At 66.5% G+C, this 56,882-nt stretch carries 51 protein-coding genes and 2 tRNA genes (2 of these 53 cut by a window edge); 20 read left to right on the top strand and 33 right to left on the bottom strand.

The features are described 5' to 3' along the window. On the top strand, window positions 1–969 hold the 3' portion of the coding sequence (gene astB / locus B4K74_RS06430; RefSeq protein WP_286692239.1) for an N-succinylarginine dihydrolase. 369 nt of this gene lie to the left of the window's left edge; only the last 969 of its 1,338 coding nucleotides appear in the window; the start codon falls outside the window, past its left edge; the stop codon is at window positions 967–969. Here the strand turns inward: astB and phhA are convergent. Together phhA and hspQ are read right to left on the bottom strand one after the other, a co-directional pair. Then, window positions 966–1,841: a phenylalanine 4-monooxygenase gene (phhA, locus tag B4K74_RS06425; RefSeq protein ID WP_286692238.1), complete on the bottom strand. Its 876-nt coding sequence runs from the start codon at window positions 1,839–1,841 to the stop codon at window positions 966–968. The two genes, astB and phhA, sit on opposite strands and share 4 nt — an antisense overlap. 86 nt (window positions 1,842–1,927) lie before the next feature. After that, window positions 1,928–2,242 (bottom strand): heat shock protein HspQ, encoded by a 315-nt coding sequence (hspQ, locus tag B4K74_RS06420; RefSeq protein WP_123286149.1) that lies wholly within the window; start codon window positions 2,240–2,242, stop codon window positions 1,928–1,930. A gap of 142 nt (window positions 2,243–2,384) precedes the next feature. Here hspQ and B4K74_RS06415 point away from each other — a divergent pair, with 142 nt between their 5' ends. Continuing rightward, on the top strand, window positions 2,385–3,446 hold the full coding sequence (locus B4K74_RS06415; RefSeq protein WP_286692237.1) for a Ppx/GppA phosphatase family protein: 1,062 nt from the start codon (window positions 2,385–2,387) through the stop codon (window positions 3,444–3,446). Between the two features lies 1 nt (window position 3,447). Here the strand turns inward: B4K74_RS06415 and B4K74_RS06410 are convergent, their stop codons facing one another. The 5 genes from B4K74_RS06410 to gyrA are packed head-to-tail and all read right to left on the bottom strand — an operon-like array spanning window position 3,448 to window position 9,380. Beyond that, window positions 3,448–4,365 carry a peptidylprolyl isomerase gene (locus B4K74_RS06410; protein WP_286692236.1) on the bottom strand — a complete coding sequence of 306 codons (918 nt, stop codon included), beginning with the start codon at window positions 4,363–4,365 and terminating at the stop codon, window positions 3,448–3,450. Between the two features lie 22 nt (window positions 4,366–4,387). After that, window positions 4,388–5,233 carry a peptidylprolyl isomerase gene (locus B4K74_RS06405; protein ID WP_123286171.1) on the bottom strand — a complete coding sequence of 282 codons (846 nt, stop codon included), beginning with the start codon at window positions 5,231–5,233 and terminating at the stop codon, window positions 4,388–4,390. Between the two features lie 18 nt (window positions 5,234–5,251). Continuing rightward, window positions 5,252–5,740: a pantetheine-phosphate adenylyltransferase gene (gene coaD / locus B4K74_RS06400; RefSeq protein ID WP_286692235.1), complete on the bottom strand. Its 489-nt coding sequence runs from the start codon at window positions 5,738–5,740 to the stop codon at window positions 5,252–5,254. 50 nt (window positions 5,741–5,790) lie between these two features. Beyond that, the gene (locus tag B4K74_RS06395; RefSeq protein WP_286692234.1) at window positions 5,791–6,594 is read right to left on the bottom strand and encodes an aminotransferase class IV; all 804 of its coding nucleotides are present in this window, start codon (window positions 6,592–6,594) and stop codon (window positions 5,791–5,793) included. 5 nt (window positions 6,595–6,599) lie between these two features. Then, window positions 6,600–9,380: a DNA gyrase subunit A gene (gene gyrA, locus B4K74_RS06390; RefSeq protein ID WP_414630931.1), complete on the bottom strand. Its 2,781-nt coding sequence runs from the start codon at window positions 9,378–9,380 to the stop codon at window positions 6,600–6,602. 132 nt (window positions 9,381–9,512) lie between these two features. On the opposite strand from gyrA, the gene B4K74_RS06385 reads away from it, so the two are divergent. Then, window positions 9,513–10,097, top strand: a complete 585-nt coding sequence (locus B4K74_RS06385) for a superoxide dismutase family protein (RefSeq protein WP_123286154.1) — start codon at window positions 9,513–9,515, stop codon at window positions 10,095–10,097. Window positions 10,098–10,113: 16 nt separating this feature from the next. On the opposite strand, the gene gltB is transcribed toward B4K74_RS06385, so the two are convergent. The 5 genes from gltB to B4K74_RS06360 all read right to left on the bottom strand — a co-directional run bounded on the left by gltB (window position 10,114) and on the right by B4K74_RS06360 (window position 20,401). Continuing rightward, the gene (gltB, locus tag B4K74_RS06380) at window positions 10,114–14,595 is read right to left on the bottom strand and encodes a glutamate synthase large subunit (protein ID WP_286692233.1); all 4,482 of its coding nucleotides are present in this window, start codon (window positions 14,593–14,595) and stop codon (window positions 10,114–10,116) included. Further along, entirely contained in the window at window positions 14,592–16,025 is a 1,434-nt protein-coding gene (locus B4K74_RS06375) for an NAD(P)-dependent oxidoreductase (protein ID WP_123286156.1), read from the bottom strand. The genes gltB and B4K74_RS06375 overlap by 4 nt, the downstream gene beginning before the upstream one ends. A gap of 148 nt (window positions 16,026–16,173) precedes the next feature. Then, the gene (locus B4K74_RS06370; protein WP_286692232.1) at window positions 16,174–16,851 is read right to left on the bottom strand and encodes a TorF family putative porin; all 678 of its coding nucleotides are present in this window, start codon (window positions 16,849–16,851) and stop codon (window positions 16,174–16,176) included. A 126-nt stretch (window positions 16,852–16,977) separates the two neighbouring features. Next, entirely contained in the window at window positions 16,978–18,270 is a 1,293-nt protein-coding gene (locus B4K74_RS06365) for an ammonium transporter (RefSeq protein WP_123286172.1), read from the bottom strand. A gap of 328 nt (window positions 18,271–18,598) precedes the next feature. Next, the gene (locus B4K74_RS06360) at window positions 18,599–20,401 is read right to left on the bottom strand and encodes a M3 family oligoendopeptidase (RefSeq protein WP_286692231.1); all 1,803 of its coding nucleotides are present in this window, start codon (window positions 20,399–20,401) and stop codon (window positions 18,599–18,601) included. 179 nt (window positions 20,402–20,580) lie between these two features. Here B4K74_RS06360 and B4K74_RS06355 point away from each other — a divergent pair, with 179 nt between their 5' ends. Then, window positions 20,581–22,032: a sigma-54-dependent transcriptional regulator gene (locus tag B4K74_RS06355; protein ID WP_286692230.1), complete on the top strand. Its 1,452-nt coding sequence runs from the start codon at window positions 20,581–20,583 to the stop codon at window positions 22,030–22,032. Between the two features lie 79 nt (window positions 22,033–22,111). Next, window positions 22,112–22,747, top strand: a complete 636-nt coding sequence (locus tag B4K74_RS06350; protein ID WP_286692229.1) for an exopolysaccharide biosynthesis protein — start codon at window positions 22,112–22,114, stop codon at window positions 22,745–22,747. 44 nt (window positions 22,748–22,791) lie between these two features. Here B4K74_RS06350 and B4K74_RS06345 read toward each other — a convergent pair whose 3' ends face one another. From B4K74_RS06345 to flbT, 3 genes are all read right to left on the bottom strand, one after another. Further along, a complete protein-coding gene (locus B4K74_RS06345) occupies window positions 22,792–23,619 on the bottom strand; it encodes a flagellin (RefSeq protein ID WP_123286161.1) in 828 nt (275 codons plus the stop codon). Window positions 23,620–23,805: 186 nt separating this feature from the next. Beyond that, window positions 23,806–24,171: a flagellar biosynthesis regulator FlaF gene (gene flaF / locus B4K74_RS06340; protein WP_123286162.1), complete on the bottom strand. Its 366-nt coding sequence runs from the start codon at window positions 24,169–24,171 to the stop codon at window positions 23,806–23,808. After that, on the bottom strand, window positions 24,131–24,556 hold the full coding sequence (gene flbT, locus B4K74_RS06335; RefSeq protein ID WP_123286163.1) for a flagellar biosynthesis repressor FlbT: 426 nt from the start codon (window positions 24,554–24,556) through the stop codon (window positions 24,131–24,133). Before flbT ends, flaF begins: the two co-directional genes overlap by 41 nt. Before the next feature lie 144 nt (window positions 24,557–24,700). Between flbT and B4K74_RS06330 the strand changes: the two genes are divergently transcribed. The 8 genes from B4K74_RS06330 to B4K74_RS06295 all read left to right on the top strand — a co-directional run bounded on the left by B4K74_RS06330 (window position 24,701) and on the right by B4K74_RS06295 (window position 30,841). After that, window positions 24,701–26,494, top strand: a complete 1,794-nt coding sequence (locus tag B4K74_RS06330; RefSeq protein WP_286692228.1) for a tetratricopeptide repeat protein — start codon at window positions 24,701–24,703, stop codon at window positions 26,492–26,494. A 49-nt stretch (window positions 26,495–26,543) separates the two neighbouring features. Then, window positions 26,544–26,930, top strand: a complete 387-nt coding sequence (locus B4K74_RS06325; protein ID WP_286692227.1) for a hypothetical protein — start codon at window positions 26,544–26,546, stop codon at window positions 26,928–26,930. Further along, on the top strand, window positions 26,927–27,139 hold the full coding sequence (locus tag B4K74_RS06320) for a hypothetical protein (protein WP_123286166.1): 213 nt from the start codon (window positions 26,927–26,929) through the stop codon (window positions 27,137–27,139). Before B4K74_RS06325 ends, B4K74_RS06320 begins: the two co-directional genes overlap by 4 nt. A gap of 67 nt (window positions 27,140–27,206) precedes the next feature. Next, window positions 27,207–28,067: an AAA family ATPase gene (locus tag B4K74_RS06315; protein WP_286692226.1), complete on the top strand. Its 861-nt coding sequence runs from the start codon at window positions 27,207–27,209 to the stop codon at window positions 28,065–28,067. 70 nt (window positions 28,068–28,137) lie between these two features. Further along, the gene (locus B4K74_RS06310) at window positions 28,138–28,959 is read left to right on the top strand and encodes a methyltransferase type 11 (RefSeq protein WP_286692225.1); all 822 of its coding nucleotides are present in this window, start codon (window positions 28,138–28,140) and stop codon (window positions 28,957–28,959) included. 119 nt (window positions 28,960–29,078) lie between these two features. Continuing rightward, on the top strand, window positions 29,079–29,708 hold the full coding sequence (locus B4K74_RS06305; protein ID WP_286692271.1) for an HD family hydrolase: 630 nt from the start codon (window positions 29,079–29,081) through the stop codon (window positions 29,706–29,708). A 2-nt stretch (window positions 29,709–29,710) separates the two neighbouring features. Next, a complete protein-coding gene (locus B4K74_RS06300; RefSeq protein ID WP_286692224.1) occupies window positions 29,711–30,670 on the top strand; it encodes an NUDIX hydrolase in 960 nt (319 codons plus the stop codon). An 81-nt stretch (window positions 30,671–30,751) separates the two neighbouring features. Next, window positions 30,752–30,841: transfer RNA gene (locus B4K74_RS06295), tRNA-Ser, on the top strand. Window positions 30,842–30,888: 47 nt separating this feature from the next. Here the strand turns inward: B4K74_RS06295 and B4K74_RS06290 are convergent. From B4K74_RS06290 to B4K74_RS06265, 6 genes are all read right to left on the bottom strand, one after another. Next, window positions 30,889–31,224 (bottom strand): alpha-hydroxy acid oxidase, encoded by a 336-nt coding sequence (locus tag B4K74_RS06290; protein WP_286692223.1) that lies wholly within the window; start codon window positions 31,222–31,224, stop codon window positions 30,889–30,891. Next, complete coding sequence (locus tag B4K74_RS06285; protein WP_286692222.1) at window positions 31,211–31,402, bottom strand: alpha-hydroxy-acid oxidizing protein; 192 nt, start codon at window positions 31,400–31,402, stop codon at window positions 31,211–31,213. Before B4K74_RS06285 ends, B4K74_RS06290 begins: the two co-directional genes overlap by 14 nt. Before the next feature lie 376 nt (window positions 31,403–31,778). After that, window positions 31,779–32,510 (bottom strand): proteasome-type protease, encoded by a 732-nt coding sequence (locus B4K74_RS06280; protein WP_286692221.1) that lies wholly within the window; start codon window positions 32,508–32,510, stop codon window positions 31,779–31,781. A gap of 33 nt (window positions 32,511–32,543) precedes the next feature. Then, window positions 32,544–33,344 (bottom strand): transglutaminase family protein, encoded by an 801-nt coding sequence (locus B4K74_RS06275; RefSeq protein ID WP_286692220.1) that lies wholly within the window; start codon window positions 33,342–33,344, stop codon window positions 32,544–32,546. Window positions 33,345–33,348: 4 nt separating this feature from the next. Next, the gene (locus tag B4K74_RS06270) at window positions 33,349–34,290 is read right to left on the bottom strand and encodes an alpha-E domain-containing protein (protein WP_286692219.1); all 942 of its coding nucleotides are present in this window, start codon (window positions 34,288–34,290) and stop codon (window positions 33,349–33,351) included. Between the two features lie 40 nt (window positions 34,291–34,330). Continuing rightward, window positions 34,331–35,758, bottom strand: a complete 1,428-nt coding sequence (locus tag B4K74_RS06265; RefSeq protein WP_286692218.1) for a circularly permuted type 2 ATP-grasp protein — start codon at window positions 35,756–35,758, stop codon at window positions 34,331–34,333. Between the two features lie 321 nt (window positions 35,759–36,079). Here B4K74_RS06265 and B4K74_RS06260 point away from each other — a divergent pair, with 321 nt between their 5' ends. The 4 genes from B4K74_RS06260 to B4K74_RS06245 are packed head-to-tail and all read left to right on the top strand — an operon-like array spanning window position 36,080 to window position 41,058. Continuing rightward, on the top strand, window positions 36,080–37,855 hold the full coding sequence (locus tag B4K74_RS06260; RefSeq protein WP_286692217.1) for an N-acetylglutaminylglutamine amidotransferase: 1,776 nt from the start codon (window positions 36,080–36,082) through the stop codon (window positions 37,853–37,855). A gap of 46 nt (window positions 37,856–37,901) precedes the next feature. Then, complete coding sequence (gene ngg / locus B4K74_RS06255; protein WP_286692216.1) at window positions 37,902–39,617, top strand: N-acetylglutaminylglutamine synthetase; 1,716 nt, start codon at window positions 37,902–37,904, stop codon at window positions 39,615–39,617. 14 nt (window positions 39,618–39,631) lie between these two features. Next, the gene (locus B4K74_RS06250) at window positions 39,632–40,744 is read left to right on the top strand and encodes an osmoprotectant NAGGN system M42 family peptidase (RefSeq protein WP_286692215.1); all 1,113 of its coding nucleotides are present in this window, start codon (window positions 39,632–39,634) and stop codon (window positions 40,742–40,744) included. 44 nt (window positions 40,745–40,788) lie between these two features. After that, window positions 40,789–41,058 (top strand): hypothetical protein, encoded by a 270-nt coding sequence (locus tag B4K74_RS06245; RefSeq protein WP_286692214.1) that lies wholly within the window; start codon window positions 40,789–40,791, stop codon window positions 41,056–41,058. Window positions 41,059–41,482: 424 nt separating this feature from the next. On the opposite strand, the gene B4K74_RS06240 is transcribed toward B4K74_RS06245, so the two are convergent. Further along, window positions 41,483–43,132, bottom strand: coding sequence for an amidase (locus B4K74_RS06240; RefSeq protein WP_286692213.1), 1,650 nt, complete (start codon window positions 43,130–43,132; stop codon window positions 41,483–41,485). After that, window positions 43,069–45,339 carry a S9 family peptidase gene (locus B4K74_RS06235; protein ID WP_286692212.1) on the bottom strand — a complete coding sequence of 757 codons (2,271 nt, stop codon included), beginning with the start codon at window positions 45,337–45,339 and terminating at the stop codon, window positions 43,069–43,071. Before B4K74_RS06235 ends, B4K74_RS06240 begins: the two co-directional genes overlap by 64 nt. Before the next feature lie 112 nt (window positions 45,340–45,451). Here B4K74_RS06235 and B4K74_RS06230 point away from each other — a divergent pair, with 112 nt between their 5' ends. Together B4K74_RS06230 and B4K74_RS06225 are read left to right on the top strand one after the other, a co-directional pair. Next, window positions 45,452–46,279, top strand: a complete 828-nt coding sequence (locus B4K74_RS06230) for a ferredoxin--NADP reductase (protein ID WP_286692211.1) — start codon at window positions 45,452–45,454, stop codon at window positions 46,277–46,279. After that, entirely contained in the window at window positions 46,251–46,607 is a 357-nt protein-coding gene (locus tag B4K74_RS06225; RefSeq protein WP_286692210.1) for a chorismate mutase, read from the top strand. Before B4K74_RS06230 ends, B4K74_RS06225 begins: the two co-directional genes overlap by 29 nt. Here B4K74_RS06225 and B4K74_RS06220 read toward each other — a convergent pair. Beyond that, the gene (locus tag B4K74_RS06220; RefSeq protein WP_286692209.1) at window positions 46,604–46,957 is read right to left on the bottom strand and encodes an Hpt domain-containing protein; all 354 of its coding nucleotides are present in this window, start codon (window positions 46,955–46,957) and stop codon (window positions 46,604–46,606) included. The two genes, B4K74_RS06225 and B4K74_RS06220, sit on opposite strands and share 4 nt — an antisense overlap. A 134-nt stretch (window positions 46,958–47,091) precedes the next feature. Between B4K74_RS06220 and B4K74_RS06215 the strand changes: the two genes are divergently transcribed. Then, window positions 47,092–47,167 (top strand) — tRNA-Lys (locus B4K74_RS06215). 97 nt (window positions 47,168–47,264) lie between these two features. Here B4K74_RS06215 and B4K74_RS06210 read toward each other — a convergent pair. The 9 genes from B4K74_RS06210 to B4K74_RS06170 all read right to left on the bottom strand — a co-directional run. After that, the gene (locus tag B4K74_RS06210) at window positions 47,265–48,602 is read right to left on the bottom strand and encodes a PH domain-containing protein (protein ID WP_286692270.1); all 1,338 of its coding nucleotides are present in this window, start codon (window positions 48,600–48,602) and stop codon (window positions 47,265–47,267) included. Between the two features lie 167 nt (window positions 48,603–48,769). Next, window positions 48,770–49,252: a PH domain-containing protein gene (locus tag B4K74_RS06205; RefSeq protein ID WP_286692208.1), complete on the bottom strand. Its 483-nt coding sequence runs from the start codon at window positions 49,250–49,252 to the stop codon at window positions 48,770–48,772. A gap of 139 nt (window positions 49,253–49,391) precedes the next feature. Continuing rightward, window positions 49,392–49,796 carry a hypothetical protein gene (locus tag B4K74_RS06200; protein WP_123288417.1) on the bottom strand — a complete coding sequence of 135 codons (405 nt, stop codon included), beginning with the start codon at window positions 49,794–49,796 and terminating at the stop codon, window positions 49,392–49,394. Between the two features lie 87 nt (window positions 49,797–49,883). Further along, the gene (locus tag B4K74_RS06195; protein ID WP_286692207.1) at window positions 49,884–52,364 is read right to left on the bottom strand and encodes a prolyl oligopeptidase family serine peptidase; all 2,481 of its coding nucleotides are present in this window, start codon (window positions 52,362–52,364) and stop codon (window positions 49,884–49,886) included. Window positions 52,365–52,449: 85 nt separating this feature from the next. Further along, window positions 52,450–53,001: a hypothetical protein gene (locus B4K74_RS06190; protein ID WP_286692206.1), complete on the bottom strand. Its 552-nt coding sequence runs from the start codon at window positions 52,999–53,001 to the stop codon at window positions 52,450–52,452. A gap of 16 nt (window positions 53,002–53,017) precedes the next feature. Beyond that, window positions 53,018–54,421 (bottom strand): MBOAT family O-acyltransferase, encoded by a 1,404-nt coding sequence (locus tag B4K74_RS06185; protein ID WP_286692205.1) that lies wholly within the window; start codon window positions 54,419–54,421, stop codon window positions 53,018–53,020. Between the two features lie 3 nt (window positions 54,422–54,424). Then, the gene (locus B4K74_RS06180) at window positions 54,425–55,711 is read right to left on the bottom strand and encodes a GDSL-type esterase/lipase family protein (RefSeq protein WP_286692204.1); all 1,287 of its coding nucleotides are present in this window, start codon (window positions 55,709–55,711) and stop codon (window positions 54,425–54,427) included. Between the two features lie 6 nt (window positions 55,712–55,717). Further along, window positions 55,718–56,596 carry a DUF459 domain-containing protein gene (locus tag B4K74_RS06175; RefSeq protein ID WP_286692203.1) on the bottom strand — a complete coding sequence of 293 codons (879 nt, stop codon included), beginning with the start codon at window positions 56,594–56,596 and terminating at the stop codon, window positions 55,718–55,720. A 113-nt stretch (window positions 56,597–56,709) separates the two neighbouring features. Then, window positions 56,710–56,882 carry the end of a DUF2177 family protein gene (locus B4K74_RS06170; RefSeq protein ID WP_123288411.1) on the bottom strand. It continues 244 nt past the right edge of the window, so the window shows 173 of its 417 coding nt (coding positions 245–417); its start codon lies beyond the right edge, outside the window; it ends in the stop codon at window positions 56,710–56,712.

The following is a 56,882-nucleotide window of genomic DNA, read 5'->3' as shown; positions in this document are numbered from 1 at the left end:
GATGGTCGGGTGCATTTCACCCCCGCCAACCTCGTCACCAATCTGCATCGGTCGCTGGAGCACGCCCAGACGATGCGGGCCCTCGACGCCCTCTTCCCCGACCCGGCGCGTTTCGCGGTTCATGACGCCCTTCCGTCCGTCGGCCATCTGGCGGATGAAGGCGCAGCCAATCACGTCCGCCTGTGCGCCGACCATGGATCGGCCGGAGTCAACCTGCTGGTCTGGGGACGCGAGGCCTGGGAGGGCTGGGATGGCCCCTACCCCGCGCGCCAGACGCGCGAGGCGTCCGAGGCCCTCGCCCGCCGGCACGGCGCCTCGGGAGTGGTGCTGGCCCGCCAGGGCAAGGCCGCGATTGCCGGAGGCACCTTTCACAACGACGTGGTCTGCGTCGGCGCCTTGGACACCCTGTTCTTCCACGAGCTGGCGTTCGAGGACACGGCCACCACTCTGGAGGTGATCCGACGCGCAGCCGACGGCTTTGAGCCCAAGTTCGTCGAAGTCTCCGCCGCCGACCTGCCCCTGGCGGATGCGATCAGCAGCTATCTGTTCAACTCCATGCTGATCCAGATCCCCGGCGAGGATCGCCTGACCCTGATCTGCCCGACCGAGACCGAGGAGAACCCGCGCAGCCGGGCCGTCGCCGAGCGGATTGCGGGCTCGAACGGCCCCATCGGTCAGGTCCGCTATGTCGATGTGCGCCAGTCCATGCGAAATGGCGGCGGGCCCGCCTGTCTGCGACTTCGGGTGGTCCTGACCGACGACGAGTTGACCGCTACCAACCCCGCCATGCGGTTCACGTCCGACCTCCACGCCGAACTCAAGGACTGGGCCGGACGCCACTATCGGGACGAGCTGACGCCGCGCGATCTGGCCGATCCCGACCTGCTGGTCGAGAGCCGGACCGCCCTCGACGCGCTCACCGCGCTTCTTGGCCTGGGCAGTGACTTCTACCCGTTCCAGCGCACCTAGGCGGCGAAGCGGCCGCCCCTGGTCGCATAGGCCTGGGTGCCCCGGGTGAAGACGGTGTCGGACGGCAGAATGGCATCGATGACGATGTCGTCCTTGCCCTCAAGACGGTCGTAGATCGGCCCGAAGTCGCGCAGGGTCTCGTCTTTGAGCCCCTCAAGGCTGTCGATGACGAAATAGACCTGCTGGAAATCGTCGATCCGGTACAGGGTGCGCATCACCCGCTCCAGGTCGAAGCCGATCCGGTTGGGCGACGGGTCCTCGACCGCAAACACGCTTTCGGTCGCCGATGATACGATCCCGGCGCCATAGATGCGCAGGCCGTCGGCCTCCTTCATCAGACCGAACTCGACCGTGTACCAGTACAGCCGGGCCAGATTCGCCAGCATGCCGCGCCGGGCGGCCCGCTGCCCGCCCTTGCCGTAGGCTTCCATATAGGCGGCGAAATCCGGGTCGGTCAGCATCGGGACATGGCCGAACACATCGTGGAAGATGTCCGGCTCCTGCAGATAGTCCAACTGGTCGGGCTTGCGGATGAACTGGCCGGACGGGAAGCGCCGGTTGGCCAGATGGTCAAAGAACACCTCGTCCGGCACCAGTCCCGGCACGCAGACGACCGTCCAGCCCGTCAGAGCCTGAAGCTTGGGGTTCATGGTCTCGAAATCGGGGATGCCGCCGGTGTTGAGGTCCAGCGCGTCCAGCCCCTTCAGGAAGACGTCCGAGGCGCGTCCGGGCAGGATTTTCATCTGCCGGGCGTACAGCGTGTTCCAGGTATCGTGCTCGACCCGGGTATAGGCCGGCCAGTCCTGCGGAATGGTCCAGTCTTCGGCCGCCCCCTCGGGCGGCGCTTCAAAGACATGTTCGAAATCGGACATCAGGTCCCCTTCGCATCGGCTGAAATGGCGCGAGCATCCTAGGCGCTCGCGGCATCAAGGACCATACGTTGGCGAGCGAAGTCGCATCAGTGCAGGTCGACGAATCGCGGCTGCAGGCGCCCTTGATCATCGTGCCGGAACCAACGCTTGAGGTGCGGAAGGGCTGCATGTTCGGGGTCTGGTCCGGCCATCAGGCTCTGCTCGGCGGCATAGACCAGGATCCCTGACGACTCCTCGATAACCAGCACCTTGTAGAAAGGCTGATCGGTCGACAGGGCCCCGGTCTCACCGACCGGTCCGTCATAACTGGCGTCGACATCAATGATCACGCCGCTGAAGGCGTCATCCAGTTGGCGAACGCTCTGGCCCAGTCCGAATTTGGCAGCTTTGGTCTTCATCATGGGGCCAGACTAGCGGGGCCCGTCTGAGCCCTCTCCGACCCTTCTGTTCATTTTCGCGACAGACTGGCTTGGCGCGGACGATCCCATCTGGTTAGTCTGTCGGCGACGGGGTCCGCTTCGGGTCCCCTTTGAAAGTTCGGCCATGCCGGAGATCGACGGCGCGCCCTCGGGGCGCGACGGAAGGTCCCCCCGCCCTGGCGATGCGGCTACTGCGCCGCAACTCTATGGCGCCCTTGATCTGGGGACCAACAATTGCCGCCTGCTGATCGCGCGTCCGACGCGTGATGGCTTCAGAGTGGTTGATTCGTTCAGCCGCATCGTCCGGCTGGGCGAAGGCATCAGTCGCAGCGGGCGGCTGACGGACGACGCCATGGACCGGGCCTATGATGCCCTCTCCATTTGCGCCGAACGGGTCGCCAAGAAGAACCTGCCCTCCGAACGCATCGCCGCCGTCGCGACCCAGGCCTGTCGCGCGGCCGAGAATGGGCCGGAATTCATCGAACGGGTCCGCGTCGGCACCGGGCTGAAGCTGCGGATCATTACCCCCGATGAGGAGGCCCGCCTGTCGGTCGAGGGCTGCCGCAATCTGCTCGACAGCAGCGCCCAGGCGGTACTGGTTGTGGACGTCGGGGGCGGATCCACAGAACTTTCATGGCTGGTGCGTGCCGACCAGGGCTTTGAGACCGTCGGCTGGATGTCAGCGCCCGTCGGGGTCGTCTCCCTGGCCGAAAGACACCCGGAGACGCCGGACGACCCGCTGATCTGGTATGAGGCCATGGTGGCCCATATGGCCGCCGCCATTCAGTCCGCCCCCGTGAACGGCACGGTGAAGGCCCTGTTTGATGAGGGACGAGCCCATCTCGTGGGCACCTCAGGTGCGATCACAAGTCTGGCGGGCATCCACCTGAAACTGCCCCGCTATCAGCGGGACCGCGTCGATGGCCTTTGGATGACGCGAACCGATTGCGAAGCGGCGGCCAGTCTGTTGCTCGACCTCGGCCCCGAAGGCCGGGCTCGTAACCCCTGCATCGGTCCGGACCGTGCCGATCTGGTCATGGCCGGGGCGGCGATCCTCGAAGCCGTGCAACGCGCCTGGCCGTGCGAGCGGGTGCGCGTCGCCGACAGGGGCCTCCGCGAGGGCCTGCTGCTGGAGCGGATGCGGTCAGGGCGGCGGCGTCGACGTCGGTCCCGAGGAAGACGTTAGATCAACCGAAGGCCGGGTCGCTCACCTGAACCGGCAGCTCCAGATCGCAGATCGAAAAGTCAGCCCCCCGCTGCAAGCGGACGCTCTCGATGGTGGTGGCAAAGATCGGCGAGCCTGCATCCAGCACCCGGGCTGTCGGTCGGCTCTCGACCGGAAGGTCAGAGGCCACGCGGACACGCAGCATGCGATCCGGCTCGGCGGGCACCATGCCGCTGGGTTCCTCGCCGACCTTGAGCGCCCGCACAACGTCCAGGCCCACAATCACCCGGCCCCAGACCGTGTAGCGCTTGTCCAGCGACGGATAGGCCTGACGCATCAGGAAAAACTGGCTGTTGGCCGTGTCGGGATCCTCGTCCCGCGCCATGCCGGCTACGCCCGGGCAGTACATCGCCCAGCCATGCACCATCCCGTCGCTGGTCCGGGGCATCAGCTCGGCTGGCTGGGTCTGCACCGGGAGCGAGCCGACAAAGCCCAGCAGGGCCCCCATCGGCGCTGACACCGGCGTGAAATCCATGTCCGGCCCACGACGGAAGGTGAACTCTCCCGGCAGGTCCGGATAGGCGCTTTGTCCGTCACCTGTGCCGAGAGGATCACCCGTCTGGGCCATGAACCAGTCGATCACGCGGTGCCAGGCCAGACCGTCATAGAACCCCAGACCCGCCAACAGACGGATGCGCTCGACATGCGCCGGAGCAACCTCGGGCGCCAGCTCGACCAGAATCCGGCCCTTGGTCGTATCGATGATCAGCAGGTTCTCGGGCGCCACCAGGCGCCAGTCCTGAGAAGGAGGGGGCGTCACGGCAGCCGGCGGGACCTCGGCAGGCTGGGCCGAAGGGGGGGGCTCCTGCGCCGCGGCTGGCATCGCCAGTGCCAGCACCATCGCGCCCGACAGGGCCTTGATCACGTTTGCAGGGCGCATGCGGTCCCCTCCCCTGGCTTGCTTACTGGACACGCGACGGCAGCTGGACGTCGCAGATGTTGAAGTTTGATCCCCGGGCGGCCCTGGTCTCCGCGATGATCTCGGCCGCCTCGGGGCTTCCGTCGCGCAGAACCTGCACTGTGGGGCGTTCCCTCTCGGGCAGCGCCGTCGCCAGCCGCACCCGTACAAGCGTGTCGGGATCAGCGCCGACCCGGCCATTGTCGGACTCGGGTCCGGACTTGAGCGTCGTGACCACATCCAGCCCATCGACGATCCGGCCAAACGGCGTGTAGATGCCGTTCAGCGCATCTTCCCGTCCGGTCATGAAGAAGAACTGGCTGTTCGCGCTGTCCAGGCTGCCCGCGCGGGCCATACCGACCACGCCGGGGCAGAACACCCCCTGCGCGCCAACCTTGAAGTCCGCCGTCACCATCATCTGGCTGTCCGGCTGGGTCACGACCGAAAGGCCCCGCATAATGCCCCGCAGCCCGGGACCGCTGCCCTCCACCGTCACGAAGCCGCTGTCACGCCCGCGGCGGAAATTCAGTTCGGCACTGACGTCAGCCAGTTCGCTGCCGCCGCCGCCCGTCCCCATCGGATCGCCCGTCTGGGCCATGAAGCCCTCGATCACGCGGTGAAAGGTGTGACCGTCATAGAAGCCCTGATCCGCGAGGGTGGTGACCCGCTCGACATGGGCCGGCGCCACATCGGGAAACAGCTCGACCAGCACTCGGCCCTTGCTCGTCTCCACCACCAGCAGGCGCTCCGCCGGCACCGTGCGCCAGCTGGACGCCTCCTGGGCCACGGCGGGCAGAGGCGCGGCGCTCAGCAGCAGGGCGGACAGAACCAGGGCAGGGCGGGATTTCATCAGCATACACTTCACCTGTCAGTTTCCGCCCTTGACCCGGGTGCGGACGCGCGCCGCAACTGCGGGGCTTACGAAACTCTCGATCTTCCCGTCCAGCCGGGCGATCTCCTTGACCAGACGCGAGGCGATGGCCTGATGTCGGGGATCGGCCATCAGAAACACAGTCTCGATCTCACTGTTCAGACGCTGGTTCATGGCCGTCATCTGGAACTCGTACTCGAAGTCAGCGACCGCCCGCAAACCTCGCACAATCACGCTGGCGCTCAGCGACTCAGCGAAATGCATCAACAGCGTATCAAAAGGCTGGACGACGATGTCGGCCTTCAGACCCATGACCTCGGTCCTGACCATCTCGACCCGTTCGGCGGTCGTAAACAGCGGCCCCTTGTCATCGTTCTGGGCGACGCCGATGACCAGCCGGTCCACCAGTTTCACGGCCCTGCCGATGATATCCATATGGCCATTGGTGACGGGATCGAAGGTTCCCGGATACAGCCCGATGCGCATGTGTCGGCCTCCCTCAGTCTTCCCGGCTTAGCATCGGTCGCGCCCGGCTCCTAGACCGGCTGAGGTTCGGCCCGAGACCAGGCGGCCTTGACCATGGCGAGGCGGTCGGTGGTCACCGGAAACGTACGATCGCCGATAGCTGCGACACCGCAAGCGGGCGTGGCACTGTTCGTGATGAAGGCCCCATCAAAGCCGGACAGGTCGCCCACAGTGACCACCCGGGCTTCCTGTTTCAGGCCGACATCCGCCAGATGCGTCTTGATCAGCGCCTGAGAGACCCCCTCCAGCTTCAGAGCCTCGGGCCACACCACCGTATCGCCGCTGACAAAGCCGATGTTCCAGAGACTTCCCTCCGAAATGCGGCCCCCGGCATCGACGAACAAGGCATCGTCATATCCAGCAAGACACGCCAGCCTGCGCGCCCGGATCAGCCCCATCGTCGCTACGTGCTTCAGGTCGGGCGTTTCCCGGGCATAGGTCTGCACCTGCAGCGTCAACGGCGTCTCGCCGAGGGGCGGCACCGGCGGAAAGACGCCGACCATCACGCGCGGCACGCCCTCATGGGCCGGCGACCGGGGACTTATCTCGCGCGAGAACAGGCTGACACGGACGAAGGCGTCGGACCGATCGCCGAGCGCCTGACGAATCAGGTCGCGCACCCTGCCCTCCGGCACGGGCACGCCGAACAGTTCGGTGCCTGCATGGGTCAGGCGGGCCAGATGCCGGTCCAGCCCCCGCACCGCTCCGGCCGAGACCGCAAACGACGTATAGGCCCCATAGTTGACCAGCGCCTGATGCGTCAGGTCTTCAACCGTCGCCGGCGCCCCGTCGATCCAGAGGTCGCCAGCCGCCAAGGCCGTCAGCCCTCGCCGGCCTCGCCGACATCGATGTCGCTGTCCGGCGCTTCATCGTCGCCGGGCGTCTCGGCCAGACGCTCGACGGACACCACCTTCTCGCCCTCGGCGGTGCGGAATACGGTGACGCCCTGGCTGGAGCGACCGACCACGCGGATCTGGCCGACCGGCGTGCGGATCATCTGTCCGCCCGAGGTCACCAGCAGAAGGTCGTCAGTGTCCTCGACCGGGAAGGAGGCCGCCAGACGATTGCCCGCGCGTCCGCCCAGACCATGGGCTGTCAGCCCCTGCCCGCCCCGGCCCGTGCGCCGATACTCATAGGCCGACGAGCGCTTGCCGAAGCCGGTCTCGGTGATGGTCAGGATGAACTGTTCGGCCGCGCCCAGTTCCGCGATGCGTTCGGGCGAGATCGGGGCCTCGGCAACGGCTTCGTCGTCGGCCTCAACCGGCGTTTCATCCTCGCCCTCATCGGCGGCGCGGCGCATGGCGTTGGCGTGTTTGACATAGGCGGCGCGTTCCTCGGGCGTGGCATCCACCCGCCCCAGAACAGCCATGGAGATGACCTCGTCCGTCGGCTGCAGGCGTACACCCCGAACGCCGGTCGACTTGCGGCCCTTGAATACGCGAACGTCGTCGGCCTTGAACCGGATCGCCCGGCCCATGGCCGTGGTCAGCATGATGTCGTCATCGGCCTGGCACAGACCGACGCCGACCATGTGGTCGCCGTCCTCCAGTTCCATGGCGATCTTGCCGGCCCGGTTGACGGTGGCAAAGTCCGACAGCTTGTTCCGACGCACATCGCCCGACCGGGTGGCGAACATGATGTCGTAGTTGTCCCACTCTGACTCGTTTTCCGGCAGGGGCAGCACATTCATGATGCTGTCGCCCGGATCGATCGGCAGCAGGTTCACAAAGGCCTTGCCGCGCGACGTCGGCCCACCCAGCGGCAGACGCCAGGTCTTCAGCTTGTAGGCCTTGCCGTTCGAGGCAAAGAACAGCACCGGCGTATGGGTCGAGGCCGAGAAGACGCTGACGACGGCGTCATCATCCTTCATCGCCACACCCGAGCGGCCCTTGCCGCCGCGGTGCTGGGTCCGATAGGCGTTCAGCGCGACGCGCTTGACGTAGCCCCCATGAGTAACGGTGACGACCATGTCCTCGCGCGGGATCAGGTCCTCGTCTTCCATATCGGCGTCGCCTTCGCCGATCAGGGTGCGGCGCGGCACGGCGAACTGGTCCTTCACCGCGATCAGATCCTCGCGGATGATGGCCAGGATGTTGGCGCGGTCCGACAGGATCGTCAGGTGGCCCTGAATGGTGTCGGCAAGGCCGCGCGCCTCGCCAAAGATATCGTCGCGTCCCAGACCGGTCAGGCGCGATAGGGTCAGGGCCAGAATGGCGCGGGTCTGTTCGTCGGTCAGGCGGATCTTGTCGACCTCGACCAGCACCGTACGCGGATCGGCGATCAGTTCGACCAGGGCCATCATGTCGCCGACCGGCCAGGATTTGGCCTGCAGGCGTTCGCGCGCCTCGGCCGGGTCGACCGACGAGCGGATGATGTGGATCACTTCGTCGATATTGGCGACGGCGACGGCCAGACCGACCAGAACATGGCCGCGGTCGCGGGCCTTGCCCAGCTCGAACTTGACCCTGCGGACGACCACTTCCTCGCGGAACTCGAGGAAGGCCTCCAGCATGCGGCGCAGGCCCATCTGCTCCGGGCGGCCCTGGTTCAGGGCCAGCATATTGACGCCGAACGAGCTTTGCAGGGCAGTGTAGCGATACAGCTGGTTCAGGATGACATCGCCGGATGCATCGCGTTTCAGCTCGATGACGATCCGCATGCCCTGACGGGCCGACTCGTCGCGAACGTCGGCAATGCCTTCCAGACGCTTTTCGCGGACCATTTCGGCGATGCGCTCGATCAGGGTCTGCTTGTTCACCTGGAACGGCAGTTCCGTGATAATGATGGCTTCGCGGTCCTTGCGGATCTCCTCGATCGTGGCCTTGCCGCGCACGATGATCGAGCCCCGGCCTTCGCGCAGGGCGTTGCGCGGCGCGGTCCGCCCCATGATCTCACCGCCGGTCGGGAAGTCGGGGCCGGGAACGATGTCGAGCAGGGCCTCATCGCCCATGTTCGGGTCGTCCAGCAGGGCCACCGCCCCGTCCACGATCTCACCCAGATTGTGAGGCGGGATGTTGGTCGCCATGCCGACGGCGATGCCGCCCGCGCCATTGACCAGCAGGTTCGGAATCCGCGCCGGAAGAACGACAGGCTCGAGTTCCTTCTCGTCATAGTTCGGCTGGAAATCGACCGTGTCCTTGTCGATGTCGGTCAGCAGCGCCACGGCCGCCGGGGCCATCCGGGCCTCGGTGTAACGCATGGAGGCCGGCATATCGCCGTCGACCGAGCCGAAATTGCCCTGGCCGTCGACCAGCATCAGCCCCATCGAGAAGGGCTGGGCCATGCGCACCAGCGCCATATAGACCGAGGCATCGCCGTGGGGGTGGAAACGACCCAGCACATCACCGACGACGCGCGCGCACTTCGAATAGGCGCGCTCGGGCGTCATGTTCAGGTCGTGCATCGAATACAGGATGCGGCGGTGAACCGGCTTCAGACCGTCGCGCACATCGGGCAGGGCCCGGCTGACGATGACGCTCATCGCATAGTCGAGATACGAACGGCGCAGTTCGTCCTCGATCGTGATGTTGTCTATGTGGCCGCCACCCCCGCCACCGGGAATTGCGGACGGGTCAGCGTGATCGGATGTGTCGTCGGTCAAGGATTTTTGGCTTCATCTGGCCGGAATCAGAACAACTTCCGGGCTTGGGGATTACTAGCATCGGCATCCGGGGCTGGCAAAGTTAAGCCGCCACATATCCCCGGCCCTGAAATCGCATCGAGGAGAGACACGATGACCCTTCCCCGGCTTCCGCTTCTGATAGCCGCCTCTGTCGGCGCTACCGCCCTTATGTCGGGCTGTGTGGCCATGACCGAGAACCACTACGGCGCCGAGCGGCAGGCTGTCGCCCGCATCGGTGATTTCGGTGAGGCGACACTCATCAATGCTTCGGGCCAGAACATCGGACGCGCCGTCCTGACTCAGGGGCCCTCCGGCCTGCTGATCCGGGTCGAGGCCGACGGTCTGACGCCTGGCTGGCACGGCATTCACATCCATGCGACCGGCGAATGCGAGGCGCCCTTCACGTCAGCCGGCGGGCACATCAACCATGCGGATGGCGCAAAGCCGCACGGCCTGCTGAATGCCCAGGGGCCGGACGACGGCGACCTGCCCAACATCTATGCCGATGAACAGGGCCGGGTCCGCGCGGAACTCTTCACTACTCGCGCCCGGATCGCGCCCGAGGGCCCCGGCCAGTGGCTGTGGGACGATAACGGCTCGGCCATAGTCATCCATGCCATGCCCGACGACCACAAGAGCCAGCCCATCGGTGGTGCCGGTGACCGCGTAGCCTGTGGCATCATGGCGGCGGGCTGACCCCGATGGAGAGGGCTCAGGCGCGACGCGCCTGGGCCGCCTCCTCGGCCTCGCGGGAAATGACCTGCAGGAAGGCGGCGCGCGACGCATTCCAATCCTCCAGAATCCGCTGAGCCAGTGGTGAGCCGGTTTCTGCAGCATGTTCGGCGATCAGGGCCTTCAGCCGTTCCGCCGCAGCCCCGACGACCGGGCCCGCGATCACCGAGTCGGCATTCAGATTGGCCAGCGCCTGATCGCCCTCGTTCCAGACAAAGGCCTCCCCGCCCGACATTCCGGCCCCGAAATTCCAGCCGGTGGGGCCCAACACAACCAGCGTCCCTCCTGTCATATATTCCCCGCCGTGAGCCCCGCAGCCCTCGACCACGGCGACCGCGCCCGAGTTGCGAACCGCAAACCGCTCACCCGCCACACCGGCGGCCAGCAGGCGACCGGACGTTGCGCCATACAGACAGGTGTTGCCGATCAGCGCCTGCCCCGCCTTCCAGGCGAAGGGACGGATCACCAGATGCGCGCCCGACAGGCCCTTGCCGACATAGTCATTGGCCTCGCCGTCCAGCTCGATCCGCAGGCCTTTCATGCCCCAGGCTGCCAGCGACTGACCGGCGGCCCCCTTCAGCTTCAGCGTCAGATGTCCGTCGGGCAGGTCCTGGCCGTGACGGCGGACGATCTCTGACGACGTGCGGGTGCCGATCGCGCGCTGGGTATTCCGCACCGCATAGCTGAGCTGCATCTTCTCGCGCCGCTGCAGGCAGGGTTCGGCATCGATCAGGATCTGCGCATCCAGACTGTCCGGCACGGGGTTACGCGGCAGTTCGGCGCCGTTACGCAGGTCCGCATCCCCGACCCTGACCAGCAGGGGGTTGAGGTCCAGATCGTCCAGATCGGCTCCGCCGCGCGACACCTGACGCAGCAGGTCGGTGCGCCCCACCGCATCATCCAGCCGCGCGAGCCCCAGTGACGCCAGCACCTCGCGGGTTTCCTCGGCGATGAAGGTGAACAGGTTGATCACCTTGTCCGGCGTGCCGGTGAACAGCGCACGCAGGCGTTCATCCTGCACGCAGACACCCACGGGGCAGGTGTTGGAATGGCATTGACGCACCATCAGGCATCCGACGGCGACCAGGCTGGCCGTGCCGATGCCGAACTCCTCGGCGCCCAGCATGGCGGCGATCACCACGTCCCGGCCCGTTCGGATGCCGCCATCGGTGCGCAGCCGCACCCGCCCGCGCAGACCGTTCATGCTCAGCACCTGATGGGCCTCGCTCAGCCCCATCTCCCACGGCATGCCGACCTGTTTGATCGAGCTGATCGCGGCCGCTCCCGTGCCGCCATTGTGCCCTGAAATCAGAACCGTATCGGCCTTGGCCTTGGCCACACCCGCCGCCACCGCGCCGATCCCCGACTGGGCCACCAGCTTGACCGTCACCCGGGCGTCCGGATTGATCTGCTTCAGGTCATAGATCAGCTGGGCCAGGTCCTCGATCGAATAGATGTCGTGGTGGGGCGGCGGACTGATCAGGCCCACGCCCGGCGTCGCATGCCGCATCCGGGCGATGAACTCCGTCACCTTGAAGCCGGGCAACTGACCGCCCTCGCCGGGCTTGGCGCCCTGGGCCACCTTGATCTCGATCTCGCGGCACTGGGTCAGATATTCCGCCGTGACCCCGAACCGGCCCGAGGCGATCTGCTTGACGGCGCTGTTCGGATTGTCGCCGTTCGGGCGGGTCTTGTAGCGCTCGGGATCCTCGCCGCCCTCGCCAGAAACCGATCGCGCGCCGATGCGGTTCATGGCGATGTTGAGCGTCTCATGCGCCTCGGGGCTCAGCGCGCCCAACGACATGCCCGGCGTCACAAAGCGCTTGCGGATTTCATTGACGCTCTCGACCGCCTCGAGCGGCACGGTTCCGGTTTCGCGGAAGTCCAGCAGGTCGCGCAGGGCCCCGGCCGGCTGTTCGCGCACCCGGCGGCTGTAGGCCTTGTAGCGCCCATAGTCGTTGCGCGTGGTCGCGTCCTGAAGCCGGTGGATGGCCTCCGCGTCCCAGCCGTGGCGCTCCTCGCCGGCGCGGATGCGGTGAGAGCCCCCCAGCCGCAGGGCGGGCCGGTCGCGCTCAAAACCGGCTTCCGTCAGCCGCAACGCCCGCGCCTCCAGCCCCGCCAGGCCGATGCCCGAGACCCGCGATGTCATACCCGGGAAGATGTCAGCGACCAGCGCCCGCGAAAGGCCCAGCGCCTCAAACTCAAAAGCCCCGCGATAGGCGGAGATCACCGATATGCCCTTCTTGGCCAGGATCTTGAGCAGCCCCGCCTCGATCGCCGATTTGTAGTTCAGGCAGGCTTCACGCAGTGAACCCGGGCCATAGCGGCCCTCGTCCTGACGCTGCAGAAAGGTCTCCTGCGCCAGCCAGGCGTTGACGGCGGTCGCGCCGCACCCGACCAGCACGGCAAAGGCGTGGGCCTCCAGCGCCTCGGCGGTTCGCACGACGATCGAGACGAAGGACCGCAACCCCTCGTCCACCAGCCGCGTGTGTACAGCCGCAGTGGCCATGATCATCGGGATCAGGGGCCGGTCAGGCCCCATCGCTTCATCGGTCAGCACCAGAATGCCGGAGCCGGCCCGCACCTGCGCGACCGCTTCATCGCGCAGGTGCTCAATACCTTGCCGCAGGGCCTCGCCCGGACGGTCGCCGCCCACTACCGGATCGAAACTGGTGTCCAGACGGGCCACCGCCCCCTCGCCCACCACATCCAGCATGCGGTCGAACATGCCGGTGGTCAGCACCGGACTGTCCAGCACATGGACGCGGGTCTGGCCTTCCTCCTGCGCCAGGATGTTGCCGAGGTTCTTGAACCGGGTCCTGAGCGACATCGCCGCGCCCTCACGCAGGGAGTCGATCGGCGGATTGGTCACCTGGGCAAAGGCCTGACGGAAATAGTGGCTGAACGGCCGGTCCAGACCCGACAGCACGCGGGGGACGGCATCGTCCCCCATCGACCCCACGGCCTCCTTGCCGTCGGCAATCATCGGATCCAGCAAGGTCTCGACGTCCTCTTGCGTCCAGCCGACTGCGGCCTGCATGCGCACCAGCGCCGGGTTGTCCAGCCTGCGCGGCTCCGGCCCCGGCCCGACCTTCGGCTCCAGATCGACGATATTGGCCAGCCAGCGGTCATAGGGATGGCCCGCCGCCAGCTTGTCCAGAATGGCCGTCTCGTCGAACAGCCGCCCCTCGTCGAGGTCCAGCGCGATCATGCGGCCCGGCCCGATGTGAAGGTTGCGCGCGATCCGCTCCTGCGCGATGCCGGTCATGCCGACCTCGGACCCGCAGATCAGCAGCCCATCCGAGGTCTCGGTCACCCGCAGGGGCCGCAGGCCGTTGCGGTCCTTGCCCGCCACGACCCACCTGCCGTCCGTGGCGCACAGGGCGGTCGGTCCATCCCAAGGCTCCATCACCGCATTGCAATAGGCATAGAGCGCCTGATGCGCCGGACTCGAAACTCCGGGGATCGAGGCCTCGGGGATCAGCAGCGTCTTGGCCATCGGCGCCGAGCGCCCGGCCCGCACCAGCACCTCAAAGACGTTGTCGAGGGCGGCGGAGTCCGAGCCACCCTTCTGTATGACCGGCTTGACGATGTCGTCATCGGCCCCGAAGGCCGCCGCGGTCATGCGGATCTCGTGGCTGCGCATCCAGTTGGCATTGCCGCGCAGGGTGTTGATCTCGCCGTTGTGGGCCAGCATCCGGAACGGCTGGGCCAGCCGCCATTCCGGGAAGGTGTTGGTCGAATAGCGCTGATGGAACACGGCCACCGAAGCGACGACCTCGGGGTCCATCAGGTCCGGGTAGAACTCGGCCAGCGCCTGGGCCAGCATCATGCCCTTGTAGATGACGACCCGCGCCGACAGCGAGCAGACGTAGACGTCGGCGATGCCCCGCGACAGGGCCCGCGCCTCGATCCGGCGGCGCAGCAGATACAGCGCCCGCTCCAGATCCTCGCCGTCCAGCCCCTCGGGCGGGGCCAGCATGATCTGCTCGATCTCGGGCCGGGTGGCGGCGGCGCGCTCGCCCAGAATCTCGGGCCGGTGCGGTACCTGTCGCCAACCATAGAGGTAGAACCCCGCCGCCTGCACCTCGCGCTCGATGACCACGCGCGCCTGCTCCTGGGCAGCGAGGTTATGGCGCGGCAGGAACACCATGCCGACCGCGAGGGGCCCGGGCCGGGGTTCACGCCCCTGTTCGCGAACCTGCCTCAGGAAGAACTCACGCGGCAGGCCGATCAACAGGCCCGCGCCGTCCCCCGAGCGCCCGTCGGCGTCGACCGCTCCCCGGTGCCAGACGGCCTTCAGCGCCGCGATGGCCAGATCGACCACCTCGCGTCGCGGCTGCCCGTCGATAGCCGCGACCAGCCCCACCCCGCAGGCGTCCCGCTCGCTCTTGGGGTCATAGGCCCCGGCGTCGATCAGCGCCTGCCGGTCATCGAGGTATTGCTGGCGATCAAAGTTCATGCCGCCACCTGCTGGCGAGCACCCAGCCACGCATGGATTTCTGCAGCAGCATCCTGACCCTCGCGGACGGCCCAGACGACCAGTGAAGCGCCGCGCGAAATGTCTCCAGCCACGAACACGCCCTCCAGCGTCGTGGCTCGCGTGGCGCCCGCCGACCAGACGGTGCCATCGTCCCGCACCGCCAGGTCGGGCGTCTTGAACTGGGCTTTCAGGTCTTCGGCCTCAAAGCCCAGCGCCTCGATGACCATGTCGGCGCTGCAGTCATAGGCGCTGTCAGCCATCTCACGGATCGATCGTCGACCATCAGGGCCGGGATCGGACAGGGCCGTGCGGATAGCCCGGACCGCAGTCACCCGGCCCTCGGCATCGTGCACCGCCTTGGGCGAGGCCAGCCAGTCGAACACCACGCCTTCTTCCTCGGCATTGGCGACCTCGCGGGCGCTGCCGGGCATGTTGTCGCGATCCCGACGATAGAGGCAGGTGACCGAGGCCGCACCCTGACGCACGGCTGTGCGAACACAGTCCATGGCCGTATCTCCGCCGCCGATCACCACCACCGTCCGCCCCCGGGCATCCAGCGCCCCGGATTCGAACTCGGGCACGGCGTCGCCCAGACCCTTGCGGTTGGACGCCGTCAGATAGGCCAGCGCGGGCACCACACCATTGGTGCCACAGCCGGGCACCGCCAGTCTGCGCGCAGCATAGACCCCGGCTGCCAGCAGTACCGCCTGATGCCGGCTTCTCAGCGCCTCGAACGATAGGTCGCGCCCGATCTCGACGCCCAGTTCGAAGGACACTCCGGACTCGATCAGCCGATCAATGCGGCGCTGCACCACCGGCTTTTCCAGCTTGAAGCCCGGTATGCCATACATCAGCAGCCCACCGGCCCGGTCCTGCCGCTCATAGATCGTCACCGCATAGCCGAGGCCGCGAAGCCGGTCCGCCGCCGCCAGCCCGGCCGGGCCCGATCCGACGATGCCGATGGACGCGTCGCGCTCCCGCACCGGCCGGATCGGCTCGATCCAGCCCTCCTTGAAGGCCATATCGCCCAGCCAGCGCTCGACAGAGCCGATCGTGACCGTCTCCCAACCCGCCCGCTCCAGCGTGCAGGCGCCTTCGCACAGGCGATCCTGCGGACAGATGCGGCCACAGATTTCGGGCAGGGCACTGGTCGCTTCCGACGCGCGCCACGCCTCTTCGAGACGCCCCTCCGCCGCCAGCTTCAGCCAGTCGGGAATGGCATTCTCGAGCGGGCAGCCGCTCTGGCAGAAGGGCACGCCGCATTGGGCACAACGGCTGGACTGGGTCGCGCCATTGGACGCGGCGAAGTCGGCGTAAATCTCGTTGAAGTCGCGGACGCGGCTGTCTGCGGGCGTCTTTGGGGGCGTCCGCCGGACGATCTCGGGGAATTTTTGGTTGCGGTGCAGCATAGGCCCACCATCCTTTGTCAGGGCGCTCACGGCAAGACCGCGCGGGTATTTTTCCCCGCGCGGCCGCCTGACAATCTTTTGATCACAGCGAATCCTGCCGGCTTTTGTCACTTTGCCGGATGATTTTTTCTGTTTGCCGCCACAGCGTTCAGAAGGCGAACGACACCATGCCGACGAACCGCTCCTCCGAGAGCGGACCCGCCGTATCGGTATCGTGGTAGCGCATGTCGATCGAGATCAGCTTCGGGAAGGCATAGGTCAGGCCGACATTCCAGGTCGTGTAGTCATCGCTGACGTCAAGCGTCTGATGGCCCACGGCGCCCGAGGCCGTCAGGGACGGGCTGATGGCAAAGGCCGAGTTGGCCTCATAGTAAAAGGCCTCATCGTCCACCCCGAAAAAGTTGGTCGTGTAATAGGTGGTGACCCCGAGGTTCACCGGCCCGACGTCCCGCGACGCCGCCGCTTTCAGTTCGATGTAGTCGTAGTCAGCCCCGGCGGGCTTGCCGACATACAGATATAGCACCGCACCCAGATCGACGTCGAACCCGGCAATCTGCGTGGTGTAGCCGCCATAGATGTCGACCTCGGCATCGGTGTCATCGCCAAAGTCGACGGTCGAGGCCCAGCCTCCGGCATAGAAGCCGCCAACGCCAATATCGACACCGCCCTGCAGGGCCGCCCGGTCATCGGTCTGGCTGATGCCGCGAAACACATAGTCGGTCGCGACGCTGAGATTATAGCTGATCTCCGGAGCGGACTGGGCCTGGGCAGCCTGGGCCGTGGCCAGCAAGGCCAGGGCGGAGGCACAGGCAAACAGAGTTTTCATTCGATTATCCCCTTTGAGTGAGTTGGAAGCACGCACACGCCATCGACCGCTCGGGCACTGATCCGACCGGGCCTCCGGCAGCCGGCGTGGGAGGACGCCGACTGCCGTACTCGCTGGAACCGTCCGTCAGGACGCTTCCAGAACCTCTCCGTGAAGGTGACCGTCCAGGCCGTCGTCTTCCTGGCTCTCGCTGACCCGCAGGCCCGTGGTGAGCTTGCAGACGATCAGGATCAGGAAGGTCACGCCTGCACTCCAGCCTGCCGTGACGCCGAGGCCCCACAGCTGCTTCATGACGCTGGCGTCGGCCCCTGCCGCATTGACGGCTGCACTGGCGAACACGCCCGTCAGGATCGCGCCTGCCACACCCCCGGCCCCGTGAATGCCAAAGGCATCGAGGCTGTCATCGTAGCGCAGCAGCTTCTTGATCCAGACCGAGGCCGCATAACAGACCGGTCCGGCGATCAGGCCGATGATCACAGCCCCCATCGGATCGACGAAACCCGCCGCCGGTGTAATGGCGACCAGACCGGCGATCAGGCCCGACAGCACCCCGATCAGCGACGGCTTACGCTTCTCGATCACCTCGACGATCTTCCAGGTCAGGGAGGCGGCCATCGCCGCCAGCAGTGTGTTCAACAGGGCGACGGCCGCGATCGCATCCGCCGCCCAGGCCGAGCCGGCGTTGAAGCCGATCCAGCCGACCAGCAGCAGCGACGCCCCGATCATGGTCAGCACCGGGTTGTGGGCGACGATGGGGCTGACGCCATAGCCCTTGCGGGCCCCAAGAAAGACCGCGCAAACCAGCCCCGCCACGCCCGAGTTGACGTGCACGACCGCCCCGCCGGCAAAGTCCAGCACCCCCGCCGAACCCAGGAAGCCGCCGCCCCATACCCAGTGACAGATCGGGGCATAGACCAGCAGCGTCCAAAGTCCGGTGAACAGCAGCAGGCCCGAATATTTCAGCCGCTCGGCAAACGCCCCGGTCACCAGCGCCGGGGTGATGATGGCAAAGGTCAGCTGGAAGGCGATCCAGAGATACTCCGGCAGAGCGGGCGCCACAGCGTGGGCCGTTTCCGGCGTCACGCCTCGCAGGAAGACCGCCTCGAGACTGCCGATCACACTGTTCACCTCATCGCCGGAATAGCCAGCGATCGGCTGGCCCACCCCGAACGACAGGCTGTATCCCGCTGCGAACCAGGCGAGGGTCACTACGGCCGCCACGCCCAGCGACTGGGTGATGGTCGCGATCACATTCTTGCGCCGCACCATGCCGCCATAGAATAGCGCCAGCCCCGGCAGCGTCATCAGCAGCACCAGCGCCGTCGACGTCAGGATCCAACCGGCCGCCGACCCATCCAGTTCCAGAGGCGCCTGATGCGAAAGCAGGGCCGGAGCGGCTTGCGCGGCTCCGGCGGTCATAAATGAGAGAAGCCCGCCCAGCAGCAGGCCACAAGTTCGCTTGTAGCCGACACCCGACGTCAGCCCCCGGATCTTGGTCGTCATCATCAGTACCCCCTGAATGCGTCAACGCAGATGCGAAGGTTTTATCGCATTTGCGAAATAGGCAAGGGGTTCGTTAACGATTATACGACAAATGCGTGCGCTGCACTCTATCTATCGCAGGGTAACGTTGCGCAAATAATGCGCAGTTACCGAATTGCTTACAATTATATTGCGTCATGCGTGATTACGCGCGTGCACAATTTCACAATGGCCAAGCTTGCGGCATCAACCCGTCTGACCGGTTTCAGCCCTCGAGTGTGTCCTCGAATGCCTCGATCAGACGCTCCAGACGCCCAAGACCGATGTCCCAGAACGCCGGATCGCGCGGATCCAGGCCGAAGGGCTTCAGCGCCTCGTCGTACGGACGGGTGCCGCCCCCGGCCAACAGCTCACGATACAGCGGCGTAAAGCCCGCCGGATCCTTGCGCCGCGTCTCCATCAACGCCGCGACCAGCAGGTCCCCGAAGGCATAGGCATAGACATAGAAGGGCGAGTGCACGAAGTGGCTGACATAGGCCCACCAGTGCTCATAGCCGTCGTTTAGCGTCACGGCGGGGCCCAGCGACGCGCCCATTTCCTCCAGCCAGATCTGTCCGATCCGCTCCGCCCCGACCTCGCCGGTCTGCCGCTCGTCGTGGAAACGGGTCTCGAACCGGTGGAAGGCGATCTGGCGCACGACCGTGTTCAGCCCGTCCTCGATCCGCCCGGCCAGCAGGCCCTGACGCTCAGCCTCGGGCGCTGAGTCCAGCAGCCGATCAAAGGTCAGCCCCTCGGCAAAGATCGAGGCGGTTTCCGCCAGTGTCAGCGGGGTGTCGGCCAGCAGGCTGCCGGCACCCGCCGCCAGCGTCTGGTGGACCCCGTGCCCCAGCTCATGCGCCAGCGTGAGCACATCGCGCCGCTCACCCATCCAGTTCAGGAAGACATAGGGGTGGCGATCCGCCGTCACGGGGTGGGCATAGGCGCCGGACTGCTTGCCCGCGCGCGGCCGGGCGTCGATCCAGTTGCGATCAAAGAAGGTCCCCGCCCGCTCAGCAAACTCGGGCCCCAGGTCGGAAAAGCTGTCCAGCACCAGCGCCCGCCCCTGAGCCCAGTCAAACCCGCGCGGCGGTTTGGTGGTCAGCGGCGCATTGCGGTCCCAGTGATCCAGCGTCGTGCGGCCCAGCGCCCGCGCCTTGGCCGCATAATAGCGGTGCGACAGACGCGGATAGGCGGCGGTCACGGCCTCGACCATGGCATCGACCGCCTCGCCGTCCACCTCATTGGCCAGATGGCGGCTGTCGGCGGGGCGTTTGAAGCCGCGCTTGCGATCCTCCAGCGCTTTCTCGGCCGCCACCGTATTCAGCACCAGACCCAGGGTCCGCGTCTCGGCCTTCAGTGCCTCGGTCAGCCCTTCGGCCACGGCCTTGCGGCGGGCCGCCTTGGGATCAGACAGGCCGTTCAGCGCCTCGCTGAGCGTCAGGGTATCCCGCCCGGCCTTCACCCGCAGGTCCGCCAGCGTCTCGTCGAACAGGCGCGGCCACTGGGCCGACACCGGCATCTGTTCCGCCAGGAAGGTCTCAAGCTCCTCTGACAGCTCATGCGGCTTCATGGCCCGCACCCGGCGCAGCCAGGGCCGCCAGCGATCCGCCGGGGCATGGGCCCCCAGCGCCGCCTCGACCTCGGCCTCTTCCAGCTGGTTGATCTCGAGGGTCAGCCAGACGGTCGGGGTAGAAATCTCGGTCAGCGACTGACGCACATCGGCCTCGAAGGCCTGGGCTGATGCATCATCGCGTCGCGTCGAGGCATCCAGAAACGCATAGGCTCCGACCGCGCCCAGCCGGTCCGCAGCCTGCTCGTACAGACGGATCGCCCGATCCAGCCGCTCGCCCAGCAGCGCCGGGTCAGTGCGCGCGGCGACGAGGGTGCCCGCCAGCGCCTTCATCTCGGCCACAGAGGCGCGCGCCGCCTCCATATCCCGCTTCAGGCCGGGATCATCCTTGGCGGCATAGAGGTCGGACAGATCCCACAGCGGCAGGTCGGCGGTCGGTGTCTTGAAGGGTGCGTTCATGCCCTTGGGTATGGGGTCGCGGACGGGCAGAGGCAAGGCGGCCCGCCCTGACGTTAACCCCCCGCACACCACGCCGGACAACCCGATCTTCACCGCATCCGGGGTACACCCGTCCCGAAACGAGCCAGTCCGGGGGCTGCCCCCGAGACCGGCCAACGGTGATGATAGAGGGGTGCCCCATGGCCAAGACCGTTCTGGTCGTCGATGACGATCCGACCCAGCGCCGCCTGGTCCAGGCGGTTCTGGAGCGCGAGGGCTTTGCCGTCGCCCAGGCCGAAAATGGCGGCGAGGCGATCGACTGCCTGACAAAGGGTGGCGGGGCCGATGTGGTGCTGCTCGACATGGTCATGCCGGGCATGACCGGTCTGGAGTGCCTGGCCGAACTGCGCGCGGCGGGGGTCTCGACCCCGGTCATTGTGCTGACAGCCAACGCCGGCATCGAGAGCGTGGTCAAGGCCATGCAGGCCGGAGCCCAGGACTTTTTCGTCAAGCCGGTCTCGGCCGAGCGCCTGCTGGTCGGGGTCCGGAACGCCCTGCAACTCACCCAGCTGACCGCCGAGGTCGGCCGTCTGAAGAAGCACACCTCGGGTCGCACCACCTTTGACGATCTGGTCGGCGACAGCCCGGCCATGCGCATGGTCAAGGCGCTGGGCATTCGCGCGGCCTCCTCGACCATTCCGGTGCTGATCACCGGCGAGAGCGGCGTCGGCAAGGAAGTCATCGCCCGCGCCCTGCACGGCGCCTCGGACCGGGCCGGACGGCCGTTCGTGGCCGTCAACTGTGGCGCCCTGCCCGCCAATCTGGTCGAGTCGATCCTGTTTGGCCACGAGAAGGGCAGCTTCACCGGCGCCCACGACAAACACCTCGGCAAGTTCAAGGAGGCCGACGGCGGCACCCTGTTTCTGGACGAGATCGGCGAGCTGCCGCTGGACATGCAGGTCAAGCTGTTGCGCGCCCTCCAGGAAGGCGAGATCGACCCCGTCGGGGCCAAGCGTCCGGTCCGGGTCGACGTCCGCATCGTCTCGGCCACCAATCGTGATCTGGCCAAGCAGGTCGAGGGCGGTGCCTTCCGCGAGGATCTGTTCTATCGCCTCAACGTCTTTCCGATCGAGGCCCCGGCCCTGCGCGACCGCCGCGAGGACGTCCCCGCCCTGGTCGACCACTTCATCGGCCGCTTCAATGTCGAGGAAGGCAAGCGCGTCGTCGGCTGCGCACCCGAGACCGCGGAGCTGCTCACGGCCTTCGACTGGCCCGGCAACGTCCGCCAGCTTGAGAACGCGGTCTATCGCGCCATCGTGCTGGCCGACGGGCCGTTCCTCAAGCCGCACGACTTCCCGGCCATCTCGGGCGTGGCCATGCCGACACCCGAGCTTGATACGCCGACCTCAGAGGCGACGCCTGTCGCAGCCTATGACCTGCCTCCTGCCCCCGATACGCCGATCCGCATCCTCGACGGCAAAGGCCACCTGCGCACGCTCGAGGAGATCGAGCGCGACCTGATCCAGCATGCCATCGAGGTCTATGCCGGCCATATGTCCGAGATCGCCCGCAGGCTGGGTATCGGTCGGTCTACCCTCTATCGCAAGGTGCGCGAGCAGGGGCTGGACGTCGACATGGAACAGAGCGCCTGACGCCGCATTGCCGTTTCTTAAGTAGCGCGGCGGCGCGGTAGGGGCCAAGAGAGCGCATGACCCTGTTCGGCGACGGCTCATGAACGATAACGACAACTCCTTCAACGCACGGCCCTTCTCCCAGGTTCTGACGGATGTCGGCGCAGTCGACGATCCTGTCCTGCCCATGACCGAACTGGTCGGTACCTTCGGGGAGCGGGGGTTCGGCGCCCTGCTGCTGACGCTGGGACTGCTCAGTGCCGTCATCGGCGTGATTCCGGGCATGACCACTGTGCTGGGCGTGCCCATTATGATCATCGGGGCGCAGCTTCTGTTTCGTCAGGACGAGCTCTGGCTGCCCAGGTGGATCATGAAGCGCGATATCCCCCGACCGGCCTTTGCCGAGGCCGCCGGCAAGGTGAAGGGCCGCCTGCAGATGGTCGAGCGGTTCAGCCGTCCCCGCCTCAGCTTCATGAGCACGGATCTGTCGGAGGCCCTGATCGGCCTGATGTGCATGATTTGGGCGGCCGTGCTGATGCTGCCGCTGATCGGCTTCAACCTGTTCCCGTCCCTGATCGTGGCTGCGTTTGGCTTCGGCCTGATGCAGAAGGACGGCGTCATGATGCTGATCGGCTGGGTGATCTCGGCGGGTATGGCGACCTTCACCTGGCTGGTCTGGGAAACCGTCAGCCGCGTCCTCGTGGCGACTTGGGAAATGGCGACCCGGTTCTTCTGATGAAAAGGCCGGAGGGCGAACCCTCCGGCCTCAGGTTTTCGAACCTATCGGAACAGCGACAGGACCAGCTGCGGAGTCTGGTTGGCGATGGACAGGGCCTGAACCCCCAGTTGCTGCTTCGTCTGCAGCGCCTGAAGCTTGGCGCTCTCCTTCGCCAGATCGGCATCGACCAGATTCCCGACCCCTGATTCCAGCGAGTCCGTCAGCTTCCCGACGAACGACAGATGGGTGGTCAGGGCCTTCGACTTGGTGCCCAGACGCGCAAGCGCGCCCGAGACGGCATCGATGGAATTGTTGACGGCCGTAAGCGAGGCCGCCGCCTTCGTCAGGGTATCGATCGACTGCGTCGTGGCCACACTGACTGTGGTGCTTCCGAGCGCCATCACCTCCGCTCCCACGGTGATGGTGGCGTTGCCTTGCGCATTGGCCAGGGCGTTGAAACCGGTGGCGCCGGTCTCCAGCAGGTTGACCCCGTTGAATTCGGCGTTGGTGGTCACAGTCGCGATCTGGTCACGCAGGGCCTTGAAGTCCTCGTTCAGCGCGGCCCGCGCTGCCGTCTTCAGCGACGCGTCGGTCGCTGCCAGTGCCTTCTCCTTCAACTGCAGCAAGAGGTCAGAGACCGTCTCGCCCGCCGCGATGGCCACATCGACTGCGGCTACGCCACGATCCAGTGACTGTTTGACCGCCCCCAGGGCCCCGATGTCGGCACGTTGCCCCTGGGCGATGGCCCAGATGGCGCCGTTGTCCTTGACGCTGGCCACCTTCTTGCCGGTGTTGATCCGGCTTTGGGTGACCGCGAGGTCGGTGTTGGTGGCGTTCAGGTTCTGGAGCGCAATCATTGCGCCCACGTTGGTGTTGACCGAATTGCTCATCGGCGGGTCCTTCCATTCTGGTCGGGTGGGTTAACGGTCTTCTGACCGTCGAACCGGTTCTGGTTCACCCCCGCACAGGCAAGAAAGATGCCGCTGCCGCAACGCTTTCAATGGGCTGATTTTATGAGATTTTTCTGCGCGTCATCGCGGCGCGACCGGCAAGAGCTTCCGGGTCGGGAAAAATCTTCAGGCCGCTTCCGACGCAGGCGGGGCCAGGCCCTGCATGATCATGCGGTTGATATCGATCAGGGGCTCGAAATCTTCCTCGCCCCGCATGATCTGCGAGCTGTGGCGGCTGACGAACAGGCTGATCGAGATGATCTGGGCGCGCAGGGCCTCGCCCATGGCATTGCCGGGGTCGGAGCAGTCCGTCGCCAGGGCCGACCAGACGCGCCGGTTCCAGTCCAGGGCATCAATACGGGTCGCCACATCCGACGGATCGGCCTGGGCGGCATGCATCAGGGCGCGGGTCACCTGGCCGAACAGCCGGTACTCCATCTCCCGGGGAGTTTCAGTCCGCGCCGCGGCCTTGCTGTACGCCTGAAGCGACATGACCCAACCTCTGCTCTTCGTATTCGATCAGTTTGCGCGCCGTCATCAGCGCCTTGTAGTACTCGCGGGCCAGCACATGGCGAGACGCCGCAACGCAGTCGGCCATCGCGTCCGGATTGCGCGTCGCGCTCATGAATTCGCTGACCCGCAGGGTGAATTCGTCGTGGAATTTCGCCGCTGACGACTCATCCAGATACATCATCATGACGGGGAAATAGATGCGGCGCGCCGGGCTGTTGACCTCGTCGGGCTGCATGATGTCCTTCTCGCGCAGCACGCTGGCCTTGTTCTGCAAAACCAGAACACTGCGGCGATCACCGTTCTGGACGACGGCGCCGTTCAGCACGAAACGTTCACCCGGTTTCAAGGACAGTTTCAGCGGCATCCGGCGGGCCTCCCCTTCAGTCCCGCCCCTGCGAGCTAGCGCGGCGGTCCCCAAAAGCCTCTAAACAGTCGTGGTTAACCGTGTGTTGTGACGGGCGCGTCAGAGTGCGGGGAATCGTCACTTCTGTCAGGATACCTGGCCCGCATGTCCAGTCCCGCCTTCGCCGCCCAGCCGGATACCACAGCCCCTATCGCCCATGGCCCGTTCGCCGTGGCCCAGGGCGTCGCCGGGGACGCAGCCTCGACCGACGCGCTGAACCGCCTGTCCCGCAAGCTGGCAGGCCGTACGGGCACGGCCAAGGTCCAGCGGCGTATGGTCGAGCATCTGAAGGCTGCCGTCGCCGCCGTCCGCATGCAGGACTATACGCGGGGGGCCGAACGCTGCCTCGAAGTCCTCAATATCGACGAGAAGAGCGGCCTCGCCTGGCATGTTCTGGCTATCTGCCAGGAGAAATCCGGCCATCTGGCCCAGGCGCTTTCCGCCTATGAGGCGGCGCTCGCCCTGATGCCGGACGAGAACAACATCGCCCACGACCTCAGCCGCCTCGCCCAGCGACTGGGCCAGCTCGAGATCGCCGAAAAGCTGCTGCGGAAATTCCTTGCGGTCGAGCCCGGCCATATCGACGCCACCAACAACCTCGCCTGCGTGCTGCGCGACGGCAACCGCTACGAAGAGGCGGTCGAGGTCCTGCGCGACATGATCCAGGTCGAGCCCACCAGCGCCCTGCTCTGGAATACCCTTGGCACCGTCCAGAGCGACCAGGGCGACATGGCCACCGCCCTGACCTTCTTCGAAGAAGCCCTGCGCCTCGACCCGGAATTCTCCAAGGCCCGCTACAACCGCGCCAATGTCCGCCAGCCTCTTGGCGACCTGGAGGGGGCGCTGGCCGATATCGAGGCCGCCTTCCCGGGTGCCGAGCCGGGCTATGAGACCGCCATGATGACCATGGCCCGGGCCCTGCTGCGGCTGGGCGCCGGCGACCTTCCGGGCGGCTGGGCCGACTACGAAATCCGTCTCAGCCCCGACATGCCCGAGGCCATGCATGCTGTGGTCGCCATGCCGCGTTGGGATCCTGCCACCCAGCCTCTCGCAGGCCAGCGTATCCTGGTGGTCGGCGAACAGGGCATCGCCGACGAAATGGTGTTTGGCTCTGCCCTCGGCGATCTGATCGAGGCGGTCGGCCCCGAGGGTCAGGTCATCATCGCTGTCGAGCCGCGGCTGGTCGACATCTTCCAGCGCAGCTTCCCCCAGGCCATCGTCGGCGGGCACCGCGCGGTGAAGATGGAAGGGCGCCTCTACCGCTACATCCCCTTCATGGAGGGCGAGGACGCACCGTCAGCCGACGCCTGGGTGCCGATGGCCAGCCTGATGCCGATCTTCCGCCCCACAGTGACCGCCTTCCCCGACCGCTGGGGCTATCTGGTCGCCGACCCGGCGCGTGTCGCCCACTGGAAGGCCGAGGTCGAGGCTCTCGGTCCCGGCCTGAAGGTCGGCCTGCACTGGAAGAGTCTGGTTCTGAGCGGCGTGCGCGCCCGCTACTTCTCCAGCTTCGAGCGCTGGAAGCCCGTCCTGACCACGCCGGGCTGCGTCATGGTCAATCTGCAGTGCGGCGACGTCAGTGCCGACCTGGCCGCCGCCGAAGCCGCCGGGGTCACCCTGTGGACGCCGCCGATCAATCTCAAGGACGACCTTGAGGACCTCGCCGCCCTGTCACTGGCAATGGACGTGGTGATCGGCCCCGGCATCGCCGGCACCAATATCGCAGCCGCCGTCGGCGCCGAGACCTGGCTGATCTATGCCCCCGACGACTGGCACCTGCTGGGCACGGACCGCTATCCCTTCTACCCGCACATGCGCACCTTCGCCCGGGCTTTCGACGGCTGGGATCAGGCCATCCGGGATGTCGCGGCGGCCTTGGCCGAAAGAGCCTCCGACTGACGGAACGGGGCCGGGCCGGGTCGCGTTCTCTCCCTGACAGGAGAAGACGATGACACCTCTCGACAACACCCCCGACGCACAGGACCAGTCCGAGACCTTCGACGAAACCCACATCGATGATGAGGGCGAGGGCGACATCCTTCCGGACCAGGCCGACCCCGTCCTCGACGTCACCCAGAGGGAGGGCGACGCCGGCGAGGAAGATGACGACGCCGACGAAATTCAGACCCTCCAGCGCATCGACCCTGATGGGCGCGTGGACCCGCGGTCTGATGAGATCGAACTGGTCTACGACGGCCTGATGCGCAACCGCCGCGGGGCCCAGGCCAGCGCCGCCCACTGGGAGGCCCGTCGCCTCGACGACGACGATATCGAAGCCCTTGGCTACGGCCCCGAAGACGACACGCCCCCGTCAACAGACAGGACACCCGCATGACCCAACCCGACAACGACAATCACCCCGGCAAGGACGACAGCGACACTGACGCCCCCTATGCCCGCAAGGCCGAACGCGAAACCGGCAAGCCGGATCAGCTGAAGGACAAGGTCTCCAAATCCGAAAGCCGCCAGGACGCCCTGCAGGACGAGGCCGTCGAGGAAAGCTTTCCGGCCAGCGACCCGCCGACGCCCAAGCAGATCACCTGAACCCTGTTCACCTGATCGTCCATCGGCTACCACCCTTTCGGAAACTCTCCGGAAGGGACTGCCGTTCATGAGCCGATTTACGGGCACGCAGCGCTATATCGCCACCGAGGATCTGAAGGTGGCCGTCAACGCCGCCGTGGCGCTTGAACGTCCCCTGCTGGTCAAGGGTGAGCCCGGCACCGGCAAGACCGTTCTGGCCTATGAACTGGCCGAAGCCCTCGATGCGCCTCTGATCACCTGGCATATCAAGTCCACGACCAAGGCCCACAATGGCCTCTATGAATATGACGCCGTCAGCCGCCTGCGCGACAGCCAGCTGGGAGACGAGCGGGTGCACGATGTGCGCAACTATCTGAAGCCCGGCAAACTGTGGGAGGCCTTCACCGCCCCCCAACGCCCCGTCCTGCTGATCGACGAGATCGACAAGGCCGACATCGAATTCCCCAACGACCTGCTCCAGGAGCTGGATCGCATGGAGTTCTTCGTTCAGGAGACCGGCGAAACCATCCGGGCCGACACCCGTCCGGTCGTCCTCATCACCTCGAACAACGAAAAGGAGCTGCCCGACGCCTTCCTGCGCCGGTGCTTCTTCCACTACATCCGCTTTCCAGACGCCGAGACGCTCAAGTCCATCGTCGATGTCCACTTCCCCGACATCAAGCCGCGCCTGGTGTCCGAGGCACTCCGCACCTTCTACGAAATCCGCGACACGCCGGGCCTGAAGAAGAAGCCCTCGACGTCCGAACTTCTGGACTGGCTCAAGCTGCTGCTCGTCGATGACATCGACCCGGCAACCCTGCGCGAAACCAGCGGCTCAAAGCTCATCCCGCCCCTCCACGGCGCCCTGCTCAAGAACGAACAGGACGTTCACCTGTTCGAGCGCCTCGCCTTCCTCAACCGCCGCGAGGGCGCGCGCCCGGGCGGCTGAGGCGCCTTACCGCGATTTCACTGGATTTCTGGGCCCCGACCCGCAGGATGGGACCGAAGAGGACGTGTTGATGATGCGTACGCCCACCCTGATCATGAGCAGTGTGCTGCTCGCCTGCACCGGCCTTGCCGCCTGTGGCGACGACTCCATCCGTATCACCACCACGCGTGAGGGCGGCGAGAACAAGGGTGTGCTCAAGGTCGTCCAGACCCTTCAGTGCCCCCAGACCCAGGGCAGTCTGACGCGCAAGGGCACGGCCCAGAACGGCGGCAAGGTCTGCGTCTATGCTGGCCCCCGGGGCTCCGAAGTGACCCTGCATCTCCAGCCGCTGGATGGCGCTTCCGTGGACGATGTGCTCAAGGCGTTCGAGGATCGCCTGTCGGGGGACATGCCGCAGACCATCGCCGCGATTGAGGCTTCGGCCCATTCCGATACCACCGGCGCGACGTCCGGCTCCGACAGCGCCACGGTCGAGGCCCCCGGGGTCCGCATCCAGGCCGAGGGCGATACCGCCCAGGTCAAGGTGCCGGGCCTGTCGATCGATGCCGACGGCGACCGCGCCAGCATCCGCATCGGCGGCGTGACCATTGACGCCAATGACAGCGCGTCCAGCGTCAATATCGAAGGCGGCTCTGACGACGGCAGCGTCAACATCCAGGCCGCCGCCGACGGTGCCTTGATCCGGACCCGGGCGGCCGGCGATGCCACGCGCGCGACCTGGCTCGTCACCGACGGCCAGACCGACGGACTGGGCTGGCGGCTGGTAGGCTATGAAGCGCGGGGTCCCGCCGGCGGCCCCCTGGTGATCGCTGTTTTCAGGGCCAAGGAAACCGACAAGGATCCCCTGATGGACGACGCCCGCGCCCTCCTGACCCTTAACGTCGGCGAATAGGCCGAATCCACCCGGCCCCTTGATCCGAGGCTCAGGATCGGTCACCTGACCGCCTGATCAAAGGAACCGACTTGGCCGACCGCTCTCCCTCTTCGCGCGCGCCCCGCGCCTGGCAACGCATGTTGTCGGGGCGACGGCTCGACCTGCTCGACCCCTCGCCCTTCGACATCGAGATCGAGGACATCGCCCACGGCCTGGCCCGCGTGGCCCGCTGGAACGGCCAGACTGTCGGCGATCACGCCTTTTCGGTCGCCCAGCACAGCGTGATCGTTCAGGAGATCGTCGCCCACATCCAGCCTGACATCGAGCCCCGGTGGCTGCTGGCCGCCCTGCTGCATGATGCCTCGGAGTATGTGATCGGTGACATGATCTCACCGTTCAAATCGGCGCTGGGCGTGAACTACAAGGATTTTGAGAGCCGCCTCGAGACCGCCATCCACGTCCGCTTTGGCCTGCCCGCCAAAACCCCGCGCGCGATCAAGACCCTGATCAAGACCGCCGACAAAGCCTGTGCCTACTTCGAGGCCACCCAGTTGGCCGGTTTCAGCAAGACCGAGGCCCTCGGCTTCTTCGGCCGCCCCCCCGTCGGCTATGAGCTGGAGATCCGGCCCGAACCCGCCTCGATCGCCCAGGCCCGCTACATGGATCGCTACCATGCCCTGGTCGCGGCCCGGGATGCCGCCGCAGCGCCCCGGCCCACAGCCTGGACACCAAAGGTGCCGCGCCGCGCGGCCGGACGGCGAGGCTGAGCATGGCCGAGCCCGCCCCTCCGACCGGTATCCGCATTGGCCTCTCGGCCGTGGTCATCGGTCTGCGGCTGGGCGAAGCGGTCGTCTTGACCACCCGGGCCGAGGACGGCAGCGCGGCCCTGCCCTTCGGCCCCTTCGACCCGGTCCGCGATCGCACCTTCGAACTGGCCCTGCGGGCCTTTGTCACCGCCCAGACCGGCTTTCGCCCCGGCTATGTCGAACAGCTCTACACCTTCGGCGACCTCGGCCGGGCCTCGCCCCGCGCCACCCCGGGGCCCGAGCGGTTGCGCGAGGTCTCGGTCGGCTATCTGGCCCTGACCGCCGACGCGACAGACACGGCCGCTATTGTCCGGCCCGGGGGCGAGGCCCGCTGGCAGCCCGTGCTCGACTTTTTTCCATGGGAGGATCACCGACAGGGGCGCCCTCCGGCGCTCGGCCCGCTGGACCACGCCCTGGGCACATGGGTCGAAGCCGACCCCCGCCGCCGTGCCCGCGTCGACGCCCTGTTCGCCCCGCAACCGGACCAGCGCTGGAGCGACAGCCGCGTGCTCGAGCGCTACGAACTGCTCTATGAGGCCGGTCTGGTGCAGGAGGCCGCGCGCGACGCCGACCGCGACCGGCCGGCCCTGCCCTCGGGCGCACCCATGGCCTCGGACCACCGACGGATACTCGCCACCGGCCTCGGCCGACTGCGCAGCAAGCTGCGTTACCGCCCGGTCCTGTTCGACCTGATGTCGCCCACCTTCACCCTCTCGGACCTGCAGCGCGGCGCCGAGGCCATCACCGGCATCACCCTGCACAAGCAGAATTTCCGCAGGGGCGTCGAGCGTACCGGACTGGTCAGCCCCACCGGCCGCTTCAGCACCGGCACCGGTGGCCGCCCGGCCGAGCTGTTCACCCGCAGCGCCGCCGATCCCCTGGACGGCCAGACCCTCGGCCTGCCCCTGCCCGCCCTGCGCTGAAATCGCGGCCGCAGCCTCTTGCGGCGCAGCCCCTGTCCGACTAGAGAAGCCGTCCGTTCGACCAGAACACGACGGCCCCGCGGAGAGGTGGCAGAGTGGTTGAATGTACCGCACTCGAAATGCGGCGTGCCTTTACGGGTACCGGGGGTTCGAATCCCCCCCTCTCCGCCATCGCCGCCCGGATCAGTTCCCTGATCTGATCCCGGCCCCCGAGGCCCCTACCGCGGCCTGTGGCGGATATGGCGTCGCGCCAGGGTCTGGATGTCAGGCACCGCCGCCAGGGACAGCGTGCGTTCGAACTCGTCGCGCAGGATCTTGAGCGTTCGGGCGACACCGGCCTCGCCCGCGGCGGCCAGACCATACAGATACGGGCGGCCGATCGAACAGGCCGTCGCACCCAGGGCGAGCGCCTTGACGATGTCCGATCCGCGTCGAACGCCTCCGTCGCATATGACATCGGGCCCGTCGCCCAGCGCGTCTCTGACGGCGGCGACCTGGTCAATCGGCGCGGGCGCGCCATCCAGTTGGCGACCGCCGTGGTTAGAGATGATCACGCCGCTCGCCGGAACGGATGGCGCGTGTGGCGTCCTCCGGCGTCATCAGACCCTTGATCGCGAGCGGCCCGTTCCACTCGGCGGCGGGCCAATCGACGCTGCTGACGCGGTGCTGCACATCCTTGGGGCCCGGCAGCACAGCGTATCGCACGGATGGGATGGCGGCGTGACTACCCATCGATTGCAGACAGTCCATCGCCCCGGGTGCGCATGCCCGACCCTTTCTTCCCGCCCTGGCTGTGGGTTGTGGCAGAATGGGTTCTCAATAGCAGGGAGGGTATTTGACGAGGGGGATGCGGTCCGGCTGCAGCGGTCCGGGACGAGCGCCTGAGCCTCGATCCGGATTTCAGACGGTTCAGACGGTTCAGACGGTATTTTTCAGGGTCTGGTTTGGAGTCCCCGCACATGACTCCAGCCCATGCACGGCCCTGAACCCCAGCAAGCACGGGGCTTTCCGGCGATATGGAGAAAGGGGAGTCTGTTTTCGGCCTTCGACTCCAGCCCTCCCCTTTCAGACGGTTCAGACTATTCAGACGGTGTTTTCCGCGTCTCGCTCACAGCTCCGGATCGGGCAGCGAAAGAAAGGCGGATCTGAGGGCCACGGCCCAGCCCTCTGCGATCGTCTGGTAATAGGGATCGTCTCGCTCGATCCGCTGTTCATGTCCGGGCTTGTACTGGTCGGTGGTGTAGGTCTGGAAGTCGATCGGCAGGCCCACCGACAGATTGGCCTTGAGCGTCGAGTCGAACGACACCACCAGCAATTTGACGGCCTGTTCGAAGCTCATGTCCGGGTCATAACCCCGCACCAGAATGGGGCGCCCGTATTTGGTCTCGCCGATCTGGAAATAGGGATTGTCGTCGGTCGCCTCGATGAAATTGCCCTGCGGATAGATCAGGAACAGGCGCGGCGGTGTGCCCTTGATCTGGCCGCCCATGATCAGGGTGGCACCGAACATCGCCTCGGCCGACTGGCCGCTCTGGACATTGGTCTGGATGGTCTCGCGCAGGGCTTCGCCCACCAGCCGCGCGGCCTGGAACATGGTCGGCGTTTCCAGCAGCGAGGGATTGCGCTCGGCCGGGACCTTGGTGCGCTCGTCCAGAATGCTGACCACCGACTGGGTCGTGGCCAGATTGCCGGCGGTCATCAGGGTGATCATCCGCTCGCCCGGCTTGTGCCAGGTGAACATCTTGCGGACCGTGGCGACGTTGTCGACGCCGGCATTGGTGCGGGTGTCCGACATGAACACCAGCCCCTTGTTGAGGCGCATGCCAACGCAATAGGTCATGGAGCGGTTACCTTCATTGCGGGCAAGGTCGGACTACTGCTGGACCTGCAGCTGAACAATCATCGACTCATTGCGGCCCCCGTAGACGATACCCGAGATCGGCGCCGCTTCGCCATAGTCGAGGCCTGTCGCGACACGGACATAGCGGGGATCGGGCGACACCCCGTTCGAGACGTCAAAGCCGACCCAGCCCAGCCCCTCGACATGGACCTCGGCCCAGGCGTGGCCCGCCTCCTGGTCAACCCGGTCATCCATGACCAGATAGCCGCTGACGTAGCGTGCCGGATAGCCCATCAGCCGGGCGGCCGCGATCATGATGTGGGCGTGGTCCTGACAGACGCCGCGTCCGGTCTCGATGGCCTGCTCCGCGGTGGTCGAAAAGTCGGTCGTGCCCGTCTCATAGGCCACCGTTCGAAGGATCAGGGCCGACAGGGCGTGCAGGCGCGACGGGTCGTCGTCGAAGTCCTTGCCCAGGTCGCGGACCAGCTGGCGAACACGGGGGCCCGGCCGGGTGTGAGGCGTCGCCCGATGGAAATACCACAGGGGGGCAAACCCCCCGTGCTGGCCGATCACCCCGGCGGTGTCCGAGGTATCGACCTCGCCCTCGCACAGAATGGTCACCGTGCGGCTGCCCGGCTCGATGGACAGCAGTTCGACCAGGTTGTTGTGCTGGTCGGTGTAGGCGACCTCCTTGCGGCCGCCCTCGATCTCGGTCCGCCAGGACAACACCTCCTGCCCGCCCGAGTGCTTGGGGGTCAGGCGGATCTTCTGCAGGCCCCGGCTGACGGCCTGGCCATAGTGGTATTCGGTGCTGTGCCGGACCTTCACGCGCATGGGATCATCCGTAGAACCTGTAGTCCTGCTCGATCTGCAGGCCGAGGGCGTGGTTGCGGGCGATGAAGTCGTTCAGGACACCGTGGAGCCCTGCGTCAAAGATCGACTCGATCGAATGGTCCGCCAGCCGTTTCACATGGGCCCGCGCCAGATCGTGGCTGGGCATCTCGCTGCCATAGGCCTCGGCCAGGAAGCCCAGATGCTCGGAAATCTGCCCGGCACAGAAGGCCAGCGAACGCGGCATGCGCCGGTCCAGAATGATCAGATTGGCAATCTGGCGGGGATTGGCGGTCCCGTCGCTCAGCCAGCGATAGGCCCGCTGCGCCGAGACCGACCGCAGGATCGTCTCCCACTGCACATTGTCCAGCGACGACCCGACATAGGACACCGACGGCAGCAGCACATAATATTTGACGTCGAGGATCCGGGCCGTGTTGTCCGCCCGCTCGATGAAGATCCCCAGATGGGCAAAGTTGTAGACGTCGTTCTGCATCATGGTGCCGGTCAGGGCCCCGCGCACCAGGGCATTCTGACGCCGGATGGTGGCCAGGATGTCGGGCAGGCCGTTCTCGGACACAGGCCGCTTCAGCACCTCGCGGATTGTCATCCAGCCTTCGTTAGTCGCCTCCCAGACCTCACGGGTCAGGGCGGTGCGCACCAGCCGCGCACTGGTGCGGGCGCTGTTGATGGCCGAGACGACGCTGGAGGGATTGTCCTTTTCCCGCAGCAGATAGTCGATGACGTTGGCGGCGTTGAACTCGTCGTACCGCTCCAGATAGCCCTTGCGGACACCGGCGGTGCTGATGACCGAAGCCCACTCCGCCTCGGCCGCCGCAGACCGGGTCAGGGCGATCCGAAAGCCCGCGTCGACCAGACGCGCCGTGTTCTCGCTGCGCTCCAGCATCCGGAACATCCAGAACAGGCCGGCGGCGGTCTTGCCTAGCATGACAGCCCTCCCCGACCCGGCATGGTGACTGTGCCCCGCCTCATTCTTCCAGCACCCAGGTGTCCTTGGTGCCGCCGCCCTGGCTGGAGTTCACCACCAGCGATCCCGCCTTCATCGCCATGCGGGTCAGGCCGCCGGGGGTGATCTCGATCTTGCCGGGAGAGACGAGGACGAACGGGCGCAGGTCCACATGGCGCGGTGCCAGGCCGGCCTTGGTCAGCACCGGCACGGTCGACAGGGCCAGGGTCGGCTGGGCGATATAGTTGGCGGGGCGGGCCTTCAGCTTGTCGGCAAAGGCGGCGATCTCCCGCTTGCTGGCGGCGGGCCCTACCAGCATGCCGTAGCCGCCCGAACCGTGGACTTCCTTCACGACCAGCTCGTCCAGATGTTCCAGCACATAGGCCAGGGCGTCGGGCTCGGCGCACCGCCAGGTCGGAACATTCTTCAGGATGGGGCTCTCGCCCGTGTAGAACTGGATGATGTCGGGCATGTAGCTGTAGATCGCCTTGTCGTCGGCGATGCCCGTGCCCGGCGCATTGGCGATGGTGATGCCCCCGGCCCGGTAGACGTCCATCAACCCCGGCACGCCCAGCTGGGAGTCCGGGTTGAAGCTCATCGGATCCAGATACTCGTCGTCGACCCGACGATAGAGGACGTCGATGGGGGTGTAGCCCCGGGTGGTCCGCATGGCGATGCGGCCATCGACCAGTTGCAGGTCCTGCCCTTCGACCAGTTCGACACCCATCTCGTCCGCCAGGAAGGCATGCTCGAAATAGGCCGAGTTGTGGATGCCGGGCGTCAGGACCGCCACGACGGGCGATCCTGCGCAGCCTCGCGGTGCGCTGGCCGCCAGCGACCGCCGCAGCAGCTTGGGATAGTCGCTGACCTCGCGCACCGCGACCCGCGAGAACAGTTCGGGGAACATGCGCAGCATCGTCTCGCGATTTTCCAGCATGTAGGAGACGCCCGACGGCGTGCGAGCATTGTCCTCAAGCACGAAGAAGTCGTCCTCGCCCGTGCGGACAATGTCGATGCCGACGATGTGCGTGTAGATGCCGCCCGGCGGCTCGACCCCGATCATCTGGGGCAGGAAGGCGGCGTTGGCGGCGATCACATCGACGGGGATGCGGCCGGACCGCAGGATCTCCTGCCGGTGGTACATGTCGTGCAGAAAGGCATTGATGGCCCGTACCCGCTGCTCGATCCCGCGCGTCAGGCGGCTCCACTCCCGGGCCGAAATGATGCGCGGCACAATGTCGAAGGGGATCAGCCGCTCGTCGGCTTCCTGCTGGCCATAGACATTGAAGGTGATGCCGGTGCGACGGAAGAAGACCTCCGCGTCCTTGGACTTTTTCTTGAGGGTCTGTGCGCCCTGACGCTCGAACCAGTCAGCGTAGCTTGCATAAGGCGGTCGGCACGCGGTGCCGGAGCCATTCATCTCGTCAAAGAAGTCGGGCTTGTTCGCCATTGCATCAGGTGTCGCACAGGGGGGCAGCCGCTTCAATGATCCTGCTCAATGAAGGGCACCCGGGCGTCGCGACATGCATCGCTGGGTGGCGGGGCTCTCATCGACGCCGATCTGACCCGGACCGCTGGACGATAGCCTTTGGCACGGGTTGGGTGCCGGGCTGTTGGCCGCTACACTGGTCATTGCGACCGCCGCCCGGGTTCGCGGGCGGCGTCGTCCGTAAAACCCGGCGGAACGGTTCCGGGTCGCAGCGGTTAAGCTTGGGGGCGTGCGGCCCCGTGCACCTGAATTTCAAATGACAAGCGAGGTCTGAGCCAGCGCATGTGTGGCCTGAGTGGCGAGATCAATTTCAACGGGCAGACGGCCGATATCGCCGCTGTAGAACGGATGACCGGGGCCCTGACCCCACGCGGGCCGGATGGCAGCGGGGTGGTGGCGCGCGGCCCGGTCGCCTTCGGCCACAGGCGCCTGAAAATCATCGACCTCAGCGACAAGGCCCAGCAGCCGATGGTCGATGCCGACCTCGGCCTGATGATGGTCTTCAACGGCTGCATCTATAACTATCCCGAACTGCGCGCCGAGCTGCAGGGCATGGGCTATCGCTTCTTCTCCGACGGCGACAGCGAGGTGCTCCTCAAGGCGTGGCATGCCTGGGGCGAGGCCTGCGTCGACCGCTTCCACGGCATGTTCGCCTTCGTCATCCATGAGCGCGACAGCGGCCGTGTGGTGATGGGGCGCGACCGGTTCGGCATCAAGCCGCTGTATCTGGCGGAACAGGGCAAGCGGCTGCGGTTCGCCTCCAGCCTGCCGTCGCTGCTGGCGGGCGGAGACTTGGACACCTCGATCGATCCGGTCGGTTTGCACCACTACATGACCTTCCACGCTGTGGTGCCACCGCCGCAAACCATTCTGAAGGGCGTGCGCAAACTGCCTCCGGCGACCCTGCGCATATTTGAAGCCGACGGCACCCATCGCGACCGCCTCTACTGGGCGCCGCAGAATGTTCGGCGGGCCGAAGACGCTCGGCTCTCGGCGGCGGACTGGCGCGATCAGGTGCTTGATGCCCTGCGCATTGCCGTGAAGCGCCGCATGGTCGCCGATGTGCCGGTCGGCGTGCTGCTGTCGGGTGGGGTGGATTCCAGCCTCGTCGTCGGCCTGCTGGCAGAGCTGGGCCAGACGGGTCTGCAGACCTTCTCGGTGGGCTTTGAGGCCGCCAATCAGGAAAAGGGCGACGAGTTTGTCTATTCCGACCTGATCGCCAAACACTATGGCACCGACCACCACCAGATCTTCGTGCCGCATGACCGGCTGATGCAGTCCCTGCCCGGCACCATCGGCGCCATGTCAGAGCCCATGGTCAGCTATGACAATGTCGGCTTCTACCTGCTCAGCCAGGAGGTCGCGAAACACATCAAGGTCGTCCAGTCCGGTCAGGGGGCCGATGAGGTGTTCGGCGGCTATCACTGGTACCCGCCGATGCTGGATACGACCGATCCGGTCGCAACCTATGCCGGGGCCTTCTTCGACCGCAGCGATGCGACGCTGCGCACCCAGGTCAGTCCGGACTATCTGCCCGAGACCGACGCCAGCCTCGAGCTGGTCCGGGGCCATTTCGGCATTCCGGGGGCCGAGACCGCCGTCGACAAGGCCCTGCGCCTCGACAGCCAGGTCATGCTGGTCGACGACCCGGTCAAGCGGGTGGACAATATGACCATGGCCTGGGGTCTGGAGGCCCGGGTGCCCTTCCTCGACCACGAGCTGGTCGAACTGGCGGGGCGCATTCCGCCCGAACACAAGCTCAGCCAGGGCGGCAAGGGCGTGCTGAAGGAGGCTGCCCGTCTGGTGGTGCCGTCCGAGGTGATCGACCGCAAGAAGGGCTATTTCCCCGTTCCCGCCCTCAAATACATCGACGGGCCCTATCTCGAGATGGTCCGCGACAGTCTGAACAGTCAGGTCGCGCGCGAGCGGGGCCTGTTCCAGCGCCCGTATCTGGAGACCCTGTTCGAAAACCCGCGCGATCACATCACCCCCCTCCGCGGGTCCGAGCTGTGGCAGGTCGCGGTTCTGGAAATGTGGCTGCAGTCCCATGGCGTCTGACGCGCCCCGTCAAAAGCCACGCGCGGCGCCGCATCGCCTGAAACGCATGCGCCATGAGGGCCTGAAGCCCATGGTCGGCGGCGCCGAGCGCGAGATGACGCCCGACGCCGTGCTCGACATGGGTTGGGGGCGGCTGCTGTTCGCCCAGACGTTCTCCGATGCCCAGCCCCTGATCGAGGCCCTGCGGTCCGAGGGCCCGGACCGGCGCGACATCGCCTTCTATGTGCGCAACCCGCATGTGCTGCTGGCCTCGGCCCCGCAGGAGGTGTTCCTCGACCCGTCGCACACCTTCCGGCTGGAACTGGCCACCTATCGCCCTGGCCGACGCCAGCCCCGGGGCTTCACCGTCCGCCGACTGGCGTCCGAGGACGACATAGAGGCGACCAACCGCATCTATGCCGCCCGGCGCATGGTGCAGATCCGGCCCGACTTCTTTTCCAGCCGCAAGGACGATCGCGCCCTGACCTATTTCGTCGCGGAGGACGAAACCACCGGCGCCATCATCGGCACGGTCACGGGCGTCGATCACGTCAAGGCGTTTTCCGACCCCGAGGAAGGCTCGTCGCTCTGGTGTCTGGCGGTCGATCCGCAGGCCACCCAGCCGGGCGTGGGCGAGGCCCTGGTCCGGCGCCTGGCCGAGCATTTCCGCACGCGTGGGCTGGCCTATATGGATCTGTCGGTCATCCACGACAACGAACAGGCCATCGCCCTCTATGAGAAGCTGGGCTTTCGCCGTGTCTCCTTCTTCGGGGTGAAGCGCAAGAATCCGATCAACGAACCGCTGTTCAAGGGCCCCGACCCGGCCAGCGACCTCAATCCCTATGCCCGGATCATCGTCGACGAGGCGCGGCGCCGGGGGATTGCCACCGATGTCCTCGATGCCGAGGGCGGACTGGTGCGCATGACCTGGGGCGGCCGGTCGATCCGCTGTCGCGAAAGCCTGTCGGAACTGACTTCGGCCGTCGCCGTCAGCATCTGTGACGACAAGCGGATGACCCGCCGCATTGTCGAACACGCCGGACTGACGGTGCCGCAGCGCTATGATCCGGAAGATACCGAGGCCCTGACCGCAGCGCTGGCCGGCCGTCCCGCCCTGGTGGTCAAGCCCGCGCGCGGCGAACAGGGAAAGGGCGTGGCCGTGGGCCTCACCACGCTGAACGACGTTCAGGCCGCCATTGCGGAAGCCCGCGCCCTCTGTCCCGAAGTGCTGGTCGAGGACCATGTCGAGGGCGAGGACCTGCGGCTGGTGGTCATCGACTTCAAGGTCGTGGCCGCCGCCATTCGTCGCCCGCCGCGCGTGGTGGGGGACGGGCGGTCGACCCTGCGCGATCTGATCGCCCACCAGAGCCGGAGGCGTGCGGCCGCGACCGGCGGAGAGTCGCGCATCCCACTGGATGCCGAAGCCCGGCGCACCCTGGCCGAAGCGGGCTACGGCTTCGATGACGTGGCCCCGGCCGGTGAGGAAATCCGCGTCCGCAAGGCCGCCAATCTGCATCTGGGCGGCACCATCCATGATGTGACGGGCGAGGTGCATCCCGCCCTGATCAATGCCGCCGTGATGGCCGCCCGCGCCATCGACATCTCGGTCACCGGCATCGACCTGATGGTTCCCGACCACCGGGGTCCGGAGTATCACTTCATCGAGGCCAATGAGCGCCCCGGTCTGGCCAACCATGAACCCCAGCCCACGGCCGAGCGGTTCATCGACCTGTTGTTCCCCCTGTCCGGGGCCGCGGCCAGCCGCGTGGCCCTGACCAGCTGAAACCAAGGAGACGCATGACCCTTCCCTCTATCGACTCTGCCTATCTGACCGAGCGCCTGTCGCGCCTGCTGAACATCCCAAGCCCCACGGGCTATACGGATGAGGCCGTCTGGGAGGTCTGTCGCGAGCTGGAGCGGCTGGGAATTCCGTTCGATCTGACCCGGCGCGGGGCGATCCGGGCCAAACTGGCGGGCAAGGAGGCCAAGCCTGCCCGGGCGCTGGTGGCCCACGTCGATACCCTGGGTGCCCAGGTCAAGCGCATCAAGGAGAATGGCCGCCTCGAGGTCGTGCCGATCGGGCACTGGTCGTCGCGTTTTGCCGAGGGCGCGCGGGCCACGATCTTCTCCGAAGGCCAGCGGTTCCGGGGCACCATCCTGCCGCTCAAGGCCTCGGGCCACACCTTCAACGAGGAGGTCGACACCCAGCCTGTCGCCTGGACCCAGGTCGAATTGCGCATCGACGAACGGGTCTATGACCGTGCCGCGACCGAAGCCCTGGGTGTAGAGGTTGGCGATATCATCGCCATCGACCCCCAACCGGAATTCCTCGACAACGGCTACATCGTCTCGCGCCATCTGGACGACAAGGCGGGGGTCGCGACCCTGCTGGCGGCGCTGGAGTGTATGGTCCGCGAGGGCCGCACGCCCGAGGTCGATACCTATGCGCTGATCACCATCGCCGAGGAGGTCGGTGTCGGCGCCTCGTCCGTGCTGGTCCCCGACGTCGCCGCCATGATCACCATCGACAACGGCACGACCGCGCCCGGCCAGAATTCGTCCGAGTTCGGCGTCACCCTGGCCATGGCCGACCAGACCGGGCCGTTCGACTGGCACCTGTCGCGCAAGCTGGCCCGGCTGGCGCGAGACCACGACATCGCCCTGCAGAAGGATGTGTTCCGATATTACCGGTCAGACTCGGCCTCGGCGCTCGAGTCGGGCGCGGACATCCGCACGGCCCTGCTGACCTTCGGCATCGACGCCAGCCACGGCTATGAGCGCATCCACCTGAACGCCCTGACCTGTCTGGCCGAACTGCTGGTCGTCTATGCCGAAAGCGAGGTCGAGATCGAACGCGACAGCCGGCCCCTGGCTGGCGTCAGCGGCTTCACCCACCAGCCGATCGACTGAGCCTGTCCCTTGCTGTCCGGTACCGCTGCCGTAAGGTGCCGGACATGGAACCGCCCAAGGACAAGGAACAGGCTCTCGCCGGGCTGCTGAACGGGACGATCTTCACCCTGCTGGGCTGTGTGCTTCCGGCCGTGTTCATCGTGGCGCTCACCCGGAACTGGCACGATCTGTTCGGCGGCGACCTCACCGTCATTTCGACCGATACATCGCTGGCAATCGGGATTCTCCTGCTCAGCCCCCGCCTGATCCGTTTCGGGCTGCGTACGCTGCGCCTGAACTGGGCCGGCCTTCGAGGAAGAGAGGCAGACCTTTGAGACGCTCTTCGCTCATTGTCGGTGTTGCAACGGTGTTGGCAACAGCTGGTCTGGCCAACAGCGCCGTCGCCTGTCGGTACCTCGTGCCGCGAGCCGAGCAGTTGGCCGCCTACGAAGGCAGATTGCTCGCGACAGTTACCTCAGCTGAACGAGTGGAAAATCCGGGCTGGAACACATGGACAGTTCACGCTGCAAGCATCTCGCCATCCCAGGCCGTTCAGGGGCCTACCGAGTTCACCTTCTCGGTCACGATGAGCAGCGACGGGTGCGGCCAAACTCCTTTGCCGCCAGCAGGCGAGGTGTGGGTGCTATATTTCACGGAGATTGGCTCGAGCCAGGTGGCACGAGCCTTTCCACTCGACTACCTCGCCATGCACCAGGTGCCCCTGCCTGATCCCCAGTAGCCCTGCACGGACGCCGTCCGTTACGGCAGCGGCCGCAGCAGTGGGGCCACCGCCTCCATCCGGTCGACCGACGGGGCGAACTCCGGGTCGCGCCGCGCCTGTGTGGCCTGTTCAAAGGCATAGCCGAACGACAGGACCTGCTGGTCCTGCCACTTGCCGCCGATGAAGCTCATGCCGACGGGCAGGCCGTCGACGAAGCCCATCGGCACGGTCAGGTGCGGATAGCCGGCCACGGCCGCCAGCTGGCTGGCCGATCCCAGATAGTTGTCGCCATTGACCACATCAATCGACCAGGCCGGGCCCGTGGTCGGTGCGATCAGCACCATGACATTGTGGTCGCCCATCATCTTGTCGATGCCCTCGGGGCCCGCCAGCCGGAACGAGCGCTCGCGTGCCGCGATATAGTCCGGATCGTCGAGACCCTCCGTCGCCTCGGCGGCGATGAAGATGTTCTGGCCGAACAGGGCCAGCTCCCGCGGCGTGGCCTCGTTGAAGGCGATCACATCGGCCAGCGTCCGGGTCGAAACCTGGGCCGGATCGGTCGAGGCCAGATAGAGGTTGAGGTCGACCTTCAGCTCGGTCAGCAGCACGGCGAACTCGGCCCCGCCGATGGCGCCGCGGTTGGGGCCCTCGGTGATGTCGACCAGAATGGCGCCAGCCTCTTCCAGAGCCCTGAGGTTTTCCTCAAACACCAGATCCGTGCCGGTCGAATAGCCGGTCAGGAACCGCATCACGCCGATCCGCTGGCCGCGCAGCGACCCCGCGTCGAGACCTGCGGCAAAGTCCACGCGGTGCGCGTCGGCCTCGGCCGTCGCGGGATCGGCGGGATCGCTGCCCGCGATGACCGTCAGCACCACGGCGGCATCGCGCACAGTGCGGGTCATGGGGCCGGCGGTGTCCTGGCTGCGGCTGATCGGAACGATATGGGTGCGCGACACCAGCCCCACGGTGGGCTTGAAGCCGACGATGCCGTTGATGGCCGCCGGACAGGTGATCGAGCCGTCCGTCTCGGTGCCGATGGCTGCTGGCGCCAGACCGGCCGCGACCGCCGCCGCCGACCCCGCCGACGAGCCGCAGGTGTTGCGATCCAGCGCATAGGGATTGCGCGACAGGCCGCCGACGGCGCTCCAGCCGCTGATCGACTCCGACGACCGGATATTGGCCCACTCCGACAGATTGGCCTTGCCGAGAATCACGGCCCCCTCGGCCCTCAGGCTCGCGACCAGCGGCGCATCCCGCCCCGGCGCATTATCGATCAGCGCCATCGACCCCGCCGTGGTCGGCATGTCGAAGGTCTCGATATTGTCCTTCAGCAGGATCGGCATGCCGCGAATGCCGTCGCCCGGCGCCCAGTCGATCTCCGTTACCGATGGCGACCAGGTGATGACCGCATTAGTGGTCCGCCGGTCGTCAATGCAGAGTTCTGCTACATCGTCCGGCAGTTCCAGGCAGTCTGCATCCCCTGCCTCGGCAGCGGCCCACGCAACATCGGCAGCCCGCTCCGCAGCCTCAGCCGCCTCGATTTCAGCGGCGCTCCAGTCGTGCGTCCGCGTGACCTCGACACTGATGCATCCGCCCAGCGTCAGGGCCAGCAGGCTGGCGCCGATCAGTCCGCGTGCGGCGAGCGTGATCCGATCGTGCGGTCGAGGAAGTCCAGATAGGTTCGCCATTGGTGTAGCCCCCGCTCATTGCCCCGGATGCCGTGGCGCTGACCGGGATAGAGCATGGTTTCGAACGGAATGCTCTGGCCCTGCAGCGAGTCCAGCACGCGGGTGGTGTTTTCAAAGATGACATTGTCGTCGGCCATGCCGTGCATCAGCAACAGCCGTCCGGTCAGCTGGTCCAGCTGATCGACCACGTCCGAGGCCGCATAGCCCTCGGGGTTGGCCTCCGGCGTCGACATGAAGCGCTCGGTATAGTGGGTATCGTAGAGGCTCCAGTCCGTGACCGGCGCCCCCGAAATCGCGGCCGCGAGGCCCATTTCCGGCTCGGTCAGCATGTGCAGGGTCATGAAACCGCCGTAGCTCCAGCCCATGGCGGCGATGCGATCGTCGTCTACGAACGGAAGCGTTCTCAGATAGTTGGCTGCACGAACCTGATCCTCGATCTCAGGCTGACCCATCGTCAGATAAAGCGCCTGTTTGAACTTCGTCGAGCGCTCGCCCTCGCCCCGATTGTCGAGGCGGAAGACGATATATCCGGCCTCAGTCAACAGTTGAGTGGTCGAGGCCTGCCAGCTGTTGCGCACGCCCCCGCCCGACGGGCCGCCATAGACCTGCATGACGACCGGATACGTCTTTGCCGGATCAAAGCCCGGCGGCGTGGTCATCTGCCAGACCAGGGTCTCGCCATGGCTTTCCAGCGTACCGAAGGTCGGGGTCTGGCGGCGCGAGACATAGGGGAAGAAGGGGTGGTTTTCGTCCAGCCGGTTCTCCTCGATCCAGCGCACCCGGGTGCCGTCGATCCGGTAAAGGGCCGACTGCGGCGGGGTCTGAAGATCGGTATAGTTGCCGACATAGGCGGTGCCCGTGGAATTCACCGAGGCTGACCACCAGCCGCCGCGCGGGGTCACCTCGACCGGGGTGACGGTCTCGTTCAGGCTGGCCCGGAACAACTGTTGCTCGATCGGATATTCCTCGCCGTCGCGCATCGAGGCGGTGAAGAAGACGTCGCCGGTCGCAAGGTTGATTCCGTCCAGCGCCTTGACCGCATAGTCGCCGGTCGTGATCGGGCGGATCAGCGTGCCGTCGCGGTCATACAGATACAGGTGCCGCCAGCCGCTCTCTTCCGACGACCAGATGAAGCGCCCGTCGGCCAAAGGTCTGAAGTTGTGCGTCAGGCTGACCCAGGCCGGGCTGGTCTGGGTCAGGATCACCCGAGACTCGCCCGTCGTCGGGTCCACGGTCATCAGGTCCAGCGTCTGCTGGTCGCGCGACTGGCGCTGGACATAGAGGGTCTCACCGTCGACCGACCACGCCACGCGGGCCAGATAGATGTCGGCATTGTCGCCGAGGTCGACCTTGACCCGCTCGCCCGTCGTGCGGTCGTGCACATAGAGGTCGACGATGGCATTGGGTCGTCCGGCGCGGGGATAGCGCTGCTCGATGACGCTGGCGCCGCCGCCGGTGATGTCGAGACGCGGAACGATGTCGACAGTCGACTCATCGGTGCGCTGCAGGGCGATGTAGCGTTCGTCCGGGCTCCACCAATAGCCGGTGTCGCGGTCCATCTCTTCCTGGGCGATGAACTCGGCCGTGGCCCAGGTGATCAGGCCTTCGCCATCCGTCGTGATGGCCATCTCGCGGCCACTGGCCAGATCATAGACGACCAGATCCTGATCCCGCACCCACGAGACATAGTTGCCGTCCGGGCTGACCTTGGCGTCGATCTCGTCGGCCCCGGTCTCGGTCAGGCGGCGCACTGCCCCGCCGTCACGCTCGGCCAGGAAGATGTCGCCCTCCAGCGGCGCCAGAATATAGCGGCCCTGCTGGTCCCAGGCGTATTCGACGACGCCCCGGGCGCTGATCCGCATGCGCTCGCGCCGGGCCTTTTCTGCCTCGGACAGTTCCCCGGCGTCCGGTACCAGGGCGCGGGCGTCGATCAGCTTGAACGGCTCGCCGCCGTCGACCGACACGGCCCACAGGTCCAGCACATCCACATCGTCCTCGCGTGAGCGCAGGAAGGCGACCAGCTGGCCATCCGGCGACAGGCTGACGCCGCGCGCCACCGGTCCGTTCAGCGACGGACTGGAGAATACCCGCTCGGGTGTCAGGATGGACGGATCGGCCGCCTCCTGGGCCTGGGCCAGACCGGCCATGGCGGTCGCGGAAACAAGGGTGAGGGCGGAGACGGTGTGTCGAAGGGTCGAGGTTTGCATGGGCCGCACGCTAGTGCGGCTTGGCCGGATCGTCACCCCGGAAATGCATCCGGCAGACGGAACGTCTCACCCGGGTTTCGCTGGCGGGCGTCACGCTCTAGATAGGGCGGCAATGACCCAGACCCTTTCGTCCATCCCGGCCGACACTGCCCCTGCCCGGCCGTCGCCCCACCATGCGCTGAAGGTGCTGTCGGTGCACCACTGGACCGACCAGCTGTTCAGCTTCACCCTCGAGCGGCCCGAGGATTTCCGCTTCCGCTCGGGTGAGTTCGTCATGATTGGCCTGCCGGGTGAGGATGGCAGCAAGCCCGTTTTGCGCGCCTATTCCATCGCCAGCCCCCACTGGGCCGAGGAACTGGAGTTCTTTTCGATCAAGGTGCCGGACGGCCCCCTGACCTCGCGCCTGCAGAAGATCCAGCCGGGCGACACCGTGCTGATGGGCAAGAAGCCGACCGGCACGCTGGTGCTGGATGCGCTGACCGGGGGCGAGCGGCTGTGGCTGATCGGCACGGGCACGGGGCTGGCGCCCTGGCTGTCGGTCGCACGCGATCCGGACACCTACAGCCGCTTCGGACAGGTGATCGTCTGCCACACCGTGCGTCAGGTCGCCGATCTGGCCTATCGCGACTTCTTTACTGCGGGCATCCATGACGATCCGCTGATCGGCGACGAGGCAAAGGCCCAACTGACCTACTACCCCACCGTCACCCGCGAGCGGTTTGAAACCCCGGGCCGGATCACGGACCGCATTCGCTCGGGCGATGTGTTCGCTGACCTGCAACTGCCCATCGGCTTTTCGCCCAACACCGACCGGGTCATGCTGTGCGGCTCCATGGCCATGATCAAGGAAGCCGGCGAACTGCTGGAGACCTATGGCCTGAAGGAAGGCTCGAACGCCGAGCCGGGCGACTATGTGCTGGAGCGCGCCTTTGTCGGATAGCATCCCCGTGGACCGTCGCACCGCGCCGGGCGACTGCACCTCCATGGCCGAGGTCCGGCAGGGTGTCGATGCGCTGGACCGGGCGCTGGTCGCCCTGCTGGCCGAGCGTCAGGGCTATATGGAGGCCGCCGCCCGCATCAAGCCGAGCCGCGACGTGGTCCACGACGACGCCCGGATCGAGGATGTGGTGGCCAAGGTGCTGTCCGCTGCGCGGGACGCGGGTCTGTCACCCGACATCGCCGAGCCGGTCTGGCGGCTGCTGATCGACCGCTGCATCGCTCACGAATTCGCCACCTGGGACCGTACCCGGGGCCAGATTCGAAGTTAACCCCTCAGCCCCCGCAGCATCAGTTCATGCCGCCAGGCCGCGACGTCGGCTAACGCCACGTCCAACGCATCCCTGACCCGGTCCAGCAGGGGCGGCGCTTCGGCCTTGTCTGCGGCCTCCGCAACGGCACAGGCCTCGGCCAGCGCGCCCGCCCCGATGCCGGCCGCCGCCCCCCGGACCGTATGGGCGGCGTCGCGCCAGCCCTCGTGGCGGACGTCCAGCATCGGCGACCACAGGCCGGCCTGCTGCACGAACAGAGTCAGCACTTCCTCCGAGATGGTGTCATCGCCGCCGGTCATGGCCTCCAGCACGGCAAAGTCGACCGCTCCGCTCAGATCCCGACGTGCCATTGTGCCCTCTCCGACTCAGAGGGCGCAGCTTAACGCCGCAGCCCGCGGGGCGAAATCGGCCTTGCCTTCGCCCGAGCGAGACAGTATGTCCGGCCCCTTCGCGCACCCGGGCCCAGTGCCCGCTAGGACGATGCGGGTGATTAGCTCAGTTGGTAGAGCAGCTGACTCTTAATCAGCGGGTCGTAGGTTCGAACCCTACATCACCCACCATCGTTTCTTCATTAAGGACATCGCTCTAGACGCTTCGCTGTCGGCAACCTGTCCGGCGCAGCCGAGGCCAGTCCGCGCTGGGCAAGCGTCTTCCGCCCTACGCTGGGTCGGTATCGGTCGAGGTCCGAAGGGCTTCCACGCGCCGGATCAGGTCGCGCACAAGCGCCTCCGCCCGGGCGTCCTGAATGTCATGGACTCGTGGGCCGTTGATCCCGCTGCCCCCCGCGGTGTCGATCCGCACGGTTGCAATACCGACCAGTCTCTGAAAGGGCCCACGGCGCACCGTGACGGACTGGACATTGCCGTACGGCACCGTCCATTCGCGCCGCACCAGCACGCCGCGCGTCACCTGCAGGCTGGTCGCAGCCAGCCCATACCGGTGACGACGGCGGCGCAGCAAGGCCACCCCGAGCATGACGGGCATTGCGACCAGCAGCAGCGCGGCGATCGGGTAGAAGAGCGACACCACCAGCAGGATTGCCGTCGGGAGCACCACCATCCCGATGAGGCCGCGCAGGATATGCCACCCGGAGACGGCCTTCAGGTGCGAACGATCAAACGGGGGAAGCCCGGCGAGGGCGATTATGGGGGCCAGCTCATGAGACCTCGCAAACGGGGCCAGTTCCTGCCGGCCCGAGACCTGGTCGCCGCCTCCGAGCGTCTGAACCTTGAGCGCGGACCAGCCAAGTCCCCCGCTCACGGCACCGCGCTCGACCAAGCCCAACTGGATCTGACGCTTGGCCACCACCACTTCGCTTCGGGTCAACAGGCCCCGTCGATAGCGAAACCGTGCGTCGTCATAGGTAAGCGTGAAGCCAAAGTTCTGCAGCACCGTTCGGGTCACCCCGGCCAGTACTCCGAGGGCTACAGCGAAGCCGGCGACACTCAGCAGAACCATTCCGTTGAGCTGCGACTGAATCGCCTGCTCGGTCACGCCGACCACTTCCCGCCACCGGTCCCAGCCATAGCCGAGTACCTGTTCTAGGTACTGCAAAGCCCCGAAAATGCCCGCGATCCAGACCAGCGAGAAGTTGAACACTCCGGAAAAGAGCAGACGCGGCATGCCCATCTGAAACAGCAGGGCCTCGGCTTCGGCCGTGCCGTCCTCGCTGCTGGCCTCGGCACCGGTCCCGCCCACCCGAATGCTGCGGATGACCTCGCGGAGCCTGTGCGCTTCAGGGAGACTGACGCTGACCAGCCGGCCCTCGTCGGCCTCCCCGCCGCCGGTTTCGATGCGGACTTCCGCAATCCCGATGACCCGGGACAAGGGTCCTTGCTTGATCGAAACATCCTGAATGCGCTCGGCAGGGATTGACCGGCGAGTTCGCTTGATCAGACCGCGCGCGATCACGATCTGCCCGGGCAGGATCTGATAGGTAAAGGTGTACCAACGCAGCCAGGCGGAGATCAGGGCGATGGCCACCAGCAGCGACATCCCGATCAACAGGGACCCCAGCGCTATGCCTTCCCCCCGCGACCACGCCAGTACGATGGGAATCCCCAGGACGAGAGACGGTGCGCCCTGCACGGACTGAACAAGGATGGTGCGCGGGTCCAGCCGCCGCGGCGGCATGACCTCAGCGATTGTCGGTTCAGGGGCGCTCACCAGGGCGCGTCGCTGATCCGGCTGCGGATCACATCGCGGATGTCCTCGGCCCGCTGGCGACTGATGCCCGAGAGCGCCACCAGGCTGTTCTCGGTCCCAGCCGTGTGCAGGATCAGGGTCGCAACGTCGGCACTCCGCTCGATCGGCCCCTGGCTTACGTCGATGTGCTGAACGCGAGAGACCGGGACGACGGTGTAGACCCGCGTGAACCAGCCATAGGCGACGTGCAGCTCGCGATCCGTGAAGGCATAACCCCAGCGCCGCCAGCGACGCGGGACAAGGAATATGATCGAGACCACGCCAAACAGGCCGACGGCTCCGACAACGAAACCGGACGAAATGTCTGTGCGCCAGTGCAGGAACACTTCGACCGCCACCGCCACCGCCAAAGCGATCAACCAGCCGAGGGCTGACCGAATGCGCAAGACCCTGAGATAGCCGCGCTCCAGCGACTGGAGCGGAACAGGTTCAAATGCCATCCCCCTCCTTTATGCCCCCGGGCGAACGTGTTCAAAGGCATTGTGTACCGGGCGATCGGAATCCGGCATTACTTCTCGCAGAAATACCTTGGTGGTACGAATCTACCCGCGGGGGGTCGTTTCGCCGAACCTGCCGCCGTCAGCGAACCTCTTGCCGATAGGGGTCGGACCCCTCCCCCGTATAGTACAGGGTGAAGCGCGTATTGGCCGGGATCCGGATACGTTTGCCCGGCGTCGAACCGTCACCGACATTGCCGACCATGATGTCGTAGCAGCCGGCCGAGACGTCCCAGCTGTAGGACTGCCCCGGGCGCACGACCACGCCCTCGGGCAGCCGGTCGAGGCCATAGGACGAGGCATCACACGTTGAGATCAGGATGGTGTCAAACGGCTGGCTCTGCGACCGGTTCTCGAAGGTGAACCGAGCCATGGGCTCCCCCTCGCGGATCAGGTCCCCCCCGGTGATCAGCGACATGCAGCCCGACAGCGACAGCGCCCCCACCAGAGCCGCCGCGCCTGCCTTCAGATATGATTGAACCGCCATTCCAGACTCCCTGCTGATGAGGAAGGATGGAACGGTCAGCCGTCGTGGCACACCTGTCGAAAACTGACGGTATGCGGCACCTGCCCCCTACTCGCGGGGGCCGGCGTTCTTGACGTACTGGTCCAGCCAGCGGGTCATTTCCCACAAGGTATGACCGACGGACTCGCGCGCGCGATAGCCGTGCGCCTCCAGCGGCAGCACGACATAGCGAACCGTCGCCCCGTGGCCCTTCAGCGCCGCATAAAAGCGCTCGGACTGGACCGGGAAGGTGCCGGAGTTGTCGTCCGCCTCGCCGTGGATCAGCAGGATCGGCTCATTGACCTGATCGGCATAGGTGAAGGGTGACATCTCTGTATAGGTGTCGCCAGCCTGCCAGTAGGTGCGCTGCTCGGCCTGGAATCCGAACGGGGTCAGGGTGCGGTTGTAGGCCCCCGACCGCGCAATCCCGGTCCGGAACAGGTCGGTGTGCGCCAGCAAATTGGCCGTCATGAAGGCACCATAGCTGTGGCCCCCGACGGCGATCCGGTCCCGGTCCGCCACGCCCATCTCGACCACAGCATCGATCGCTGCCGACGCCGAGGCCGACAGCTGTTCGATATAGGTGTCATTGGGCTCAGCCCCGTCGACGCCGATGATCGGCATGGAGGGGTTGTCGAGGATGGCATAGCCCTGGGTCAGCAGGAACAGGTGGCTGGAGCCGCCCGGACGCACGAACCGGTTGCCGGTGTCGACCACCTGGCCGGCGACGCTGGCGTCCGTGAACTCGGCCGGATAGGCCCACATGATCAGCGGCAGCGGGCCGTCGCGATCCTTGTCATAGCCGGCGGGCAGATACAGTGTGCCCGACAGCTGCACGCCATCGGCGCGCTCATAGGTAATGAGCTGGCGGGTGACATTGGCCAGTTGCGGCGCCGGATCGGGGAAGGCCGTCAGGGCCGTGCGGCTGCCGTCCGACAGGTCGCGCAGCTGGATATTGGCCGGCTCGGTCAGGGTCTCGCGGCGGGTCACCAGGCGCGTGCCCTCGTCGTCCAGAATGCCGACAAGGGTCTCATACTCACCCGGGGCCGAGCGCCACAGCTCGGTCTGTTCGCCGGTCCCAAGGTCCATGGCCGCGAGGAAGGGATAGGCGCCCTCGCGCGTCGCCCCCTGCCCCGACATCAGCATGGCAGAGCCGTTATTCGCGAACTGGATCACCGCGCGGCCGCGACCATTGTCCTCCATGACCGGAGAGCCCGGATCGTTGTAGCGATCCTGATAGTTGCGATCGATCAGCTTGCGCCCCTCACCCGGGTTGGACGGGTCGACGACAAAGCGCATCTCGTGGCGGGTGTTGAACCAGCGCGTGTTGACCAGGGCGACGTCGTCGCGCCCCCACTGGATGCCGGCATAGCGTTCCGGCAGGTCGATCAGGGTGGTCGGCGAACCGCTGAAGGGCGCATCCAGCATCAGCACGCGGTCGCGGGCGGCGACCTCATTGGCGGGATCGCCCCCGTCCAGCGCCTCGACCCAGACCAGGGTGGCGTCGGCATCGGCCCGCCATTGGACCGAGCGCGGGCCGGTTGGCACGGCATCGAACGGCGTCGGCACATTGTCCCGCAGCGGCAGGTCGGCGACCCTGTGCACCGGCTGACCGTTCAGGTCCGTGACCACGACATCGGCCGGGAACAGGCGCGCGGGCACGACATAGCTGTAGGGCCGCTTGGCCACGGTCTGCAGAATGAAGCGCCCGTCCGGCGACAGGGAGGCATCCAGGATCACGCCGGGTTGGCCGATCCGCTTTGCCGGGCCGTCCAGCGGCACCAGCATCAGCTGGCTGGTGAAATAGTGGTCGAACAGGGCCTCGTCGCCCGGGCTGGACAGCAGGTCCTGATAGGTACGGACCGGCGCGGCGCGGCCCATGCTTTCCTCGACGATCGGGCCGGACGGCGGACGGGTCACGTCGGGGGCGGCGCCGCGGCCCTCCGGGATGGCCCGGACCAAAAGCCCGGAGCTGTCAGGCAGCCAGTCGATACCCGTGCCGGCGGCCGCATTGATCACCGGGGCGGTCAGGCGACGCGCCTCGCGGCTGTCGACATCCACCACCCACAGGGCCAGGCCCTCGGGCTCATCCATCAGTAAGGCGATGCCGTTCCCGTCCGGCGACCAGCTTGGCGAGGTGAAGCGCGCGCCCTCGGGCAGGGCAACGGCCTCGGCCTCGGCGCCGTCCAGACCCTTGAGGCTCAGCCCTGTCAGCCAGCTGACCCGGCTGTTGGCCGGGCCGGTGTTGCGCGGATTGATGCGATAGCCGCCCAGCCGCAGCATGGGCTCGGCCAGCTCCGAAATCGGCGGCAGATTCGAGCGATCGAACAGGGCCAGGGTGTCGCTGTCCGGGCTCAGGCTTGGCGCCGGACTGGGCAGAGTGTCAAGGATCTGGGCGATCGGGGCCGGCGGCTGCTGATAGACGACGGGGTCGGTGGCGGCCGCCTGGGCCAGCACGGCCGAAGGGGCCATCGCCGCCAGCGCCATCGCCGGGACAGCGGTCATCACCGCCAGAGCCGAAAGTCCATTCATCCAGTGACGACGCCGCATGTGATCCACCCCGATAAAGCGCCCCGACTGCAAGGGCGCGGCAAGCTAGGGGCCGGGGGTCGCGCGGGTCAAGCGCGCGATTACCTCAGGCCGGGTCCTGCCCCGGAAAGCGGGCGTCGTGGGCGTCCTGATAGGCGTCGCGGATGGCCTGACGCGGGCGGTCGGCACCCAGTTGCGACACCTGGGTCATCCAGACATCGGCCACCTGTTGCACGGTGACGGTGAACCAGTTCGGCGCCTGCTGCCGCGCCCAGTTCTGGATCGAGGCCCCGTTGAAGACCAACATGAAGACGGCGACGACCAGGATCACCCGAGTGGTCCAGCGACGGTCGCGCGCGGCGAGGACCTCTTCGTCGGCGGGCGGCGGCGGCGGAAAGGCCATTTGCCCCAGGACTTTCAGCCGACTGGGCCGCTTTGTGTCCAACGGCAGGTCATGCGCGTCGGCTCCGGCGTTCCAGTCGCTGGGCGGATCGCCCGGATCCGCCGGCGGCGAGGCCGGGGTCTCGACCGGCGGCATGATCTCCTGTCCGACCGGCGGGAAGCGCGACGGCGGAGGCTGAGGGAAATCAGTCGGGAACGGATCGACGGGATCCTGGGGGTCGCGAGGATCTTTGGGGTCGTCGGGATGATCGGCCATGGTGCTCTACCCTCCCCTAGAACTGGAAATAGATGAAGGGGGCCACGCCGTCCGGGCGCATGGCCTCGACCAGCAGGAAGGCCGCTCCGACCAGCAGGCCCAGCGTCAGCGACGGTGCCGCCTTCAGCCGCAGCGCCAGCCCCTCGGCCGCGCGCGGCGGCAGCCAGTGCATGCCCAGACCGATGACGATCAGGCCCAGCATGAAGGGCGTGGTTACGGCCAGCGGACCCATCCGTCCCAGTCCCTCAAGCATGGCCCAGGCGAGCTCAAAGGTCTCGGCCCGGAACAGGATCCAGCCCAGGCAGACGATGTGGAAGGTGACCAGCACGCCGACCGCCGTCGGGATCACCTTTCGTCCCCCGAAGGCGGCACGGCCCAGCCGCTCGATCACCTGAACCCCGCCGTGCAGTGCCCCCCAGGCGACGAAGGTCCAGGCAGCCCCGTGCCACAGCCCTCCCAGCAACATCGTGATCATCACATTGAGGCTTGACGACCACAGGCCCTTCTTGCCCCCGCCAAGCGGCACATACAGATAGTCGCGCAGCCAGCTGGAAAGGCTGATGTGCCAGCGGCGCCAGAACTGCTGCATCGAGGAGGCCCGGTAGGGCTGGTCAAAGTTGCGCGGGAAGGAATAGCCGAGCAGCAGGCCGGTCCCGATGGCCATGTCAGAATAGGCCGAGAAGTCGCAATAGATCTGGACCGCATAGCCATACACGGCTGCGGCGATGTCGAACGCTCCATAGGCCGACGGGTCAAAGAAGACCGGATCGACCAGATTGACGGACAGCTCCGAGGCAACGATCGTCTTCTTGAACAGCCCCCAGACGATCAGAAGCAGACCCAGCGTCGCCGCCTCGCGCGTCAGACGCGGGGATCTGGCAAACTGCGGCAACAGGTCAGAGGCCCTGATAATCGGGCCGGCCACCAGTTGCGGGAAGAAGCTCATCAGCAACATCACGTCGAGCAGGCTGTCGGCCGGCTCGGTCGTTCGGCGATGCACGTCCACGACATAGCTGATGCCCTGGAAGGTGAAGAAGCTGATCCCGACCGGCAGCACCACCTGCAACAGCGGCAGATCCCGCTCCCACCCGACCTGGGTCAGCAGATCGGCCATCTGTTCGATGAAGAAGCCGTAGTATTTGAAGAAGCCCAGGATCAGCAGATTGACCAGCACGCCCAGCGCCACCAGCCATTTGCACTGTGTGGCATTGTCGTTGCGGGCGATCAGGGCGGCGACGCCCCAGTTCAGCACCGCCGACAGGATCAGCAGGCCGACAAACCGCCAGTCCCATTGGGCATAGAAGAACCAGCTGGCCAGCAGCAGGAAGACCTTGCGGCGGCCATTCTCACGGTCCAGCGACCACGAGGTGAAATAGACGAACAGGAAGAAGACGCCGAAGGCGAGCGTCGGAAACAGCATCGGTCAGTTCCCGCCCGTGCGGCTGGCGCGCCAGCCGTCGAAGGTGGTCATCAGGTCATCGGCCAGGATGTCACCGATCCACTCGGCCCCGGTCGCGGTGAAATGCACCCGGTCGCCACGCATCAACGGCTCGCCAGTGCCTGCCAGTCGATCCGCCGAACATGCCCCGCCCATACGCCCGTACCAGTCCCAGAATGCCACACCCAAGTCTTCGGATACCCGGCGTTGCACATCCCGGACCAGTGCGAGGGCCGGCGGCGTCTGCCATTCCGCCTCGCTGCCACAGCTCTGTGACCAGCGTTGTGGACCCGTGGAGGTCTGGCGGCGGCGCAGTCCGTCCGGCGCGCCCATGATCATCAGGGCGGCATCAGGGGCGACCTGTCTCAGCCAGGCGATCCGGCGTCGCAGCACCTGCTCATAGGCCAACGGATCGAAATCGTCGTCGAACCCCTCATTGGTGCCATAGGCCAGCAGGATCAGATCCGGCGGATCGGCGCGCAGTTGGGCTTCGACCGTCGGCGCATCTCGCCCTTCCAGATCCATCAGGGTCGAGCCGACGACGCCGAGATTGGACAGGCTGAGGCCCCATTTTCCCCACAGCCGGACATCGTCCAGCACCACCGGCGTGTCCACGGCCACCAGCGTCAGGTTTGCATCGCCGGGCGACAGAGCCACCTCGGCACACAGGGGCCCGGCGCTCTCCCGGCGAAAGGCGATGGCCTGCGGCAGACCGATGTCAGGGACGATCTGCAGCGTGCCCCGGTCCGGTCCGGCCTGACCGCAGACGCCGAGCGTCGTCAGGGGCACGCCCGGATCGAGGATGATCGACAGGTGGTCCCCGGCCTCCAGCCGCCCCTGGCCGCCGGCCAGTCCCATGGGCACCCGCATGCCGCCCGCAATCAGCGGAGCCGGCAGATAGCGGGCCCCGGTCGCGGTCACGCTCACCTGACGCGGGGCATAGCCGACATAGGGCAGGCCGGGCGGCAGGATCCCACGCCCCCCGCGCCCGAAGCGGGCCTGCATGCGGCCGCGCACCTGACCGCTGATCTGGTCGCCCGCCGTATGACTGTCGCCGATCTGCAGAATGTGGATGCGACCGGCGCCCGTGCCGTCAGCCGCCTCCAGCTTCAGGAATGCAGATGCCAGGAATTCGGGCCCGCAGATCGGCGTGCCACAGAGCGTCTCACCCGGCGAAGGGCGCTCGACCGGCACATAAGGCGTCTGCGCGCGACAGGCCGACAGGCCCACCGTCAGGGAGAGAATCACAGCTGCCGCAGCGGCCTGGATCATCATGGGTCAGGGCGTCGCCGTAGCGGCCTCGGCCTCTGCCACGCCCAGATCGACCTTCAGCCGATCGGCCACGGGGTCGGCCATGCGCAGATAGCCGCTCATGCTCATATGGATGCCATCCCCGGCCCGCATCAGACGGCGACGACCGTCCTCATCGCTCAGATAGGCCTCATAGCCGCCCGCCTCGTTCGAGGTCAGGGCGACCGTGTCGAAATAGGGCACGCCCAACGCCGTCATGCGCGCCTCGACGACGTCGTTGATGATCGTCATACGCCCGTCAAAGCCGCTGCTCTTCATGCGGGGCAGGCCGACCCAGTAGACCTCGGCGCCGCGCGACCGCATCAGCGCGACCAGATTGTCGACCCGCTGGGCATAGGCGACCTTCCAGCCGTCGCTGCCGAACGGATGGATCTGGCCGTCGATGACAATGGCCTGGGCGTCATTGGTGCCGAACAGGACGATGGCGACATCGACCGGCTGCTCGGCCAGCTGGCGCGTGCTCTTGGCCTGGATGTCGACATAGTCATAGCGGCTGAGGCCGGTCGAGACCTCGCTGAACTTGACCACATCGACGCCGTCCAGATCGCCAAGATCGCGGTACAGCGCCGCCCACAGGCCGTCGGCCATGGAGTCCCCGAACACGCCGATGGTCAGGCTGCCGTCAGCATAGCGGCTCTTGAGGCTGCTGGTGGGGGCGACCGGGGCTTCCACCTCGGCCGGGGCCTCAGCGGCTGCGGTCTCGGCGGCCGTCGCCGACGCATTGGCCTGCCCGCCAAACATGAGGGTCGGATGGCTCAGCCAGGCGCGGCCGTCCGGGGTCAGCAGCAGGCCTGCCAGAACCCCGACCACAAAGGCCACCGTCAACGCATTGATGCCAGCGCGCACGCCGTCCCCCGACGAATACTGCGGCTCAACCCGAGCCTCGCCGACAGATTAACCGATCTCGTGGCTCAGAACAGGGCTTGCGCGCCTGTGGCGAACAACAGGGTTAAAATGCGTCAGCCGCCGAGGCGGTTCTCGGCCCAGCGCGCGGCGAGATAGCCGATGCTCGACGCCGACAGGGTCAACACCGTGCCCCATGCCAGATCGATCAAGGTCAGGCGACTGGACCAGACATTCAGCGTCGCCTGATTGGTCAGGTCATAGGTGGCATAGGCGACAAAGCCGAGGA

The organism is Brevundimonas sp. UBA2503, from assembly GCF_002341485.1.
Taxonomy (GTDB): Bacteria; Pseudomonadota; Alphaproteobacteria; order Caulobacterales; family Caulobacteraceae; genus Brevundimonas; species Brevundimonas halotolerans.
The sequence above is the reverse complement of the archived record's forward strand: the minus strand, read 5'-3'. Positions and strand labels throughout refer to the sequence as shown.

Bases quoted from the DNA above. Each gene is read 5' to 3' on its own strand.
- phhA (WP_286692238.1), bottom strand. From the start codon at position 1,841: ATGTCCGATTTCGAACATGTCTTTGAAGCGCCGCCCGAGGGGGCGGCC.
- hspQ (WP_123286149.1), bottom strand. From the start codon at position 2,242: ATGATGAAGACCAAAGCTGCCAAATTCGGACTGGGCCAGAGCGTTCGC.
- B4K74_RS06415 (WP_286692237.1), top strand. From the start codon at position 2,385: ATGCCGGAGATCGACGGCGCGCCCTCGGGGCGCGACGGAAGGTCCCCC.
- B4K74_RS06410 (WP_286692236.1), bottom strand. From the start codon at position 4,365: ATGCGCCCTGCAAACGTGATCAAGGCCCTGTCGGGCGCGATGGTGCTG.
- B4K74_RS06405 (WP_123286171.1), bottom strand. From the start codon at position 5,233: ATGAAATCCCGCCCTGCCCTGGTTCTGTCCGCCCTGCTGCTGAGCGCC.
- coaD (WP_286692235.1), bottom strand. From the start codon at position 5,740: ATGCGCATCGGGCTGTATCCGGGAACCTTCGATCCCGTCACCAATGGC.
- B4K74_RS06385 (WP_123286154.1), top strand. From the start codon at position 9,513: ATGACCCTTCCCCGGCTTCCGCTTCTGATAGCCGCCTCTGTCGGCGCT.
- gltB (WP_286692233.1), bottom strand. From the start codon at position 14,595: ATGAACTTTGATCGCCAGCAATACCTCGATGACCGGCAGGCGCTGATC.
- B4K74_RS06375 (WP_123286156.1), bottom strand. From the start codon at position 16,025: ATGCTGCACCGCAACCAAAAATTCCCCGAGATCGTCCGGCGGACGCCC.
- B4K74_RS06370 (WP_286692232.1), bottom strand. From the start codon at position 16,851: ATGAAAACTCTGTTTGCCTGTGCCTCCGCCCTGGCCTTGCTGGCCACG.
- B4K74_RS06365 (WP_123286172.1), bottom strand. From the start codon at position 18,270: ATGACCGCCGGAGCCGCGCAAGCCGCTCCGGCCCTGCTTTCGCATCAG.
- B4K74_RS06360 (WP_286692231.1), bottom strand. From the start codon at position 20,401: ATGAACGCACCCTTCAAGACACCGACCGCCGACCTGCCGCTGTGGGAT.
- B4K74_RS06355 (WP_286692230.1), top strand. From the start codon at position 20,581: ATGGCCAAGACCGTTCTGGTCGTCGATGACGATCCGACCCAGCGCCGC.
- B4K74_RS06350 (WP_286692229.1), top strand. From the start codon at position 22,112: ATGAACGATAACGACAACTCCTTCAACGCACGGCCCTTCTCCCAGGTT.
- B4K74_RS06345 (WP_123286161.1), bottom strand. From the start codon at position 23,619: ATGAGCAATTCGGTCAACACCAACGTGGGCGCAATGATTGCGCTCCAG.
- flaF (WP_123286162.1), bottom strand. From the start codon at position 24,171: ATGTCGCTTCAGGCGTACAGCAAGGCCGCGGCGCGGACTGAAACTCCC.
- flbT (WP_123286163.1), bottom strand. From the start codon at position 24,556: ATGCCGCTGAAACTGTCCTTGAAACCGGGTGAACGTTTCGTGCTGAAC.
- B4K74_RS06330 (WP_286692228.1), top strand. From the start codon at position 24,701: ATGTCCAGTCCCGCCTTCGCCGCCCAGCCGGATACCACAGCCCCTATC.
- B4K74_RS06325 (WP_286692227.1), top strand. From the start codon at position 26,544: ATGACACCTCTCGACAACACCCCCGACGCACAGGACCAGTCCGAGACC.
- B4K74_RS06320 (WP_123286166.1), top strand. From the start codon at position 26,927: ATGACCCAACCCGACAACGACAATCACCCCGGCAAGGACGACAGCGAC.
- B4K74_RS06315 (WP_286692226.1), top strand. From the start codon at position 27,207: ATGAGCCGATTTACGGGCACGCAGCGCTATATCGCCACCGAGGATCTG.
- B4K74_RS06310 (WP_286692225.1), top strand. From the start codon at position 28,138: ATGATGCGTACGCCCACCCTGATCATGAGCAGTGTGCTGCTCGCCTGC.
- B4K74_RS06305 (WP_286692271.1), top strand. From the start codon at position 29,079: ATGTTGTCGGGGCGACGGCTCGACCTGCTCGACCCCTCGCCCTTCGAC.
- B4K74_RS06300 (WP_286692224.1), top strand. From the start codon at position 29,711: ATGGCCGAGCCCGCCCCTCCGACCGGTATCCGCATTGGCCTCTCGGCC.
- B4K74_RS06285 (WP_286692222.1), bottom strand. From the start codon at position 31,402: ATGGGTAGTCACGCCGCCATCCCATCCGTGCGATACGCTGTGCTGCCG.
- B4K74_RS06280 (WP_286692221.1), bottom strand. From the start codon at position 32,510: ATGACCTATTGCGTTGGCATGCGCCTCAACAAGGGGCTGGTGTTCATG.
- B4K74_RS06275 (WP_286692220.1), bottom strand. From the start codon at position 33,344: ATGCGCGTGAAGGTCCGGCACAGCACCGAATACCACTATGGCCAGGCC.
- B4K74_RS06270 (WP_286692219.1), bottom strand. From the start codon at position 34,290: ATGCTAGGCAAGACCGCCGCCGGCCTGTTCTGGATGTTCCGGATGCTG.
- B4K74_RS06265 (WP_286692218.1), bottom strand. From the start codon at position 35,758: ATGGCGAACAAGCCCGACTTCTTTGACGAGATGAATGGCTCCGGCACC.
- B4K74_RS06260 (WP_286692217.1), top strand. From the start codon at position 36,080: ATGTGTGGCCTGAGTGGCGAGATCAATTTCAACGGGCAGACGGCCGAT.
- ngg (WP_286692216.1), top strand. From the start codon at position 37,902: ATGCGCCATGAGGGCCTGAAGCCCATGGTCGGCGGCGCCGAGCGCGAG.
- B4K74_RS06250 (WP_286692215.1), top strand. From the start codon at position 39,632: ATGACCCTTCCCTCTATCGACTCTGCCTATCTGACCGAGCGCCTGTCG.
- B4K74_RS06245 (WP_286692214.1), top strand. From the start codon at position 40,789: ATGGAACCGCCCAAGGACAAGGAACAGGCTCTCGCCGGGCTGCTGAAC.
- B4K74_RS06240 (WP_286692213.1), bottom strand. From the start codon at position 43,132: ATGGCGAACCTATCTGGACTTCCTCGACCGCACGATCGGATCACGCTC.
- B4K74_RS06235 (WP_286692212.1), bottom strand. From the start codon at position 45,339: ATGCAAACCTCGACCCTTCGACACACCGTCTCCGCCCTCACCCTTGTT.
- B4K74_RS06230 (WP_286692211.1), top strand. From the start codon at position 45,452: ATGACCCAGACCCTTTCGTCCATCCCGGCCGACACTGCCCCTGCCCGG.
- B4K74_RS06225 (WP_286692210.1), top strand. From the start codon at position 46,251: ATGTGCTGGAGCGCGCCTTTGTCGGATAGCATCCCCGTGGACCGTCGC.
- B4K74_RS06220 (WP_286692209.1), bottom strand. From the start codon at position 46,957: ATGGCACGTCGGGATCTGAGCGGAGCGGTCGACTTTGCCGTGCTGGAG.
- B4K74_RS06210 (WP_286692270.1), bottom strand. From the start codon at position 48,602: ATGTCGCTGCTGGTGGCCATCGCCCTGATCTCCGCCTGGCTGCGTTGG.
- B4K74_RS06205 (WP_286692208.1), bottom strand. From the start codon at position 49,252: ATGGCATTTGAACCTGTTCCGCTCCAGTCGCTGGAGCGCGGCTATCTC.
- B4K74_RS06200 (WP_123288417.1), bottom strand. From the start codon at position 49,796: ATGGCGGTTCAATCATATCTGAAGGCAGGCGCGGCGGCTCTGGTGGGG.
- B4K74_RS06195 (WP_286692207.1), bottom strand. From the start codon at position 52,364: ATGCGGCGTCGTCACTGGATGAATGGACTTTCGGCTCTGGCGGTGATG.
- B4K74_RS06190 (WP_286692206.1), bottom strand. From the start codon at position 53,001: ATGGCCGATCATCCCGACGACCCCAAAGATCCTCGCGACCCCCAGGAT.
- B4K74_RS06185 (WP_286692205.1), bottom strand. From the start codon at position 54,421: ATGCTGTTTCCGACGCTCGCCTTCGGCGTCTTCTTCCTGTTCGTCTAT.
- B4K74_RS06180 (WP_286692204.1), bottom strand. From the start codon at position 55,711: ATGATCCAGGCCGCTGCGGCAGCTGTGATTCTCTCCCTGACGGTGGGC.